58 protein-coding genes (2 of these 58 only partly in view) are annotated in these 55441 nt (G+C 63.7%); 26 read left to right on the top strand and 32 right to left on the bottom strand.

Annotation, left to right across the window (positions count from 1 at the left end; translation table 11 throughout):
* The 4 genes from nagZ to WA070_RS18065 all read right to left on the bottom strand — a co-directional run.
* Positions 1–579, bottom strand: the 5' portion of a protein-coding gene (gene nagZ, locus WA070_RS18080) for a beta-N-acetylhexosaminidase (RefSeq protein WP_422635289.1). 435 nt of this gene lie to the left of the window's left edge; only the first 579 of its 1014 coding nucleotides appear in the window; it begins with the start codon at positions 577–579; its stop codon lies beyond the left edge, outside the window.
* A 58-nt stretch (positions 580–637) separates the two neighbouring features.
* Positions 638–1372 carry an SPOR domain-containing protein gene (locus tag WA070_RS18075; protein ID WP_422635494.1) on the bottom strand — a complete coding sequence of 245 codons (735 nt, stop codon included), beginning with the start codon at positions 1370–1372 and terminating at the stop codon, positions 638–640.
* Between the two features lie 80 nt (positions 1373–1452).
* Positions 1453–3180 carry an arginine--tRNA ligase gene (gene argS / locus WA070_RS18070; protein ID WP_422635288.1) on the bottom strand — a complete coding sequence of 576 codons (1728 nt, stop codon included), beginning with the start codon at positions 3178–3180 and terminating at the stop codon, positions 1453–1455.
* Positions 3181–3309: 129 nt separating this feature from the next.
* On the bottom strand, positions 3310–3918 hold the full coding sequence (locus WA070_RS18065; protein ID WP_422635493.1) for a hypothetical protein: 609 nt from the start codon (positions 3916–3918) through the stop codon (positions 3310–3312).
* 240 nt (positions 3919–4158) lie between these two features.
* Here WA070_RS18065 and ispH point away from each other — a divergent pair, with 240 nt between their 5' ends.
* Genes ispH through rnhA form a run of 3 tightly spaced genes read left to right on the top strand, consistent with a single transcriptional unit; the run spans position 4159 to position 6542 of the window.
* Entirely contained in the window at positions 4159–5118 is a 960-nt protein-coding gene (gene ispH, locus WA070_RS18060; RefSeq protein WP_422635287.1) for a 4-hydroxy-3-methylbut-2-enyl diphosphate reductase, read from the top strand.
* Between the two features lie 3 nt (positions 5119–5121).
* Positions 5122–6099, top strand: coding sequence for a homoserine kinase (gene thrB, locus WA070_RS18055; RefSeq protein WP_422635286.1), 978 nt, complete (start codon positions 5122–5124; stop codon positions 6097–6099).
* Positions 6096–6542 (top strand): ribonuclease HI, encoded by a 447-nt coding sequence (gene rnhA, locus WA070_RS18050; protein WP_422635285.1) that lies wholly within the window; start codon positions 6096–6098, stop codon positions 6540–6542. The genes thrB and rnhA overlap by 4 nt, the downstream gene beginning before the upstream one ends.
* 124 nt (positions 6543–6666) lie before the next feature.
* On the opposite strand, the gene WA070_RS18045 is transcribed toward rnhA, so the two are convergent.
* Entirely contained in the window at positions 6667–7770 is a 1104-nt protein-coding gene (locus tag WA070_RS18045) for an NAD(P)/FAD-dependent oxidoreductase (RefSeq protein ID WP_422635284.1), read from the bottom strand.
* The gene (locus WA070_RS18040; protein WP_422635283.1) at positions 7767–8726 is read right to left on the bottom strand and encodes an alpha/beta hydrolase; all 960 of its coding nucleotides are present in this window, start codon (positions 8724–8726) and stop codon (positions 7767–7769) included. The genes WA070_RS18045 and WA070_RS18040 overlap by 4 nt, the downstream gene beginning before the upstream one ends.
* 41 nt (positions 8727–8767) lie before the next feature.
* Between WA070_RS18040 and WA070_RS18035 the strand changes: the two genes are divergently transcribed.
* The 8 genes from WA070_RS18035 (at position 8768) to WA070_RS18000 (ending at position 16367) form a co-directional block, all read left to right on the top strand.
* Positions 8768–9241 carry an A24 family peptidase gene (locus WA070_RS18035; RefSeq protein ID WP_422635282.1) on the top strand — a complete coding sequence of 158 codons (474 nt, stop codon included), beginning with the start codon at positions 8768–8770 and terminating at the stop codon, positions 9239–9241.
* 52 nt (positions 9242–9293) lie between these two features.
* The gene (gene cpaB, locus WA070_RS18030) at positions 9294–10307 is read left to right on the top strand and encodes a Flp pilus assembly protein CpaB (protein ID WP_422635281.1); all 1014 of its coding nucleotides are present in this window, start codon (positions 9294–9296) and stop codon (positions 10305–10307) included.
* Between the two features lies 1 nt (position 10308).
* Entirely contained in the window at positions 10309–11826 is a 1518-nt protein-coding gene (locus WA070_RS18025; RefSeq protein WP_422635280.1) for a type II and III secretion system protein family protein, read from the top strand.
* Positions 11827–11842: 16 nt separating this feature from the next.
* Positions 11843–12493 (top strand): CpaD family pilus assembly protein, encoded by a 651-nt coding sequence (locus WA070_RS18020; protein WP_422635279.1) that lies wholly within the window; start codon positions 11843–11845, stop codon positions 12491–12493.
* Position 12494: 1 nt separating this feature from the next.
* Complete coding sequence (locus WA070_RS18015) at positions 12495–13781, top strand: pilus assembly protein CpaE (protein WP_422635278.1); 1287 nt, start codon at positions 12495–12497, stop codon at positions 13779–13781.
* 34 nt (positions 13782–13815) lie between these two features.
* Positions 13816–14814, top strand: a complete 999-nt coding sequence (locus WA070_RS18010; RefSeq protein ID WP_422635277.1) for a type II secretion system F family protein — start codon at positions 13816–13818, stop codon at positions 14812–14814.
* 18 nt (positions 14815–14832) lie between these two features.
* Positions 14833–15822, top strand: coding sequence for a type II secretion system F family protein (locus WA070_RS18005; protein WP_422635276.1), 990 nt, complete (start codon positions 14833–14835; stop codon positions 15820–15822).
* 128 nt (positions 15823–15950) lie between these two features.
* Positions 15951–16367, top strand: a complete 417-nt coding sequence (locus WA070_RS18000; RefSeq protein WP_422635275.1) for a DUF2147 domain-containing protein — start codon at positions 15951–15953, stop codon at positions 16365–16367.
* A gap of 162 nt (positions 16368–16529) precedes the next feature.
* Here the strand turns inward: WA070_RS18000 and ykgO are convergent, their stop codons facing one another.
* A complete protein-coding gene (ykgO, locus tag WA070_RS17995) occupies positions 16530–16655 on the bottom strand; it encodes a type B 50S ribosomal protein L36 (protein ID WP_010160916.1) in 126 nt (41 codons plus the stop codon).
* 217 nt (positions 16656–16872) lie between these two features.
* On the opposite strand from ykgO, the gene WA070_RS17990 reads away from it, so the two are divergent.
* A complete protein-coding gene (locus WA070_RS17990) occupies positions 16873–17505 on the top strand; it encodes a DUF4136 domain-containing protein (protein ID WP_422635274.1) in 633 nt (210 codons plus the stop codon).
* Entirely contained in the window at positions 17502–18632 is a 1131-nt protein-coding gene (locus tag WA070_RS17985; protein WP_422635273.1) for a M14 family metallopeptidase, read from the top strand. Before WA070_RS17990 ends, WA070_RS17985 begins: the two co-directional genes overlap by 4 nt.
* 37 nt (positions 18633–18669) lie before the next feature.
* Here WA070_RS17985 and WA070_RS17980 read toward each other — a convergent pair whose 3' ends face one another.
* The 7 genes from WA070_RS17980 to WA070_RS17950 all read right to left on the bottom strand — a co-directional run bounded on the left by WA070_RS17980 (position 18670) and on the right by WA070_RS17950 (position 23550).
* A complete protein-coding gene (locus tag WA070_RS17980; RefSeq protein WP_422635272.1) occupies positions 18670–18948 on the bottom strand; it encodes a DUF2218 domain-containing protein in 279 nt (92 codons plus the stop codon).
* Between the two features lies 1 nt (position 18949).
* Entirely contained in the window at positions 18950–19600 is a 651-nt protein-coding gene (locus tag WA070_RS17975; protein ID WP_422635492.1) for a PadR family transcriptional regulator, read from the bottom strand.
* 188 nt (positions 19601–19788) lie between these two features.
* A complete protein-coding gene (locus WA070_RS17970) occupies positions 19789–21030 on the bottom strand; it encodes a threonine synthase (RefSeq protein ID WP_422635271.1) in 1242 nt (413 codons plus the stop codon).
* Positions 21031–21213: 183 nt separating this feature from the next.
* Positions 21214–21768 carry a nucleotide exchange factor GrpE gene (gene grpE / locus WA070_RS17965; protein WP_422635270.1) on the bottom strand — a complete coding sequence of 185 codons (555 nt, stop codon included), beginning with the start codon at positions 21766–21768 and terminating at the stop codon, positions 21214–21216.
* A complete protein-coding gene (gene hrcA, locus WA070_RS17960; RefSeq protein WP_422635269.1) occupies positions 21765–22811 on the bottom strand; it encodes a heat-inducible transcriptional repressor HrcA in 1047 nt (348 codons plus the stop codon). Before hrcA ends, grpE begins: the two co-directional genes overlap by 4 nt.
* 31 nt (positions 22812–22842) lie before the next feature.
* On the bottom strand, positions 22843–23034 hold the full coding sequence (locus WA070_RS17955) for a hypothetical protein (protein WP_422635268.1): 192 nt from the start codon (positions 23032–23034) through the stop codon (positions 22843–22845).
* Positions 23035–23043: 9 nt separating this feature from the next.
* A complete protein-coding gene (locus tag WA070_RS17950) occupies positions 23044–23550 on the bottom strand; it encodes a DUF6438 domain-containing protein (RefSeq protein ID WP_422635267.1) in 507 nt (168 codons plus the stop codon).
* A 95-nt stretch (positions 23551–23645) separates the two neighbouring features.
* Between WA070_RS17950 and rph the strand changes: the two genes are divergently transcribed.
* Genes rph through hemW form a run of 3 tightly spaced genes read left to right on the top strand, consistent with a single transcriptional unit; the run spans position 23646 to position 26270 of the window.
* Positions 23646–24362, top strand: coding sequence for a ribonuclease PH (gene rph, locus WA070_RS17945; protein WP_422635266.1), 717 nt, complete (start codon positions 23646–23648; stop codon positions 24360–24362).
* 56 nt (positions 24363–24418) lie between these two features.
* On the top strand, positions 24419–25048 hold the full coding sequence (gene rdgB, locus WA070_RS17940; RefSeq protein ID WP_422635265.1) for an RdgB/HAM1 family non-canonical purine NTP pyrophosphatase: 630 nt from the start codon (positions 24419–24421) through the stop codon (positions 25046–25048).
* Between the two features lie 46 nt (positions 25049–25094).
* Positions 25095–26270 (top strand): radical SAM family heme chaperone HemW, encoded by a 1176-nt coding sequence (gene hemW / locus WA070_RS17935; protein ID WP_422635264.1) that lies wholly within the window; start codon positions 25095–25097, stop codon positions 26268–26270.
* 18 nt (positions 26271–26288) lie between these two features.
* On the opposite strand, the gene WA070_RS17930 is transcribed toward hemW, so the two are convergent.
* Positions 26289–26588 (bottom strand): putative quinol monooxygenase, encoded by a 300-nt coding sequence (locus tag WA070_RS17930; RefSeq protein WP_422635263.1) that lies wholly within the window; start codon positions 26586–26588, stop codon positions 26289–26291.
* A gap of 222 nt (positions 26589–26810) precedes the next feature.
* On the opposite strand from WA070_RS17930, the gene WA070_RS17925 reads away from it, so the two are divergent.
* The gene (locus WA070_RS17925) at positions 26811–28091 is read left to right on the top strand and encodes a DEAD/DEAH box helicase (protein WP_422635262.1); all 1281 of its coding nucleotides are present in this window, start codon (positions 26811–26813) and stop codon (positions 28089–28091) included.
* Positions 28092–28120: 29 nt separating this feature from the next.
* Here the strand turns inward: WA070_RS17925 and WA070_RS17920 are convergent, their stop codons facing one another.
* The 8 genes from WA070_RS17920 to WA070_RS17885 all read right to left on the bottom strand — a co-directional run bounded on the left by WA070_RS17920 (position 28121) and on the right by WA070_RS17885 (position 34622).
* Positions 28121–29755: a M56 family metallopeptidase gene (locus tag WA070_RS17920; RefSeq protein ID WP_422635261.1), complete on the bottom strand. Its 1635-nt coding sequence runs from the start codon at positions 29753–29755 to the stop codon at positions 28121–28123.
* Positions 29752–30129: a BlaI/MecI/CopY family transcriptional regulator gene (locus tag WA070_RS17915; protein WP_422635260.1), complete on the bottom strand. Its 378-nt coding sequence runs from the start codon at positions 30127–30129 to the stop codon at positions 29752–29754. Before WA070_RS17915 ends, WA070_RS17920 begins: the two co-directional genes overlap by 4 nt.
* Before the next feature lie 489 nt (positions 30130–30618).
* The gene (gene grxD, locus WA070_RS17910; protein ID WP_422635259.1) at positions 30619–30951 is read right to left on the bottom strand and encodes a Grx4 family monothiol glutaredoxin; all 333 of its coding nucleotides are present in this window, start codon (positions 30949–30951) and stop codon (positions 30619–30621) included.
* A 66-nt stretch (positions 30952–31017) separates the two neighbouring features.
* Positions 31018–31251: a BolA/IbaG family iron-sulfur metabolism protein gene (locus WA070_RS17905; protein ID WP_422635258.1), complete on the bottom strand. Its 234-nt coding sequence runs from the start codon at positions 31249–31251 to the stop codon at positions 31018–31020.
* Between the two features lie 12 nt (positions 31252–31263).
* The gene (locus tag WA070_RS17900) at positions 31264–31587 is read right to left on the bottom strand and encodes a DUF1476 domain-containing protein (protein ID WP_422635257.1); all 324 of its coding nucleotides are present in this window, start codon (positions 31585–31587) and stop codon (positions 31264–31266) included.
* A gap of 57 nt (positions 31588–31644) precedes the next feature.
* The gene (gene leuD, locus WA070_RS17895) at positions 31645–32253 is read right to left on the bottom strand and encodes a 3-isopropylmalate dehydratase small subunit (protein WP_422635256.1); all 609 of its coding nucleotides are present in this window, start codon (positions 32251–32253) and stop codon (positions 31645–31647) included.
* 109 nt (positions 32254–32362) lie between these two features.
* A complete protein-coding gene (gene leuC / locus WA070_RS17890; protein WP_422635255.1) occupies positions 32363–33814 on the bottom strand; it encodes a 3-isopropylmalate dehydratase large subunit in 1452 nt (483 codons plus the stop codon).
* Between the two features lie 121 nt (positions 33815–33935).
* Entirely contained in the window at positions 33936–34622 is a 687-nt protein-coding gene (locus WA070_RS17885) for a glutathione S-transferase family protein (protein WP_422635254.1), read from the bottom strand.
* A gap of 161 nt (positions 34623–34783) precedes the next feature.
* Here WA070_RS17885 and WA070_RS17880 point away from each other — a divergent pair, with 161 nt between their 5' ends.
* Positions 34784–36595, top strand: coding sequence for a DUF885 domain-containing protein (locus WA070_RS17880; protein ID WP_422635253.1), 1812 nt, complete (start codon positions 34784–34786; stop codon positions 36593–36595).
* Between the two features lie 324 nt (positions 36596–36919).
* Here WA070_RS17880 and WA070_RS17875 read toward each other — a convergent pair whose 3' ends face one another.
* From WA070_RS17875 to WA070_RS17860, 4 genes are all read right to left on the bottom strand, one after another.
* Entirely contained in the window at positions 36920–38608 is a 1689-nt protein-coding gene (locus tag WA070_RS17875; RefSeq protein ID WP_422635252.1) for a putative bifunctional diguanylate cyclase/phosphodiesterase, read from the bottom strand.
* A gap of 104 nt (positions 38609–38712) precedes the next feature.
* Entirely contained in the window at positions 38713–39273 is a 561-nt protein-coding gene (locus tag WA070_RS17870; protein ID WP_422635251.1) for a Smr/MutS family protein, read from the bottom strand.
* A gap of 8 nt (positions 39274–39281) precedes the next feature.
* Positions 39282–40547: a murein transglycosylase A gene (locus WA070_RS17865; RefSeq protein ID WP_422635250.1), complete on the bottom strand. Its 1266-nt coding sequence runs from the start codon at positions 40545–40547 to the stop codon at positions 39282–39284.
* Between the two features lie 11 nt (positions 40548–40558).
* On the bottom strand, positions 40559–41215 hold the full coding sequence (locus WA070_RS17860) for a Tim44/TimA family putative adaptor protein (RefSeq protein WP_422635249.1): 657 nt from the start codon (positions 41213–41215) through the stop codon (positions 40559–40561).
* A 197-nt stretch (positions 41216–41412) separates the two neighbouring features.
* Here WA070_RS17860 and secB point away from each other — a divergent pair, with 197 nt between their 5' ends.
* From secB to WA070_RS17835, 5 genes are all read left to right on the top strand, one after another.
* A complete protein-coding gene (secB, locus tag WA070_RS17855; protein WP_422635248.1) occupies positions 41413–41931 on the top strand; it encodes a protein-export chaperone SecB in 519 nt (172 codons plus the stop codon).
* Positions 41932–42080: 149 nt separating this feature from the next.
* Positions 42081–43655: a murein biosynthesis integral membrane protein MurJ gene (murJ, locus tag WA070_RS17850; protein WP_422635247.1), complete on the top strand. Its 1575-nt coding sequence runs from the start codon at positions 42081–42083 to the stop codon at positions 43653–43655.
* A gap of 23 nt (positions 43656–43678) precedes the next feature.
* Positions 43679–44725 carry a tryptophan--tRNA ligase gene (trpS, locus tag WA070_RS17845; protein WP_422635246.1) on the top strand — a complete coding sequence of 349 codons (1047 nt, stop codon included), beginning with the start codon at positions 43679–43681 and terminating at the stop codon, positions 44723–44725.
* A gap of 211 nt (positions 44726–44936) precedes the next feature.
* Complete coding sequence (locus WA070_RS17840) at positions 44937–45617, top strand: DUF4136 domain-containing protein (protein ID WP_422635245.1); 681 nt, start codon at positions 44937–44939, stop codon at positions 45615–45617.
* A gap of 120 nt (positions 45618–45737) precedes the next feature.
* Positions 45738–46970: a dicarboxylate/amino acid:cation symporter gene (locus tag WA070_RS17835; protein ID WP_422635244.1), complete on the top strand. Its 1233-nt coding sequence runs from the start codon at positions 45738–45740 to the stop codon at positions 46968–46970.
* 138 nt (positions 46971–47108) lie between these two features.
* Here WA070_RS17835 and WA070_RS17830 read toward each other — a convergent pair whose 3' ends face one another.
* The 5 genes from WA070_RS17830 to treA all read right to left on the bottom strand — a co-directional run bounded on the left by WA070_RS17830 (position 47109) and on the right by treA (position 52462).
* Positions 47109–47711, bottom strand: coding sequence for a peptidylprolyl isomerase (locus WA070_RS17830; RefSeq protein WP_422635243.1), 603 nt, complete (start codon positions 47709–47711; stop codon positions 47109–47111).
* 118 nt (positions 47712–47829) lie between these two features.
* Positions 47830–49239, bottom strand: coding sequence for a chromosomal replication initiator protein DnaA (gene dnaA, locus WA070_RS17825; RefSeq protein ID WP_422635242.1), 1410 nt, complete (start codon positions 49237–49239; stop codon positions 47830–47832).
* Between the two features lie 427 nt (positions 49240–49666).
* Positions 49667–49930, bottom strand: a complete 264-nt coding sequence (gene rpsT, locus WA070_RS17820) for a 30S ribosomal protein S20 (protein ID WP_422635241.1) — start codon at positions 49928–49930, stop codon at positions 49667–49669.
* Between the two features lie 118 nt (positions 49931–50048).
* Positions 50049–50861, bottom strand: coding sequence for a bifunctional DNA-formamidopyrimidine glycosylase/DNA-(apurinic or apyrimidinic site) lyase (gene mutM, locus WA070_RS17815; RefSeq protein WP_422635240.1), 813 nt, complete (start codon positions 50859–50861; stop codon positions 50049–50051).
* 17 nt (positions 50862–50878) lie between these two features.
* Positions 50879–52462: an alpha,alpha-trehalase TreA gene (treA, locus tag WA070_RS17810; RefSeq protein WP_422635239.1), complete on the bottom strand. Its 1584-nt coding sequence runs from the start codon at positions 52460–52462 to the stop codon at positions 50879–50881.
* Positions 52463–52639: 177 nt separating this feature from the next.
* Here treA and WA070_RS17805 point away from each other — a divergent pair, with 177 nt between their 5' ends.
* The 3 genes in view from WA070_RS17805 to coaBC are tightly spaced (at most 7 nt apart) and all read left to right on the top strand, a layout consistent with a single transcriptional unit that may run on beyond the window.
* Positions 52640–53371 (top strand): class I SAM-dependent methyltransferase, encoded by a 732-nt coding sequence (locus WA070_RS17805; RefSeq protein WP_422635238.1) that lies wholly within the window; start codon positions 52640–52642, stop codon positions 53369–53371.
* Positions 53372–53378: 7 nt separating this feature from the next.
* Entirely contained in the window at positions 53379–54911 is a 1533-nt protein-coding gene (gene ubiB / locus WA070_RS17800; protein WP_422635237.1) for a 2-polyprenylphenol 6-hydroxylase, read from the top strand.
* A gap of 4 nt (positions 54912–54915) precedes the next feature.
* Positions 54916–55441 carry the start of a bifunctional phosphopantothenoylcysteine decarboxylase/phosphopantothenate--cysteine ligase CoaBC gene (gene coaBC / locus WA070_RS17795; protein ID WP_422635236.1) on the top strand. It continues 725 nt past the right edge of the window, so the window shows 526 of its 1251 coding nt (coding positions 1–526); it begins with the start codon at positions 54916–54918; its stop codon lies off the right edge, out of view.

Below are 55441 nucleotides of genomic sequence, written 5' to 3'. Positions count from 1 at the left end.
TGCTGCGTCGGCATCCACTACTGGCAGGGCGAGATGGCTGTCCACCAATGCGCGGCCATGGCCCGGCATATGCTTGACGATGCCGACCACGCCGCCATCCGCCAGACCGTCGATCACTGCGCGGCCCAGCGCAGCGACCCGCATCGGTTCGGCGCCCAGAGTGCGGTCGCCCATGATGTCGCTCGCACCCTCCTGCCGCACGTCCAGCAGCGGCAGCGCATCGACGGTAATGCCTGCCTCTGCCAGCGTCAGCGCGATAGAGCGGGCATTGGCGCGAGCCGCTGCGATCGCGCTGGACGGTGCGATATCATAGAGGCGATCGAACACCGCACCCGGTGGAAAGGCAGGCCAGACAGGCGGCCGCATCCGGGCGACCCGTCCGCCTTCCTGATCGATCATGATGAGAAGGTCGTCGCGCCCGTGCAGCGAGCGCAGATCGTCGGTCAACGTGCGCAGTTGCGCCCGGTCTGCAATGTTGCGCTGGAACACTATATATCCGGCAGGCTGCGCCTCAAGGAAGAAGGCGCGCTCCTGCGCGGTCAGCGTTTCGCCGGACAAGCCGAATATGACGGGTTTCATGGGCAGGCAGGATAACGGTTAGATCGCACCCTGTCGAAGGGCTTTGTCGCAGTGCGTGTCAGTTCACCACCAGACAGCTTTCCCCCGCAACCTTCAGCTTGCCGCAGATCGTGCCTGCCTGACCACCGGCGCTGGCGCGCAGGCGATAGACGGTGCCGCCGCCGACCTGCGCCGTTTCCACAGTCATCGCCAAAGGTGCGAGATAGGCGAAACGCTTCGACAGCTTGGTCCAGGCGTCCTTCGCCCCCGATGCGCTGCCATAGGCACCCAACTGTATCATCGCGCCACCAGAAGCGGCTTTGGGAGTTGCTGCGACCTTTGCGCTGGTTTCGTCGGCGACATGGGCGTTGACGCTTTGTGTGGGCTTGGCCGGGACGACTGGCTTAGCCACGCTGGGTGCGGGCGCGGTCTTGCTGATCGGGGCTTCGGGCACGCGGCTGGGGTCGATTCGGCCATCGCGCGCCACGCCTTCGCTCGCGGCGAAGCTCGCGTCGCCTTCTCCGTCGAACTTCTTGGCATCCGCTTCGTTCGCGGCGATCTTGTAATTTTCGGCCGGGGCCGCGATCAACTGACCTTCGCCGATGCCGCCAGTCCGGTTATGGTTCTGCGCCCACCACATGCCCGCGACCACCGCGCCGATCATCATCAGGCCTATGAGGATGAAGCCCAACAGCTTGACCGGCGATATACGCTCATCGTCGCCTTCATCGACCGCCGGTTCCAGCCAGGGCAGCCGATCCTCGTCATCGAAATCCAGCCGGTCCCGCGTGCCCCCCCGCGCAAAATCGCCCATCGTCAGAACACTCCATCCCTTGAGCATTCTGAAGGCGGCTCGAACAGCGCGCGGCTTGCAGAATGCGATCGATTAAACAGTCACTGCATTTCAGTCAGCGCGGCCACACCCATCAGGGCGAGGCCGTTGTGAATAATCTGCCCGATTCCCCGGCTCAAGGAAAGCCGCGCTGCGGTGATCGCCGGATCGTCGGTCAGGATGACGCGCGCGCGCGGATCGTCATTGCCGACATTCCACCAACCGTGAAACGCCGATGCCAAGTCATTGAGATAAAAGGCGATTCTATGCGGCTCGCGCATCTGTGCTGCCCCCTCGACCACGCGGGGGAACTGGGCCGCCAGCTTTACCAGCCCCAGTTCGCTCGTCCCAAGAAGGGACAGGTCAGGCATCGGCAAAGCAATCCCTGCCTCATCCGCCCGCCGTCCGAGCGAGGAAATACGCGCATGGGCATATTGGACATAGAATACCGGGTTGTCCTTCGACGCTTCCACCACCTTGGCGAAATCGAAATCCATCTGTGCGTCGGCCTTGCGCGTCAGCATGGTGAAACGGACGACATCCTTGCCCACTTCATTGACCACATCGGCCAGCGTGACGAAATTGCCCGCGCGCTTGGACATCTTCACCGGCTCGCCATCGCGCAGCAGGCGGACCATCTGGATCAGCTTGACATCGAACCGCGCCTTCCCTTCGGTCAGCGCCGCGACGGCGGCCTGGATACGCTTGACGGTGCCTGCATGATCCGCGCCCCAGATGTCGATCAACTGATCGGCGCTCTGCGCTTTCTGGAAATGATAGGCCATGTCGGCGCCGAAATAGGTCCAGCCGCCGTTCGACTTCTTGATCGGCCGGTCCTGATCGTCGCCGAATTGGGTCGATCGGAACAGCGGCAGTTCGACCGGTTCCCAATCGTCAGGCAATTCGCCCTTGGGCGCTTCCAGCACGCCGTCATAGACCAGATCATGCGCGCGCAGCCATGTTTCGGCCTGATCGGGTTTCCCCGCCGCCTGCAACTCCGCCTCGGACGAAAACACGTCGTGACGGATACCCAACAGCGCCAGATCTTCGCGAATCATGTCCATCATCTTCGCCACGGCAAAGGTGCGGAAGATGACCAGCCATTCGCTTTCGGGCGCGCCGACATAGCGGTCGCCATATTCAGCGGCCAGCGCCTGCCCCACCGGCACCAGATAGTCGCCGGGATACAGGCCTTCGGGGATCGCGCCGACATCCTCGCCCAGCGCTTCGCGATAACGCAGGTGCGCCGACCGCGCGAGGACATCGACCTGCCCACCCGCATCGTTGATATAATATTCGCGGATGACCTTATGCCCGGCATATTCCAGCAGCGTGGCGAGCGCGTCTCCAACGACCGCGCCACGGCAATGACCCATATGCATCGGCCCGGTCGGATTGGCCGACACATATTCGACGTTCACCGTCACGCCCTGCCCGATGGTGGACCGGCCATAATCGCCGCCTTCAGCATGGATCGTGGCCAGTTCGTCCCGCCACACAGCGTCGGTCAGCGTCAGGTTGATGAAGCCCGGCCCGGCGATCGTGGCGCTGGCCACTTCTTCGATCGCCTGCAATTTGGTCACGATCGCGTCCGCCAGCGCGCGCGGATTGGTGCCTGCGGGCTTGGCCAGCACCATCGCCGCGTTGGTGGCCAGATCGCCATGAGTCACATCGCGCGGCGGCTCCACCGTAACCGGCTTGCGATTGAGACCAGCAGGCAGCACGCCATCGGCCTCCAGCGCGTCCAGCACGGCGTCGAGATGGGCGGTGAAACGGGTATAAAGAGACACGGGCATTTCCTTCAACGCCGTTCGCCCCGAGCGAAGTCGAAGGGTCTGCTGAGCATGGCGAAGCGGGCCGCTTCCCTCAGTAGAGGGCTTCGACTTCGCTCAGCCCGAACGGAAACATTATAGTGAGCCTTAACGCGTTGCGTTATATTTCAGCTGGTCCTGCGTCAGGTTGAAACCCACGAGCAGTTCGAAACTTGTGCGCAGCAACGCGGCCTTGACGTCCGGCTGTGCGAACGGATCGATCGCAGCGTCGGCATCGCCCGCCTTGCGCTTCTGCGTTATCTTCGCCTGAATGTCAGCGGGCAGGCTGGCTGCGGCCTTGTCAACATAGGAACCTGCCTTCGCCTGCGCGCTGGCGCGATATTCGCCTGCCGCGAAGTTCAGCGTCACCTGATTGACGCGCTTGGCCACGACGACATTGCCGCCCCGGACCACGGCAGAAAAATAGGGCAGCGTGACTTGCCGCGCCACGCTGGCGTCGCTGCGCCGGGCGTTCACGACAAAGGTCGCTTCAGTGTAATATTGCGTGCCATCCGCGCAGGTGGAGCGCAGGTTGGTAATTTCCGCAACCACGTCGATGGCGGACGCATCGCGGCTCTGCGCTGGATTAAACAGCGTGATGTCGCCAGTCTGCGCAGGGATGGCAGCGATCGGACAGGCCGATCGCACAGCCACGATACCGCCGGTCGCGTCGATTTCACCCCGGCGCGAACAACCGGCCAGCGCCAGAACGGCCATGCCAGCCAAAGCGGCGCGGGAGAGAACGATACGGGCCGGGGCGGTAGAGGGCAATGTCACAGGCAGATGTTCCTTGGCATGGCCCGTCGGCCAGAAGCTTTGGGCTTCCTTATCCATCCGCCGCGCAGCGCGCAACTGCAAGGACGCAACTGCGAGAACGGGGCTTTCGCAACGACGCTTTTGCGGCATCGGCCGTTCTGATGTTTTGATCTGTCCGCAAAATGCTCTAAGCGGCTGCGCATGACCGATGCCGCCGACACCCACCCGCCGCTGACCCTGTTGATCGCCGCTCCACGCGGCTTCTGCGCCGGGGTCGATCGTGCCATCATCATCGTGGAGCGCGCGATCGAAACCTATGGCGCGCCCGTCTATGTGCGCCATGAAATCGTCCACAACAAATATGTGGTCGACAGCCTGAAGGCGAAGGGCGCGATCTTCGTCGAGGAACTGGACGAAGTGCCCGATGGCGTGCCGGTGGTGTTTTCCGCCCATGGCGTGCCCAAGGCCGTGCCGGCCAAAGCGGAGGAGCGCGGCCTGTCCTATCTCGACGCCACATGCCCTCTGGTGAGCAAGGTCCATCGTCAGGCGGAGCGTCAGGTGGAGACCGGTCGGCACATCCTGTTCATCGGGCATAAGGGGCATCCCGAAGTGATCGGCACCTTTGGTCAGGTGCCAGATGGCACGATGAGCCTGATCGAAACGGTGGACGACGCCGAACGTTTTGTGCCGGTCGATCCTGAAAATCTGGCTTTCCTGACGCAGACCACTTTGTCGGTGGACGACACGGCCGCGATCGTCGCGACGCTGGAGCGCCGCTTCCCCACGATCATCGCGCCCAAGGGGGAGGATATTTGTTATGCCACGTCCAACCGGCAGACGGCAGTGAAGGCCATCGCCCATCGGTGCGAGGTGCTTTATGTCATCGGCGCGCCCAACAGCTCCAACTCGCTGCGGCTGGTCGAAGTGGCCGAGCGCGAAGGCACGCCCGCCCGCCTGATCCAGCGCGCCGACGAGATCGACTTTGACTGGCTGGAGGGCAAGCGCGTGGTCGGCCTGACCGCCGGAGCATCCGCGCCCGAAATATTGGTGCGCGAAGTCGTGGAGCGCATCGCCACCCGCTATGTCGTGACGGAGGAGCAGGTGGAAACCGCGCGGGAAAGCATATCGTTCAAGCTGCCACGCGGGCTGGAAACGGCCTGAACCATGGCCGTCTATACCCATGTTCCCGCCGAAGACATCGACGCATTCCTCACCCGCTATGACGCAGGTCGGCTGGTGTCCGCCAAGGGCATTGCCGAAGGTGTGGAGAATAGCAATTACCTGCTGGAAACCACTGGCGCGGACGGCAGCGGCCACCGCTATATCCTCACTCTCTATGAAAAGCGGGTGGATGAGGCCGATCTCCCCTTCTTCATGGACCTGCTCGATCATCTGGGCGCGCGCGGTTGTCTTGTTCCGCGCTTTATCGCCGATCGCGGCGGCAACCGCCTTCAGCAACTGGGCGGGCGTCCAGCCTGCCTGATCGAATTTCTGACCGGCATTTCCGTGACGGAACCCACCCCGGCGCAGGCGCGCGCGGCGGGCGCAGCGCTGGGCGCGCTGCATCGCGCGGCGCAGGGGTTTTCGAGCGAACGGCGCAATACGCTCGACATCGCGGGATGGCATGAACTGGCGGCGAAATGTGGCGACGATTTCAACAGGATCGCACCGGGTCTTGCCACGCGCGTGCGCGACGAACTGGCGTTTCTGGACGCGCATTGGCCCGCCGACCTGCCGCGATCGGTGATCCATGCCGACCTGTTCCCCGACAATGTGCTGATGCTGGGCGACACGGTAACGGGCCTCATCGACTTTTATTTCAGCTGCACAGATATCCGTGCCTATGATCTGGCCGTGACGCATAGCGCATGGGTGTTCAGCAACGATGGCACGACATGGTTTGCCGATCGGGCGGCGGCGCTGGGCGCGGGCTATGGCGAAGCACATGGGTTGAGCGAAGCGGAACGCGCGGCTTTCCCCATCCTGTGCCGGGGTGCAGCGCTCCGCTTCCTGCTGACCCGCGCTTATGACTGGATCAACACACCGCCCGACGCGCTGGTGACGCGGAAGGATCCTCTGGCCTATCTGCGGCGGCTGGATTTCTATGCGCAGGCCAACCCGGCCGAGTTGCTGGGCGCATGAGCGACCTTCCCAAGGTCGAAATTTTCACCGACGGCGCGTGCAAGGGCAATCCCGGCCCCGGCGGATGGGGCGCGGTAATGCGCTTTGGCGATACCGAAAAGGAAATATCCGGCGGCGAACCGCACACCACCAACAACCGCATGGAAATGATGGCGGCAGTCGAGGCGCTGACCCAGCTCAAGCGCCCCTGCGCCGTGACGCTCTACACCGACAGCAAATATGTCATGGACGGCATCACCAAATGGGTGATCGGCTGGCAGAAAAAGGGCTGGCGTACCGCTGATAACAAGCCGGTCAAGAATGTCGAAATATGGCAAGCGCTCGTCGCCGCAACTGCGCGCCACAAGGTGACATGGCAATGGGTCAAGGGCCATGCCGGCCACCCCGAAAACGAACGCGCCGACCAACTGGCGAGTGCAGCGGCGGAGAGTTTCAGGCGTTAAGGGCGATGCCTGCCCCAACAACCGTCATTCGCGCGAAGGCGGGAACCCATCTCCCAAGTTTGCCTCATGGCGAGACCCACGAGACATAAACCCTCCGCAAAAAATGCGGAGAATTAAAGAGCTGCTATCCAAAGCGCTCCGGACGATAGGCCCGAACGTCTATCTTGGCGACAGCATCTGGCAATGCCTGCCTGGTTAGCTGGCTGGCGGCGATCAACGCGGCGGCGGGCGCGGTCTGGATCCCAAAACCGCCCTGTCCCGCAAACCAGAAAAAGTCGGGCATCGCGGTGTCGAAGCCATAGACCGGCGCCCGGTCGGGCGCGAAGCTGCGCAGGCCCGCCCAGCGATGTTCGATCGCGGCAATGCGCCAATCCACCACAGCCTCGAACTGCGCGATCGCCTCCGCCACCGCCATCTCTTCCGGCGCGGCATCGCATGGCGCGGACGGCACTTCGTCATGCGGGGTCAGCCAGACGCGCCCCTGCCCCTCCGGCTTGAAATAGAAGCGTTCGGACAGGTCCATAATCAGCGGCAGATGCGTGGACGGCAGGTCAGGCACGCGCAACTGCACCACGGTCCGGCGCAGAGGCGCGATGCCGATCGGCGCAACGCCGCAGGCCCGCGCAACATCGTCCGCCCATGCCCCCGCCGCGTTGACGATCGTGCCGCAGGACAATGCGCCATCGCAAGTTTCGATCAGCCAGCCGTCGCCCTGCCTCCACGCAGACTTTAACCCGGTTGCCAATCGCACGGCCCCGCCCCGCTTGCGGAAGCGGCGCAGAAAGGCCTGATGCAGCGCCGCGACGTCGATATCCTTGCAACTCGACTCCATGACCCCGATCGTCCAGTCGGGCCGCAACCCCGGCACCAGCGTGGCCGGATCAACGGCATGCAGATCGACCTTGCCCGCGAATCGGGCCAGCAGCGCGTCGCGCCGGTTTTCATCCCCAGCCCGGCCCACATGCAATGTGCGGCGCGGCGACAGGAAGCTGCCGTCGTAAAAATCCGGGTCGGGCGCGGCGAGCAGCGGTCCAGACGCGGTAGTCAACGGCTGCACCCCCGCACCGCCATAGGTTTCTTCCCAGAACGCGACCGATCGCCCGGTGGCGTGATAACCGGCCTGATCCTCCATCTCCACGATCACGACCCGCGCATGAGCAGCCAGTTCCGCGCCCAGGCTGGCCCCCGCGATGCCGCCGCCGACGATGACGATGTCGGGATGGTTCACGCTGCGACCTCGTCCAGAAACGCGTCGATCCGCGCCAGTGCATCAAGCCGCACGGGATCGAGTTCGCGCAATATTTCATGTGCCGCCTGCCGCCCATAGACATGCAGGCGCACGCCGGGGATGCGGGATGCCAGCGCCCGGATCACCGGCGTCGACACCAGCTTGTCCGCACCGGTCGCCAGAATGAGCAACGGAATGGACAGCCGCGTCAACGTGTCGCCCAGCGCCAGCGTCCGCGTCGACTGCAGCGCCTGCGCCAACCAGTTCCAGCTTGGTGGTCCCAAAGCGACGTCCCGGCTATGGTCGCGCCACCATATCTCGTCAGCATAGCGATCGGGATCGTGGGTCAGCCGCATTTGCCGCATTCGCCTTTGGCGCTCCGACTGTTCCTTTTGCGTCCATGCCTGTTGGTCCCCCTTCCCGAGCCGCAGCATCGTTCGCGCAATGGCGACCGCCAGCCAGCGGGGTAACGGCGCGCTGTTCAGCCCCATCATGGGGGAGATCGCGACGGCGGCGGTGGGCGAGGGCATACCTTCCGCCAGTGCGCGCAGCATCAGGTGGCCACCCATGCTATGGGCGACCATGACGGTCGGTCCACTCCCCTCCGCACGCCAATCGGAAGCCAGCGCGCCCAAATCCGCAATCCAGTCGGCAAAGTCGCCGATATGCCCTGTCATCGGATCGTCGGTCAGTCGGCCCGACCCGCCCTGCCCGCGCCAGTCGAAGCTGGTGACGGCCCAGCCACGCTCCGCCCAATGGTGGATCACCTCCAGATATTTTTCGATCATGTCGCCGCGACCGCCGATCACCAGCATCCGTCCGCGCGCGCCATCGCCCAATCGATAACGGCGGATGGGCCAGCCGTCGGGCGCGGTCCAGTAATCGAGCCGCCCGCCCATCGGCCAGGCGCGGCGGTCGAAGCCGGTGGTGAAGGGGGGAGAATCCATGCGCGGCATGGTTACGATTTGGTAAGCCATACCGTCTAGGGTCCAATTCCATGTTGGGGGAATATTTCAGGCTGGCGCTGATAAGCGCACTGGGCATCCTGCTGATCGTCGCGGCGGTCACGGACTTGCGATCACGCATCATATCGAATCGGCTGAACCTGATCGTCGCTGCGCTGGCGCCGCTTTGGTGGGTCGCCTGTGGGCTGGATATGTGGCCGGGCATGGCGGTGCAACTGCTCGTCGGCGGCGCTGTATTCGTCTTGTTCGCCATGCTTTTTGCCGTCGGCATGATGGGCGGCGGCGACGTCAAGCTGCTCGCGGCCATCGCGCTGTGGTTTCCGTGGCAGGCGGTCCTATCGCTGCTCGTGCTGATGGCACTGATCGGCGGCGTCGTGACGCTGGTCACGGTCGTCCACCATCGAATGAGCCGGCGGATCGGCCAACCTGAAATACCCTATGGCATTGCCATCTCGTTCGCCGCCCTGTGGTTGCTTGGCGAACGATATCTTAACCATTTTGCGTAATGAGTGACGGCACTGAAAACTATGCTGCCGCTTAAGGGAGGCGAATTTCGTCATGGATGCTAAGAAGATCGTGCTGCTGGTGGGGGCGCTAATCATAGCGGTCACTACAGCCTTGCTTGCACGCAACATGTTGGGTTCGTCAGGCTCTCCTCAGGTCAATGCGCAGGTCATGCCCGTGGAAGCAGACCAGCCCCATGTGCTGGTCGCGACCAAGGCTCTGCCCGTAGGCACCATCCTGGACGCCGAAAGTTTCCGCTTCCAGCCCTGGCCCAAGGATCTGATCGAGCAGGCCTATTATCTGCGTGGTCAGGCCGACCCCGCCAAGCTGGCTGGCAGCGTCGTGCGCACCGCCATTTCGGCAGGGCAGCCGCTGACCCAGGGTGGGCTGGTCAAGCCGGGCGATCGCGGCTTCCTCGCTGCCGCTCTCTCGCCGGGCATGCGCGCCGTCACTGTTCCTGTTTCGGCGCAAAGTTCTGTCGCGGGCTTCGTGTTCCCCGGTGATCGCATCGATCTCGTCCTGACGCAGAGCGTGAGCGGCGGTGGCGACGGCGAACCGCTCAAGGTATCCGAAACCATCCTGCGCAATCTGCGGGTACTTGCTACCGACCAGCGCATGGATGCGATGGGTGAAGACGGCAAACCCGAAGTGCGCACCTATTCCAACGTCACGATCGAAGTGACACCCAAGATCGCCGAGAAGATTGCGGTGTCGCAGACCATCGGATCGCTGTCGATGTCGCTGCGGTCGCTCGCTGACAACTCTTCCGATCTGGACGCGGCGATCGCCGGGTCCGATGTGACGCTGCCCGACGGCGCCAACCCGAAGGCGGAAAAGGCGATGCTCGCCAAGCTCGCGGCACAGCCTGTCGATCGCGGTGGCACCTATTCAACCGGTGCGGACGTTTCGCGCTACCAGCGCAGTTCGGTCCCGGCCAAGGCGGACGCTGGAGCCGCTGGCACCGCATCGCCCAACGGCGCGCCTGTCGGCACCGTCGCCTTCAAAGGCCCGGCCGTCCGCATCGCCCGCGGCACCAACGTGACCGAAGTTCCGGTCGGGGGGAAGTGAGATGAAGAGCATGCACATAATCGCACGGCGCGTGACCGCCGGTCCGATCGCTGCCCCGGCCATCGCATTGGGCCTGGCGTTCGCCATGATCGCCACGCCCACCACGGCGCTCAACGCCGCCCCTTCGGCCCAGCAGGATGGTGCCATCCTGATGTCCGTCGGCGGCAGCCGCGTCGTCAATCTGGGCGCGAAAATGTCCGACGTAGTGATTGGCGATCCCGAAGTCGTCGATGTTCATGTCCGTTCGCAGAACCAGCTTTACCTGATTGCCAAGAAGCCCGGCGAAACCACGGTCTTTGCGACCGCGACCAATGGCAAGGTGCTGTTTTCAGGCACCGTGCGCGTCGGCAACAACCTGACCAGCATCGACGACATGCTGCAACTGGCGATGCCCGGCTCGACCATCGCGGTGAACAAGATGAATGGCATGGTCCTGCTGACCGGCACGATTCAGGCGCCCGAAGACGCAGCCGAAGCCGAACGGCTGACGCAGGCGTTCGTGGGCAAGGATGTGACCGTGGTATCGCGCCTGCGCATGGCGACGCCGTTGCAGGTGATGTTGCAGGTCAAGATTTCCGAAGTCAGCAAGGATGTCGGTCATAAGATCGGCACGAATTTCGGAAGCGTCGACGGCAACGGCGGCAAGATCGCTGGCAACATCGGTGGCGGGTCGCGTGATTTCGCAGACTACACTCGGGGCACTACAGCATCGCCGGGCTACTGGACCTTCAACAATCCGACCGATGGCGCCTACACTCTGGGCGGGGTCGCCAGGATTTTGGGCATGGACATTGCCGGCGCACTGGACCTCGCCGAATCGAGCGGCCTCGCCACCACCTTGGCACAACCTAATCTGACATCTCTGTCGGGTGAGACCGCCAGCTTCCTGGCAGGCGGTGAATATCCCTATACCGTCAGCAACGGCACGCAGGGCAACAGCATCGAATTCAAGCAATATGGCGTGCAGTTGGCCTTCACGCCGACAGTGCTGGCCGATGGCCGGATTTCGCTGCGCGTCCGCCCGACCGTGTCGAGCCTCGACTTTTCGATCAACGCCAACATTCCTGCGCTCAAGAGCCGGACAGCGGAGACCACAGTGGAACTGGGGTCGGGTCAGGCCTTCATGATCGCGGGCCTGCTGAACAATGAAACCAGCAACGGCATCAGCAAGGTGCCCGGCCTTGGCAACATTCCGATCCTGGGCAGCCTGTTCAAGTCGCGCCAGTTCCAGCGCAATGAAACCGAACTGGTCATCGTCGTCACCCCCTATCTGGTGAAGCCGATGAACGCGTCGGACGTGCATCTGCCGACAGACGGCTATCGTAACGCCACCATTACGCAAGGTCTGCTCGGCCAGCAGGGCACCGACGGCGTCAGCGGCGCGCGTCCCGCCATCCCCAGCCGTGCGCCCGGATCGCCACCGCCGCCGCGTTCAGCATCCGCGTTTCCGCCGGTGGCCGCCCGCGACGCGGGCAAGCGTTCGGACAAGGCCGCTGCCGCCCCCGGCTTCAGTTTCTGACGGAAGGACGAACGACATGACCTATCTGTCTCTCAAGACATTCTGTGCCCTGACCCTGATTGCCCTGCCGCTGTCGGCGCAGGCGGGCGACAAATCCAGCAACCGCAGCGTGGATTCGGTTCATCAGCCGGTCGTAGCCTATTCCGCCTACACGTTCGACGTGCAGACTGGATCGAGCGCGATGCTGTCCAACCTGGAAGCGATCCGGCTAAATGACTGGTTCGCCTCGATCGGGCTTGGCTATGGCGATAACGTCGCAATCGTCAGCGATGGCAGTTATGAAAATCCCGCCCTGCGTGATGGCATTGCCGACGTGGTTGCCCGTCATGGCCTGCTCCTGGCGGAAGACAGCTCCGCTGCCGCCGGAACCGCGCCGCAGGGCAACGTCCGCCTGATCGTGCGTCGCGCCACGGCAAGCGTGCCGGGCTGCCCCGATTGGCACGCCACGGCGGAAACCAGCATGAGCCTTGGCACCTCATCCAATTTCGGATGTGGCGTGAACGGCAATCTGGCGGCGATGATCGCCAATCCCGAAGATCTGGTTCGTGGCCAGGGCACCGATAGCGACCTGCGCACTGCAACGTCGAACCGGGCCATTTCCACCTATCGCGACAAAAAGCCGACCGGCGCAGGCGAATTAAAGAACATCACGGCGGGAGGGCAATAAGATGAACGCACCCTGGAAACCGGGCAATGGCGGTCCACGCGACCCGTTCCACGCCTTCGTGTGTGACGATCATAGCTTTGATCTGGTCCGTTCCGTCGCCGCCGAATTGGGCTGGGCACCGGAAAAGGTGAACAAGGGCGGCATGCGCAATGCCGTGCAAAGCCTGTCGATCACCGCCAGCCCCCAGATCCTGTTCGTTGACATGTCCGAAAGCGGCGATCCGCTGAACGACATCAACAGTCTGGCCGAAGTGTGCGAACCCGGCACCGTCGTGATTGCGGCGGGGCAGGTCAACGACGTGCGCCTGTATCGCGATCTCGTCGCCAGTGGCATTCAGGACTATCTGCTCAAACCCTTTGGCGCCGACCAGTTGCGAGATGCGCTGGCGCAGGCGCAAGCCGTGTTCATGGCTCCACGCGACGCAGCGCCCGAACGCCCGCACATGACCGTCGCCGTCATCGGCACGCGTGGCGGTGTTGGCGCGTCCAGCATCGCGACATCCGTGGCATGGATGATGAGCGAAAAGAAAAAGCGCCCGACCGCGCTGCTCGACCTCGACGTGCATTTCGGCACCAATGCGCTCGCCATGGACTTGGAACCGGGCCGTGGCCTGACCGATGCCATCGACAATCCCAGCCGTATCGATGGACTGTTCATCGAACGCGCCATGGTGCGGGCGAGCGACACGCTCGCAATCCTGTCGGCCGAAGCGCCGATCAGCCAGCCGATGATGACGGATGGCGGCGCTTTCTATCAGCTGCTGGAAGAATTCCGCCTCGCCTTCGAATGCACGGTCATCGACCTGCCGCGCAACATGCTGATCCAGCATCCCCACCTGATGACGGATGCAAACGTAACGCTGGTCGTCACCGAACTGACGCTGGCGGCGGCGCGCGACACCATTCGCATTCTGTCCTGGCTCAAGAGCAACGCGCCCCAGTCGCGCGTGCTGGTGGTCGCCAACCGCGTCCATCCCGGATCGCCGGAAATCGGTCGCAAGGATTTCGAAACGTCGATCGAGCGCAAGGTGGACATCCTCATCCCGTTCGACCTGCGCGTCGCCGCCGACTCCGCAAAGCTCGGCAAAACGATCGCCGAAACAGCCAAGGGCAGCAAGGTCGGCGCGGCCTGTGCTGCGCTGCTGGACGACCTGATCGGGGCCGGGAACATTCTGGATGCGCCATCAGGCACGGGCAGGAAGGGCGATTCGCTGCTCGGCAGGATCGGCAGTTTCCGCAACATGATTCCGGCTCGCCGCAAGGATAAGGCCGCCGTGCTGGAGAATTGATCCTGCAAGGCTGCATCAAGGACAGGCGATAGACATGGACGGCAATATCTTCCTCATAACGGTGCTGGTGACCACTCTGCTCGGGTTGGCCATCATCGCGCTTTTCGGTCCCTCGACTGACAAGGCACGTAGCCGCCGTGTCGCGCTGATCCGTGGACGGCACAGCGAATCGGCTGAAACGCTGCTGGAAGCGCGGATGCGCAAGGCGATTTCCAATCGCACGACCGGCGTCGAAGCCAAGATGCTGGTGTCGCTGATCCCGAACCCGGAAAATCTGACCAAGCGCATCAGGATGACCGGCAAGAAGTGGACGCTGAGCCAGTATATGACGTCCAGCGCGATCATCTTTCTGGTGATGACGGCTTTCCTGATCATGCGCGGATTTCCGGTTCCCATGGCGTTCATGGTCGGACTTGCGGCGGGTCTTTGGCTGCCGCACTGGTGGGTAAGCCGCCTGATCAAGAAGCGCATTTTCAAGTTTACCGCCAAATTTCCTGACGCACTCGAACTGCTGACACGCGGTCTGCGGTCCGGCCTGCCGATCGCGGAAACGCTGGGCATCGTATCGAGCGAAATTCCCGGCCCGGTGGGCGAGGAATTCAAGCTGATCACCGAACGCATCAAGATCGGCAAGACGATGGAGATGGCGCTTCAGGAAACGGCCGACCGCCTCGGCACGCCCGAGTTCCAGTTCTTTGTCATCACCCTGGCGATCCAGCGGGAGACGGGCGGCAATCTGGCCGAAACCCTGTCGAACCTGGCCACCGTGCTGCGCCAGCGTGCGCAGATGAAGCTGAAGATCCGCGCCATGTCGTCGGAATCAAAAGCGTCGGCCTATATCATCGGCTCCCTGCCCTTCTTCGTCTTCTTCCTGATTTCCTACATCAACTTTGGCTATATGAGTCCCTTCTACACGCCCGACCCTGCGGGCCTGTTCGGGCTATCGCTGATGCAGGTCGTCGGCATCGGAGGCATGTGCTGGATGGGCATCGGCGCATTCATCATGTCCCAGATGATCAATTTCGAAATCTGATCGGCAGGGAGACACATTATGGAAGCCCCAAACCCCGCCGGCACATTGTTCGGCCTGACCGCGACCGACTTCGGCACGCTGCTGGCCGCTCTTGCGACACTCGCCATGCTGTTCGCACTTTATGCGATCATGACCGTGCGCGATCCGATGGCCAAACGCGTGAAGGCGCTGAACGATCGGCGCGAACAGTTGAAGGCGGGCATCACCGCATCGACCGCCAAGCGCCGCGCCAAGCTGGTGCAGCGCAACCATACCACCGACCACATGCGATCATTCTTGTCCGGCCTGAAGGTGTTGCAGGACGACCAGTTGAAGGAGGCGCAGGTTCGCCTGGCGCAGGCGGGCATCCGGTCGAAGGACTGGGCGGTCGCCGTCATTTTCGGCCGCATGATTCTGCCGATCGTCATTGGTGGCGGGGCCGCGATCCTGCTCTATGCCGTTGGCATCGAACCCGAATGGGGTCCGATGAAGCGCTTCTTCGCCTTCGCCTTCGCCCTGCTGCTCTCCTACAAGGCGCCTGATCTGTACATCAACAACAAGGTGCAGAAGCGGGCGACGGAAATCCGCAAGGGCTTGCCAGACGCGCTTGACCTGCTTGTCATCTGCGCCGAAGCGGGCCTGACCGTCGATGCAGCCTTCAACCGGGTGGCACGCGAGCTGGGCAAAGCCTATCCCGAACTGGGTGACGAGTTTCAGCTGACGGCGATCGAACTGTCGTTCCTGACCGAACGGCGCATGGCCTTCGAAAACCTGGCGACTCGCGTAAAACTGGACGCGGTCAAGGGCGTGGTGACCACCATGATCCAGACGGAGAAATACGGCACCCCGCTCGCCTCCGCGCTTCGCGTGTTGTCCGCCGAATTCCGCCACGAACGCATGATGCGGGCCGAAGAAAAGGCCGCCCGCCTGCCTGCGATCATGACCGTCCCGCTGATTCTGTTCATCCTGCCGACGCTTTTCGTGATCATCCTTGGCCCGGCAGCCTGCTCCATCAGCAAGGCGTTCTGATTTATCCCGATCGTCCGGGCATGCTGCCGTAGCGTCGCCTGCCTTAACGCCCGCCTCCGCCAAAAATGGCGGTGGCGGGCTTTTCTTTTCATGCCTATCTTCGGTCCATAATCAGGAGACCGGATCGCATGAAAGCAGCCGCATTCGTCATTGCCACCATCGCCGCTACCCTCACCCTGCCTGCGCAGGCGGCAGAACCGGTCACGGGCCGCTGGGCCACGGTAGAGGGCAAGGCGATCGTCCAGATCGCGCCATGCGGCAGGGAATTGTGCGGGCGGATCGAAAAGATCGTCAAGCCAACGCCCGGCCGCCCCCATACCGACACCAACAACCCCGATCCGGCGTTGCGTTCGCGACCTTTGGTTGGGCTGCCGCTGCTAACCGGCTTTGCCGATGCGGGCGCACATTGGAAAGGGACGATCTACGATCCCGAAAGCGGCAAAAGCTATACGTCGAAGATGAGCCGCAACAAGGATGGCACGCTCAAGGTACAGGGCTGCATCGCCTTCTTCTGCAAGACACAGACCTGGACGGCAATCAGGTAAGCCAAACTTCGCGCGATTGGAGCGCGATTCGCCTCTGGCGAATCACAAACGCATCGAGCGCCTGATCGCGGTTGATCAGGCGCTCGTTAAGACGTGCGTGCGTCTTTGGAATCAAGGGCAGATCAGCGCCTAGGACGCCGAAACAATGCCCTCGACCGTCGATCAGCCCTGACGGGCTTTGAAGCGACGGTTGGTCTTGTTGATGATGTAGGTCCGGCCACGACGACGGATCACGCGGTTGTCCCGGTGGCGGCCCTTGAGCGACTTGAGCGAGTTGCGGATCTTCATGGAAGTCAGCCTTTGATGATTCTGAATATGATCGAAAATTGAAGCGCTGCCCCTATGGGTGGGGCGGCACAAAGTCAAGGGTGGCGGGCGCTCTTTTGCCGCCGTTCATCCTTCATGCAGCAACTTAGTGGCTTCACGCGTTGGAAGGGGGAATTATATGCCCCATAGCGTCTTTATAGGTGCCGTGCTGTCGGCAATGCCCGTTGGAGTTAAACTCATGTCTAAGCGCCTCTTGCTCCTTGCCACCATCGCCCTCCCCTTTGGCGCCCTCCCCCTTGGCGCGACCGCAACGGCTGCGCCGCGTGTTGAGGTCACGCGATTCCATATGGGCGATCCGGCACGGTCCGGCACCTTTGCGGTAGAGGAAATGCCCGGCAACCCGGACGTCAGCCTGGAATTTCGCACCTATGCCGACGCAGTGGCGCAGCAGTTGCAGCGCGTGGGCTTCACCACCACAGCGGACGGCGCGCCGGGCGATTATGTCGCGCTGGTCAGTTTCAACCGCACCTTCCGCCCATCGGGCGTCGATCGCAGCAGCGATCGGCCAGTCAGCGTTGGTGTGGGTGGCGGCATCGGCAGCGGCGGCGGTCGCCGTGGCGGCACCTTTGGCGGGCTTGGGCTGGGCGTGGGCATCAACCTGTCGGGCAAGCCCAAGGATATCGTGACGACTGAACTGCATGTGCAACTGCGCCGCCGGTCCGATTCGACCGCAATCTGGGAAGGCCGCGCTTCGACGGAGGCCAAGCAGGGATCGCCCGCCGCTCAGCCCGTCACTGCCGCGCAGAAACTCGCCGCCGCGCTGATCGGGGGCTATCCCGGTGAATCGGGGCGCACTATAACCGTCAAATGACCATCAGCATCACCAGCAGCTTCGACGGCGGCAACATCCGCGTCCTGTCCATCACCGACACGCCATCGGGCGTTCGCGCCGACCTTGAAATCGCGAATGACCACCAGAGCGATTTTTACCAGTGGTTTCATTTCCGGGTCGCGGGTGCAGCCGGGCGGGACGTGGAGTTGCGGATCGTCAACTGTGCCGATTCGGCCTATCCCGGTGGCTGGACCGATTATCATGCACGGGTCAGCGAGGACCGGGACAGCTGGTCGCTGGCGGAGACCGCCTATGCCGATGGCGTGCTGACGATTCGCCTGTCTCCCGATTCCAATGTCGCATGGGTCGCCTATTTCGCCCCCTATTCGATGGAGCGGCATCATGACGTGATCGCATGGGCCGCCTGCCAGCCCGGCGTGGCGCATCGCGAACTGGGACTGACGCTGGACGGTCAGCCGATGGACATGCTGACGATCGGCGACGGGCCGAAACAGGTGTGGCTCTATGCCCGCCAGCATCCCGGCGAGACGATGGCGCAGTGGTGGATGGAAGGCGCGCTGGAGCGCTTGTGCGACGAAGAGGATGCCGTCGCCCGCCTGCTGCGCAAACAAGCCACCATCCATCTGGTGCCCAACATGAACCCCGACGGCAGCCGTCGCGGGCATTTGCGCACCAATGCGGTCGGCGTGAACCTCAATCGTGAATGGCACGCCCCCAGCATGGAACGCAGCCCCGAAGTGCTGCTGGTCCGCGATGCGATGGATGCGACCGGCGTGAATTTCGCGATGGATGTGCATGGTGACGAAGCGATCGCGGCGGTGTTTATCGCCGGGTTCGAAGGCATCCCGTCGATCACCGACAGACAGGTCGCCCTTTACCACCGCTATCGCGACACGCTGGCCGCCCGCACCCCCGATTTCCAGACGCGGCTTGGCTATCCGGTGGCAAGCGCAGGCAAGGCGAACCTGTCCATGTCCACCAACCAGTTGGCCGAACGGTTCGGTGCGGTGGCGATGACACTGGAAATGCCGTTCAAGGACAATGACGACCTGCCCGACGCCGACTATGGATGGTCGCCCGCCCGGTCGATGCAGCTGGCCAAGGATTGCCTGGCCGTGCTGGCCGAGATGATAGACGATATTTGAGGGAGTAGCGTGTTCCCGCCTGCGCGGGAACACATGACTATTGCCAGTCGAAGGTCAGCGGAGCTTCGCGGAAGGCGAAGCGGTCGAGATGCTCGGCTACGACCATCTTGAAGCGCTCTACATCGGCGTCTTCCTTCGGCTCGATCGTCACGACCAGCGCATCGGATTGCGCCGCCATGCGGATCGGTCCCATCGGAAAACCGATAACGCCCTTTTCCGTGTCGAAGTCGGTCTCGAACTTGTGGCTCCAATGTTTGCACAGCTGCTGGAGATAGCGGCTGGCATTGGGGGTCGGTACATGGGCTGTCAGGGTCATGTCAGAGTCTTTCGATCTTGCTGGCGGCCTCGTCGATCAGCGATGCGACGTCGAACATGGTCTGGGCATCGGCCCCTTCCTTTTCAAGCCGGTGATGGATGGCGATGCGCATATTATGCATCGCCCGGCGCACCGGCGCACCATCGACCCGCTCGGCCTTTTCCGCCAGCGATGCGAGCCGCTCCATCGCCAGGTCCAGCGCGGCCTGACGTTCGGCGATCTGCGCCACGCCGGCATCGGTGATGGCATAGCACTTGCGACTGCCTTCGCCGGGCTGTTCGGCGATCAGCTCCATATCCGCCAGCAGGGTGAGCGTGGGATAAACCACGCCGGGGCTGGGCGCATAGCTTTCGCCCGACAGCGCGTCGATCGCCCGGATCAGATCATAGCCGTGGCGCGGTTCGTCAGCGATCAGCTTGAGCAGGATCAGGCGCAACGTGTCGTTGTCGAACAAGCGACGTCGGCCACCGGGACCGCCCCGGCCACCGCCCCGCGGACCACTACGCGATCCGTCTTCGCCAAAGCTATCGTCGCGGCCGCCCCGACCTCCGCGAAAGCCGCCGCGTCCGAATCCTTCAGGGCTGGCGGAGCGGTGCATATGGGCATGGCGACAGCCATCGCGGCCATGGTGTGAGTGAGAGAAATGCATCATTGAGTCTTTCATGTGTTTTACGATGCAATGAGATATATCTTATAAATTGGAGACGTCAAGAGTTAAGATGCATCTTAATTGTATCTGAAAGTAACGAGGCGCTATTAAGCCTCTACCTGTTCCCGCTCTGGCGGGAGCCGGGCACAGACCTCGGGACTGGGTTTCAACCTGCGCGGGAAAACGGATGCTTAAAGGCTCGCGAAGTCGATCGGTGCGTGGCGGTCCAGCGCGCGCGACTGGTCTTCCAGCGGATATTTCAGGCCGCTGGCGCAGTTAAACAGCACCGCCCGCGCGTCCCGGTCGATCAGCCCTTCATCCAGCGCCCTGCCATAGGCCGCCAAAGTCGCGCCACCTTCTGGACACAGCAGCAGCCCGTCGTCGCGCGCGACATCGCGCACGACCGCAGCGATCGCCGCATCCGACACCGCCAATGCTGCGCCGCCGCTTTCCCGCACGGCGCGCAGGATCAGGAAGTCGCCGACCGCGCGCGGAACGCGGATGCCCATCGCGATCGTATGCGCGCCTTCCCACCGTTCGGCAAATTCGACGCCCTGTTCAAAGGCGCGAACCATCGGTGCGCAGCCTTCCGCCTGCACTGCGAACATCTTGGGGCGTCTGGAACCGATAAAGCCGATCTTCTCCAGTTCATCGAAGGCCTTCCACATGCCGATGAGGCCCGTGCCGCCGCCAGTGGGATAGAAGATCGCGTCGGGCAATTCCCAGCCCAACTGCTCGGCCAGTTCCAGCCCCATCGTCTTCTTGCCCTCGATCCGATAGGGTTCTTTCAGCGTGGAGAAATCGAACCAGCCGCGTTCCTTCGCCCCCTGCCCGACGATCGCGCCGCAATCATCGATCAGGCCGTTGACACGATAGACGCGTGCGCCCTGCGCCGCGATTTCGCGCACGTTGATTTCCGGCGTGTCGTCGGGGCAAAAAATGATCGCTTCCATCCCCGCCACGGCGGCGTAGGCGGCCAGCGCGGCGCCGGCGTTGCCGTTGGTCGGCATCGCGACCTGAGTCACACCCAGTTCCTTGGCCATGGACACCGCCATGACGAGGCCGCGCGCCTTGAACGATGCGGTGGGTAGTCGCCCTTCATCCTTGGCCATCAGATGCCTGCCCCCCAGCCGCGCAGCCGTTCGCGGCAGCGGGATGAGCGGCGTCGCATTTTCGCCAAGGCTCACGATATTGTGGGTATTGCGCACCGGCAGCAATTCGCGCCAGCGCCACAAATCCATCGGCCGCTGCGCCAGCGCGTCCTTCGTCAGCGACGCGCGAACGGCGTCGAGGTCGTAGCGCACCAGCAGCGGCTTACCCGCTGCCGACAGCCCATGCAGCCGATCCGCCTCGTAACGCTCGCCAGTCAGCGAACATTCCAGATGGGTGACGAAGGTCGGGCGGTCGGTGATGAGGTTCAGGTCGTGGATCATATGGGCCTCCGTTGGAACGTGAACGGATAGCGGCGTCCATAAGATCCTCGCCTGCAAGACGAGGGGGACCGCCAGCGTAGCTGGTGGTGGAGGAGTGTCGCCCTATCGAGAAGGTGACACCCCTCCGTCAGCGCTCCGCGCTGCCACCTCCCCTTGCATGGGAGGATTTTTCGGAAGGATTATTCAGTCCGCTTTCTTCGCCACGCTCACCATCGCGGGGCGCAGCAGGCGATCCTTGATCATGTAGCCGGCCTGCATCTCCACCAGGATCGTGCCCGGCTCCGCATCGGCAGACGGCACTTCCATCATCGCCTGATGCTTGTTGGGGTCGAGCGGCTGGCCGACCGATTCGATCTTGGAAATGCCGTTGCGACCAAAGATGCTGTCCAGTTCACGGCCAGTCGCTTCCAGACCGACGACCAGCCCTTTGACCTTATCATCTTCGCGCAGATCGACAGGAATCGCGGCCAGCGCGCGGGACAGATTGTCGGCGACCGATAGCATGTCGCGGGCAAAGGCCGTCGCGGCATAGGCGCGCGTATCGGCCAGTTCCTTTTCCAGCCGGCGACGCACATTCTGCGTGTCGGCATGGGCGTAGAGGATATCCTGTTTGGCGGTCGCAATCTCCGCCTCCAGCGCAGCGATCCGCTCGGCACTGGCGTCCGCCACGGGCGTATCCTCCTGGGGCAACTGATCCACGACTTCGGTATTTTCTACGTTCTGATTATCTTCGCTCATCTCATCAATCTCGACAGCGTTTGTGCGGTGAAATCCACCATGGGGATCACCCGTGCATAGTTCAAGCGCGTGGGGCCGATCACGCCGACCACGCCGACGACCCGGCCGTCCGCGCCACGGTAGGGCGCGGCTATGACCGAAGAACCCGACAGGGAAAAGAGCTTGTTTTCCGAGCCGATGAAGATTTTCGTCGCGCTGCCCGCCAGGGCGCTTTCCAGCAGGCGGGAAATTTCCTGTTTCCCCTCCAGTTGCTCCAGCAATTGCCGCACCCTTTCCAGGTCAGCAGCAGTGCCATCGTCGATCAGATGCGCCTGCCCCCGCACGATCAGCACGGGCCGGTCGTCCGCATCGTGCGACCAGATGGCGATGCCCCGTTCCACCAGTTCGCGCGCCGCGCCGTCAAGCAGGCCGCGTTCCGCCTCCATCTCGCGCGCCAGCATATCGCCCGCCTGCCGCAGGGTCATGCCCGCAAAGCGTGCCGACATGAAATTGGCCGCTTCATTGAGCATCGACGGCGTGACGCCGGGCGGCAGGTCGAGCACGCGGTTTTCGACCGACCCGTCCTGCCCCACCAGCACGGCCAGCGCCTGCCGATCGTTCAGCGGCACGAAGCCGAACTGGCGCAACACCGGTTCACGCCGGGGGACCATGACGATGCCAGCGCAGGCGGACAGGCCCGACAGCGCGGCGGTGGCCGCGGACAGCGCTTCTTCGATCGGGCCGTTTTCGGCCAGCCCCGCTTCGATCGCGCGCCGCTCCTCAATGGATGGTTCGGCCGCCTGCATCATGCCGTCGATGAACAGGCGCAGGCCCGTTTCGGTCGGCATCCGGCCTGCCGATGTGTGCGGCGCCGCGAGCAGACCCAGTTCTTCCAGATCCTGCATCACGTTGCGGATCGACGCGGCCGACAGGCTGAGCGTCGCCAGCTTGCTGATCGTGCGCGACGCCACGGGCAGGCCGGTGCCAAGATAGCTTTCCACCACGAGCCGGAATACGTCACGCGCGCGGTCGTTGAGTTCGGATATCGGCGTCGCTAGCGTCATGGCAGCAATGTAGGGTGGATTGCGAGCAGGCTCAACGTCTGCGTCTTGCAAAGAGGATCAACACGACTCCCACTACAGCCAGCAATGCGCCGCGCCAGATCCATGGCCTCTGATCGAGCATGAAGCTAGATTGCGGCCAGTGGATAAGGCTGGCCCCCTGCCCGACCCACAGCAGCCCCATCAATATGATGAGGACGCCCACAATCTGCAAAAGAACGCGCATCACACACTCCTATCGGGCGGGCTTGGGTTTGAGCATCGGTTCGACATCCAGCATTCTGGGAATCGCCGCGATGGTGGTGCGCAACCTGGCATAGCGTGCGTCCATGCAGCCGGACTGAAACTCCAGTCGTGTCGGTTTGCCGCTGTTGCCGGTCCATTCGATCACATAGCCGGGCATGTCGGTGGCGAAGCGGGTGCAGTTTTCGCCATTGCTGATCCGTCTGGCCGTGCCGCTGGGCGGGCGATAGGGCGCGAGCGCGGTGCGCAGACGGCGATATTGCACCATGGTAACGGCAAAGCGCGTCGGGCCGGGAACGGCGGTGAATTTCTCCGGTTCCAGCAGACCAGATCCGTCCGGCGTCACCCGCAGGCTGTAGGCCGGGCACGCGCCGAAACAGCGTCCTGCGGTAAAGCGGATCGTTTCGCCGGGCGCCTTGGGCGTTTCCAGCTGCGTGTCGCCACCGCCCACGCAGCCCGCCAGCAGCACCAGTCCCGCCATCATTGCATATCTTTTCATCGCCCCTCTTTAACGCCTTATTTCTTTCGCGACACTGGCAAGTCGCGTCATCGGACGTTAAGCGCCGTCAACTGAACGTTTCGGAGTAGAAAATTATGCGTCCTTCCGGCCGAGCGCCCGACCAGATGCGCGACATCATCATGGAACCTGGCTTCACCATCCATGCCGAGGGAAGCTGCCTTATCAGCTTCGGCGACACCCGCGTGCTCTGCACCGCGTCGGTGGAGGAAAAAGTGCCGCCGTTCCTGCGCGGCAAGGGGTCAGGCTGGGTCACGGCGGAATATGGCATGCTGCCCCGCGCGACCCATACCCGTGGCAGCCGCGAAGCAGCCAAAGGCAAGCAGTCGGGCCGCACGCAGGAAATCCAGCGCCTGATCGGACGCTCGCTGCGCACGGTCGTGGATATGAAGGCGCTGGGCGAACGGCAGATCGTCGTCGATTGCGACGTGATCCAGGCCGATGGCGGCACGCGCACGGCGGCGATTTCGGGAAGCTGGGTCGCGCTGCGCATCGCCATCGACAAGCTGATGGCGTCTGGCGCGCTGACCACCGACCCCATCATCCAGAAGGTCGCTGCGATCAGCTGCGGCATTTACAAGGGCACGCCGGTCCTCGACCTCGACTATGCCGAGGACAGCAATGCCGAAACCGACGCGAACCTGATCCTGACCGGCGACGGCAAATTCGCCGAAGTGCAGGCGACCGCCGAGGGCGCGGCCTATGACGAGGAAGAACTGCTCCGCCTGCTGCGCCTGGCGCGGATCGGCTGCGCGAAGATCTTTGCGGCGCAGGATGTCGCGACGGGGCGTTAATTTTCAATCGTCACCCCGGATCAAGTCCGGGATGACGAAGAGAATAAGGGTAAACTATGACCGACCAATTCGGACAGGAACAGGCAATCCGCAAGCTGACGCCCGGCAAGCTGGTCATTGCCAGCCATAATCCGGGCAAGGTGCGCGAAATCGCGGCATTGCTTGGCCCCTATGGCATAGAGCCTATCTCCGCCGCGTCGCTCGACCTGCCCGAGCCGGAGGAGACCGGTACGACCTTCATCGCCAACGCCGAACTGAAGGCGTTGCAGGCCGCCGACCTGTCCGGCCTGCCTGCGCTGGCCGACGATAGCGGACTGGCGGTCGAGGCGCTGGGCGGCGACCCCGGCCTGTTTTCCGCGCGCTGGGCAGGGCCGACCAAGGATTTCGGTCTGGCCATGCAAAAAGTGTGGGATGGCGTGATGGCCAAGGGACCGGACGTCGGCCATGACGCACATTTCGTCTGCGCGCTGGCGCTCGCCTGGCCCGATGGTCATGTCGAAGCGTTCGAGGGGCGAGTCGATGGCACGCTCGTCTGGCCGCCGCGCGGGGCCAATGGCTTTGGTTATGACGCGATGTTCATGCCGCTGGGCCACGACATCAGCTTCGGCGAAATGGACCCGGACGCCAAACATGCGATGAGCCACCGCGCGGACGCCTTCGCCAAGCTGGTCGCTGCGGTTTTCTGACAGCCATAGCCCGACCCGGCGAAAGGGTTTAGGGCTGAACATTGCCATGCATCTTGCTGCCCCCTTTCCCGCACCCGCCATTGCCGACGCACAAGCCCTGTATATCCACTGGCCCTTTTGCGTTTCCAAATGTCCCTATTGCGATTTTAACAGCCATGTCCGCGATAGCGTGGACGTGGCCGCGTGGCGCACGGCGCTGCTGGCCGACATGGCGCATGAAGCGAGCCTGACGACCGGTCGCCCCCTTTCCTCCATCTTCTTTGGCGGTGGCACCCCGTCGCTCATGCCGCCTGCCCTGGTGGCGGACCTGATCGCAGCGGCGCAGGCGCATTGGGGCTTTACCCCGGACATCGAAATCACGCTGGAGGCCAACCCCAATTCGGTCGAGGCCGCCCGCTTTGGCGATCTGGCGACGACCGGCATCAACCGCGTGTCGCTGGGTCTGCAAGCGCTGGACAATGAGGCGCTGCATTTTCTGGGTCGCGCGCATGACGTGGCCGAGGGGCTGGCCGCGCTCGACACGGCGCAGCGGCTGTTCGATCGGGTCAGCTTCGACCTGATCTATGCCCGCCCTGACCAGAGCGAAGCAGATTGGGAAGCGGAACTCGCCCGCGCGCTGGCGTTCGGCACCGGGCATCTCTCCCTCTATCAATTGACGATCGAGCCGGGCACGCGCTTTGCGACCCTGGTGGCGCAGGGCAGGATGACGCCCGCCGATCCCGATCATGGCGCGACGCTGTACGAACTGACTGCCGCGATGACCGGCGCGGCGGGCATCCCCGCCTATGAGATCAGCAATCATGCGCGGGTGGGCCAGGAAAGCCGCCACAACCTGACCTATTGGCGCTATGGCGATTATATGGGCGTGGGTCCGGGCGCGCATGGGCGACGCGGTGGCATGGCGACATTACGCCACAGGAAGCCGGAAAACTGGATGGGTGCGGTCGAGCGCAACGGCAACGGCCTTCAGAGCGAGGAAGTGCTGGTGGGCGATGACCGCGCACGCGAGGCGTTGCTGATGGGATTGCGGCTGGGCGAAGGCGTGGACCTTGCCCGGATCGCAACGATGTCAGGGATCGTGCAGGACCGGTTGGTAAACGACCGGGCGATCGACCAATTGACCGGCCTTGGCCTCGTCCGCCTGGATGGCGCGCGCTTGCAGGTCGCCCCGGCGGGCATGTTGCTGCTAGACGCTATCCTGCCAGAGTTGGTGGCGATTTAAGGGGCAATAGTGACGAGCCTAGGTCGGACGCGGCTCGCCTATTTCATAGATGCGCAAACGCCGGTCGCCGATGCCCAGATCCGGCCATGCTTTGCGCCATTCAGCAATATGATCCGAGGCGAAATGACGGTCCAGCACGGACTGATCCGTCCAGATTTCCTTTATGTGGATCAGGCCCGGTTCCAGCACGTCTTCGGCATAGCCATATTCGACGCAGCCCTCTTCCGCCCGGCTGGCTTCGACCATCCGTAGCATCAAGGGGCGCGCGGCGGTCAGATTGTTTGCCGGGAGAGATATCGTTCCAATGATAAGCAGCATAGGCTCTCCGTAGCACAACGACATGTTCGAAATAGATGCATCAATTTCCGTTTCAGACAAACAGCACGTCGTCCCCGCGATGCGGTGCCTGCAAGATGCATAAATGGCGGGATTCCGGCTTTCCGCATTGACGCAGTGCAGCATCGCACTTAACAGCCCGCGCTTCCAACATGCTATGCCCCATCAGGCGCAGCCGCTCAGCGCTGGAGGCGCCGCGTACCCATGACCATGACCTTCGCCGATCTCTCCCTGGCGCCCTTTTTGCTGCAGGCGCTGGCCGAGCAAGGCCATGTCAGCCCTACGCCGATTCAGGCTCAATCCATCCCGATGCTGCTGCAGGGGCGCGACATGCTCGGCATGGCGCAAACGGGCACTGGCAAGACTGCTGCCTTCGCATTGCCGCTGCTGCATCGCCTGTCGGAAAATATCCGGCCAGCGCCCAAGGGCGGCGCGCGCATTCTGGTCCTTGCCCCCACGCGCGAACTGGTTTCCCAGATCGCTGCTGGCTTCGAAACTTTCGGCGGGGATCTGCAACCGCGCGTGACGACGATCTTCGGCGGCGTCAGTCAGTTTCATCAGGTCAACGCGCTCAACGCTGGCGTCGACATCATCGTGGCGGCACCGGGACGCCTGCTGGATCTGATCGACCAGGGCCTGTGCGATCTTTCGCAGCTGGAGGCGCTGGTTCTGGATGAGGCCGACCAGATGCTCGACATGGGCTTTGCCAAGCCGATCGAGCGCATTGTCGCGACTTTGCCGAAGGATCGACATACAATGTTGTTTTCGGCAACGATGCCGAAATCCATTGCTACGCTGGCCGAAAGCCTGCTGCGCGATCCGGTCAAGGTGGAGATCGCGCCGCCTTCGACGACTGTCGATCGGATCGATCAGTCCGTCATGTTCCTCGATGCGAAGAACAAGAAGGCCGCGTTGCTGGCTTTACTGCAGACGCCGGAAATGGGCCAGGCCGTCGTCTTCACACTGCAGAAGAATATTGCCAACACGGTGTGCGCCTTCATCAGTGAAGCGGGCATTACGGCAGAAGCGCTGCACGGCAACAAGTCGCAGGGCCAGCGGGAGCGCGCTCTGGACGCCTTCCGCGCCGGGAGTGTGCAGGTTCTCGTCGCAACTGACATCGCGGCACGCGGCATCGATGTCGATACGGTGACACATGTGTTCAACCACGACCTGCCGAGCCTGCCGGAAAGCTATGTCCACCGGATCGGCCGCACCGGGCGTGCGGGGCGCAGCGGCTTTGCTGTTACGCTGTGCGATGCCGAACAACGTGCATGGCTGCATGATGTGGAGCGGGAAATCGGCCGTAGCCTGACTGTTCAGGCCGATCATCAATGGCATTGCGAAGTGGCGCGACACTCGACCATGCGTGCGCCCGTGCTGGGCGGCGGGCCGGCCAAGCAGGACAAGCCGCAGAAGGTGCGCGAGCGTAAGATATGGACCGAGGAAGAGAAACTCGCCGCGCGCATGGCGGCGAAGGCGGCCTGACGGCCTGCTGCATCGACACCGGGGCGAATTCAATCCATCTCGCTGCGCACTTCCTTGATGGAATCATCGAGTTCGCGAAGCGCTTCGGCTCTATCCCTGGCGGGTACAGACCAGTTGCGGGCCATGTTGACGCGCGCATTGAGCAGACCCTTTAGCGCAATCATCTGGGCGGAGCGCGCCGTGCGGTCGGCCTGCTGCGCGTCCACGTCGGCGCGGGCGGCTTCGCGAGCAGCCATGCGCGCGGCGCGATTGGCCTGGGCTTCGGCTTGCGCGGCGGCCCGTTCAGCAGCGCGCTCTATCGCCGCTGCGCAGACGCGCACGCGGATGGTGCGGCCGCCAGCGTCGCCAGCGGTTTCGCTGCGACTGACCTTATCCTGTCCCTCGCATCCGCTGCGGACATCGACGCGCGGCACCATGCGCGCGATCTCGGCCTGCGTTAGAATGCGATGGGCTTCGATGCGCCCGTCGGGATAGGCCACCGTACGGCGACCGTTTTCCGTGCGCACGACAGGTGACGCTGGCGGCGGCGCTACCGGGGCTACCGGCGCGATCATATCGGCGGCCGGCACGATCGGTGCAGCAGGCACGGTCACCGAATCGACAGGCCATAGGGATGCCGGTGCTTCAGGAGCGCCCGGAGCGGCGGCCATAGCGGATGGTTCGGGCAGGCTGGGCATGCTGGCGGCCGCAGGCTCCGCCACCAGATCAGTCAGCCGGGCGAAGTCAGCTACCTCGACCTTCTGCGTGATCGCCGCCATCTCCTGTGCAGCGCGACTGCCCGATGCGGTCAGCGCCAGGCCGGTGGCGGTGACGAGCGCCACGGCAGCCATGCCCCAGCTGATCCGGTGCAGAGAAATATCGTGATTCGAAAGCATTTTCAGCCTCCCCTTGAGCGTGGCAATACGAGTCAGATGGCAGGCGGCGGCGAACTGACGCCCACCTGCAGCCTTCAGGATGGCGCGGCCATAGACATGCGCCTGATCGCGGCCGTAAAGCGCCAGGACGCGCGCGTCGCAGGCCGTTTCCTGATCGGCGCGATAGGCGCGATAGGCGATCCAGGCGACCGGGTTGCACCAGTGGATCGCCAGCAGCAGCAGCGCGACCATGTTCGCCGCCAGATCATGATGGTCGTGATGCGCCTTTTCATGGGCGATCGCCATTTCCTGTTCCAGCGCGTCGTAGCGCAGTGCGAAATCCATAGGGAGCACCACATATGGCCGCATAATGCCGAAGGCGAGCGGGCCGCTGGCGTGCGGGCTGGTGATGATGTGGATGCGCCCCTGCTGCTCGATCGGCGTGACTCCGGTCAGGATGTGACGGCGAAAGCGGGTGTAGCCAATGGCGTGGATGGCGACGAAGATCGCAACCCCCAGCAGCCAGAGCGCGATAGCCGCTTCGAACCATGGGAAGGCTGCGGATGCACCAGGCTGGGGGGCGACGGCCAGCAGGTCGGGCAGTCCCGCCTGGTCCACTGCGACATGCAGCGGCGAAGGTTCGGCCAGATCCTGCGGCACGGCAGGCAGCAGCATGCGCGCGATCGGCAGCAGCCAGAGCCAATAGGCGGCACTCGCCCCCAGCCAGCGCGCCACCGGGCCGCGCAGCATCATGACCAGCGCCATCAGCAATGTCGTGGCGATCAGCGTTTCGGCGATCCAGACGCTCATGATTTCAGGCCTTTAAGGATCGCCTCCAGTTCGGCGATGTCATCGGCGGTCAGTTGGTCCTGCTGCGCCAGTTGCGCGACCAAAGGCGACACCCGCCCGCCGAACAGCCGGTTGACCAGTCGCCCGGATTCGCCCGCGACATAATCGTCCCGCGCGATCAAAGGCCGGTAGAGGAAACGGCGGCCGTCCTGATCGGCGGCAATGACATCTTTGGCCATCAGGCGCGACAGCAAAGTCTTGACCGTCTGCGCGCTCCAGTCGCGGGGCGCGGCGACGCGATCCGACACGTCGCTGGCGGTCATCGGCGCACGTTCCCACAGCGCCTCCATGACTACCAGTTCAGCTTCGCTGATCTTTTCATTGGGCTGCGTCACGCGACTGATTCTCCGAATAACTACAAATGTAGTCGCATCGATTACGGATGTAGTCAATGGAGATTTTTATCGGGAAACAGGCGCTATCTGTCGGGATTTCTGACAGGTCGCGATACCCGTTGGAGCGCATTAACCTTTGGATCAGGCAGAACCGCGCGGATGGAGGGAAGTGGCACGCCGATTGCACCTTGATCGCCGTAACCCACCGTTTAACTACCGGGGGATGCAGGCCGTCTCCGCCAGCGTCCCCCACCCGGTGGCTTTTCCTTCAAATCAATAAATAGGATGGCTCACCCATTCATATCCTCCCCTGCAAGGGGAGGTGAATGGCCGCAGGCCAGACGGAGGGGTGTCGACCTCTCGATAGAGGGATACCCCTCCACCACCTCGTGGTCCCCCTCCCCTTGCAGGAGAGGATCTGGATCGCACGAAAAAGGGCGGCCCGATGTGCCGGACCGCCCTTTTGGCATATCTCGGCAATCGCCGTACTCAGGCTGCGGGCGCGACACCCTGTTGCGTCATCAACTGCTGAAGCTCGCCCGCTTCATACATTTCCATCATGATGTCACTGCCGCCGACAAATTCGCCCTTCACATAAAGCTGGGGAATGGTCGGCCAGTCGGAAAAGGCCTTGATCCCCTGCCGAACATCCTGGTCCTGCAACACGTCGACCGTGTCGTAACCCACGCCCAGATGTTCCAATATGGCGATGGCGCGGCTGGAAAAGCCGCATTGGGGGAAGAGCGGCGTGCCCTTCATGAACAGCACAACGTCGTTGCTCTGGACGAGCTGCGCAAGTTTCTCATGCACGGCGTCGGTCATGATCGAAAAATCCATTCCTGTCTGGCGCGGCGCAGATTGGGCCGACGCATATTTTCATGATGCCGGTTAGTTGGGAACCGCCGTCGTCAGTTGCAAGGCATGAAGGACACCACCCATGCGTCCGCCCAGCGCCGCGTAGACCGCGCGCTGCTGCGCTATGCGGCTCATACCCCGAAAACTTTCGGCGACGACGCGCGCGGCATAATGGTCGCCGTCTCCGGCCAGATCGGTGATTTCGACCTGCGCATCGGGGATACCCGCGCGGATCATGTCGGCAATGTCATCGGCGGCCATCGGCATGTCGAATGCGCCTTATTGGGCTTCGATGAACATGCGGCGCGCAATCACGGCCTGTTCTTCCAGCGCAGCGCGCACGGCTGGTTCGTCGATATCGAGACCCGCCGACGTCATGTCGCCAACCAGCTTGCGGATGACATCCTCGTCGCCCGCTTCCTCAAAATCGGCCTGTACCACCGCTTTGGCATAGGCGTCGGTTTCTTCGGGAGTCAGGCCCATCTTCTGCGCGGCCCATTCGCCCAGCAGGCGGTTGCGTCGGGCCTGGATGCGAAACTGCATTTCCTGATCATGCGCGAACATATTTTCAAACGCCTGTTCGCGATCGTCGAAAGTGGTCATGCGTGTTTGGCCCCGCTGGAAACTGATAAGAGCTGACAGATAGGAAGTTCAGTCCGTTTACGCAACGGCAGGAACGACCCACGGGCGCTCCTGCGCCACGCGCGCTTCATACACGCCGATGCCATCCGCATCGCCCAGGGTCAGCCCGATCTCGTCGAGACCTCCCAGCAGGCAATGTTTGCGGAACGCATCGATCTCGAACGTGAAGCGATCCTGAAAGCGGGTCGTGACCGTCTGCTGTTCCAGATCGATATGAATGTCGTCGGGATGGCCGTCGATCCCCTGCGCCACCTGCATCAGCCGGTCGATCGCATCCTGCGGCAAAACCACGGTCAATATGCCGTTCTTGAACGCATTGCCCGAAAAAATGTCGGAAAAGCTGGGCGCGATCACGACCTTGATGCCCAGGTCGGCAATGGCCCAGGCGGCATGTTCCCGGCTGGACCCACAGCCGAAATTATCGCCCGCGATCAGGATCGGCGCACCAGCATATTGCGGATCGTCAAAGACGTTGCCCGGTTCCTTGCGTAACACTTCAAACGCGCCCTGACCAAGGCCGGTGCGCGAAATCGTCTTGAGCCAATGAGCGGGAATGACGATGTCGGTATCGACATTCTTCATGCCGAACGGATAGGCCCGCCCCTCGACCTGCGTCAGCCTGTCCATCAGCGCGCCTGCTTCACCGGCGCAGCAGGCAGATCTTCGGCGCGACCCAGCGTCGCGGCCATCGCCGCGCTGGCCAGTGCGCCCAGCGTCAACAGCCAGAAAATCTTCTTCATGCGCCCACTCCCTCTTGTTCTTTCAGCAGTTCGCGAACGTCGGTCAGTCGTCCGGTGATCGCGGCGGCGGCGGCCATGGCGGGCGACACCAGATGGGTGCGCGCGCCCGGACCCTGACGGCCCATGAAATTGCGGTTGCTGGTCGATGCGGCCCGCTCGCCCGACGGCACCTTGTCCGGATTCATGCCCAGGCACGCCGAGCAGCCCGGCTCGCGCCATTCGAACCCGGCGTCGATGAACACGCGGTCCAGCCCTTCGGCCTCCGCCTGCCGCTTGACCAGCCCCGATCCGGGCACGACCATCGCATGCTTGATGCCCTGCGCGATATGGCGACCTTTCAGCAGCGCGGCAGCGGCACGCAGATCCTCGATCCGGCTGTTGGTGCAACTGCCGATGAAGATATGTTCGACCGCCACGTCGGCCATCCGCTGCCCGGCGGACAGGCCCATATAGTCGAGCGATTTCTGCGCGGCGGCGCGCTTGGACGCGTCCTCGAAACTGTCGGGGTCGGGGACGACGCCGGTCACGGCCACCACGTCTTCGGGGCTGGTGCCCCAAGTCACGGTCGGCACGATGTCGGCGGCGTCGATGACGACCGTCTTGTCGAACTGCGCACCTTCGTCCGTGTGCAGCGTCTGCCACCAGGCGACGGCAGCATCCCACTCAGCGCCCCTGGGCGCCATCGGCCGTCCTTCCAGATAGGCGAAGGTCTTGTCATCGGGCGCGAACAGGCCGGACCGCGCGCCCGCCTCGATCGACATGTTGGCGACGGTCAGCCGCCCCTCGATCGACATGTCGCGGAATACCGACCCGCGATATTCCATGACATAGCCAGTGCCGCCCGCCGTGCCGATGTGGCCGCAGATCGCCAGCGCGACGTCCTTGGGCGTGACGCCGAAGCCCAGTTCGCCCTCGACCACGACTTCCATCGTCCTGGACTGTTTGAGCAGCAGCGTCTGGGTGGCCAGCACATGCTCGACCTCGGACGTGCCGATGCCGAAAGCCAGCGCCCCCAATGCGCCATGCGACGATGTATGGCTGTCCCCGCACACCAATGTCGTGCCCGGCAGGGTAAAGCCCTGTTCCGGCCCGACGACATGGACGATGCCCTGCTCCGCATCCGCGTCGCCGATATAGCGGATGCCAAAGGCCGGGGCGTTCGCCTCCAGCGCGGCGAGCTGCTGCGCGCTTTGCGGATCGGCGATGGGAATGCGGTTTCCCTGCGCGTCGCGGCGCGGCGTGGTGGGCAGGTTATGGTCCGGCACCGCCAGCGTCAGGTCAGGCCGCCGCACCGTGCGCCCGGCGAGCCGAAGCCCCTCGAACGCCTGTGGCGACGTCACCTCATGCACGAGATGACGGTCGATATAGATGAGGCAAGTGCCATCCGGGCGGCGCTCTACGACATGCGCGTCCCAGATCTTCTCATAGAGGGTGCGTGGCTTAACCATAAGGCCTAACCCCCTAGACCCGGAAGCACGCCGGGAAAAGGGGTTTCGCGCCCGATTTATGCGCTTTTATCCATAGGCCGGGCAAGAATGTTACAACCCTGCTCGTCGCGGCGAAGCGCGCTCATAGCGCGCGAAAATCCTCCACGATCCACCCTGCCGCCTTCATCTCCGCCTCATGACCATCCTCGCGCCAGGTCTCGGCCAGCGCGGCTGCTTCCCAGGTGCGCATCGCGGGCAGCGCCAGCATATGCTCCACCCAGCCGCGCGCCACCGGGCCGACGTCCAGCCCATAAGTGCGCACGCGAAAGGCGACGGGCGCATAGAAAGCGTCGATCGCGGTGAAATCCGGCCCTGCCAGAAAAGGCCCGCCGAACCGCTCCAGCCCTTCGCTCCACAATTCGGCCAGCCGCGCCAGATCGCGATTGAGCGCTGGCGAAGGCAGATGCGGCTCGACCCGAACGCCGACATTCATGGTGCAATCATTGCGCAACGTCGCAAAGCCGCTGTGCATTTCGGCGGTGGCGCATATGGCAAAGGCCCGCCCGGCTTCATCGCCCGGCCAGACGCCTGAATGGCGTTCGGCCAGATACAGGACGATACCCAGCGAATCCCAGACCGTGCGATCGCCGTCGATCAGCGCAGGCACCTGCCCCGTCGGCGAAAAGGCGCGAAAATCGGTGTAGTTGACTGGCTGCGCGAACGGTTCGATCCTGTCGATGAAGGGGATGCCCAGCACGGTCATCAACAGCCAGGGGCGCAGCGACCAGCTGGAATAATTCCGGTTCGCGGTGACGAGCGTGTAGGACATGGGTTCCCCTTTCCCGGCCCGCTTATCCTATCGGGATGGAGCGATATAGACCCAAGTTTGGCCCACAGGGCTAGCCAAGTGGCTGTCGGGGCGGCACAAAGGGGCATCTTGGACGGTAGTAAAACGCCATCCCTTTCCCCGACGAACGGAGTTTTCCAGCCGTGAACCGACGCCAGTTCCTTGCCACCAGCGGCGCGAGCGCCCTGACCGCGACCGCCATCCCCTCCGCGCTGGCCCAGACCGGCAGCGGCGACGCGCGGTTACGTGCGATGCTCGATGGTTTTTTCTACGAACGGCTGGACGATTCGCCTGAGCAGGCGACCCGGCTCGGCCTCGACACCGGCAAGCGCGCGGCGTTGCGCGGCAAGTTGTCCGACACGTCCGCTGCCGGAGTCGCCCGCGATGTGGCCCGGACCAAGGCGCAGGCGCGCCAGCTTGCCGGCATCGACCGCAAGACGCTCACCCCCGCCAGCCAGCTCGACTATGACGTCGTCTCCTATCAGCTCGATCGCGGGATCGGCGGCGAGAAGTTTGGCTATGGCGAAACGGCGGGCCGCTATGCGCCCTATATATTGAGCCAGTTGACCGGCAGCTATCGCGAACTGCCCGACTTCCTCGATTCGCAGCATCGGGTAAAGGACGCCGCTGACGCCGACGCCTATCTCTCGCGCCTCGAAGCGTTCCCCGCCGCGCTGGACGGCGAAACGGCCCGGCAAAAGGCCGATGCGGCCAAGGGCGTGTTCGCGCCCGACTATATCCTCGACACGACGATGAAGATGCAGGCGTCGTTGCGCGACCAGACGCCTGCGCAGACCGTGCTGGTCGCCTCCTTCGTCAGGAAGCTGGCCGAAGCGGGCCTGCCCCCTGCCCGCGCCGTGCAGGCGGAAAAGATCGTGGCGGACACGATCTTCCCTGCAATCGATCGCCAGCGCGCGCTGGTCGCGGATTTGCGGGCAAAGGCGTCGCATGACGCAGGCGTATGGCGTCTGCCCGATGGCGAGGCTTTCTACGCCGCCGCCGCAGAAGCGGCGACCACGACGGCGATGACCGGCGACGAAATCCATCGCCTCGGCCTGGATCAGGTGACGGAGATCAGCGGGCGGATCGACGCGATCCTGAAGGGCGAAGGGATGAGCCAAGGGACGGTCGGCGACCGGCTGGTGGCGCTCAACAAGCGCCCGGACCAGCTGTTCCCCAACACCGATCCGGGGCGCGAACAGCTCCTTGCGCAACTCAACAATCAGATCATCGCCATGCAGGCGCGGCTGGGCGAATCGTTCAACACCGTGCCAAAGGCACCGGTCGAAGTCCGCCGCGTGCCGGTGACGATTCAGGCAGGCGCGCCGGGTGGCTATTATCAGAACGCATCGCTCGACGGATCGCGGCCGGCCATCTACTTCATCAACCTGCGCGACACGTTCGACCGGCCCAAATTCGGCCTTGCGACGCTGACCCATCATGAAGCGGTGCCGGGCCATCATCTGCAAGTATCGGTCGCGCTGGAATCCGATTCCATCCCGATGATCCGGCGGCGCGGATTTTACAGCGGCTATAGCGAAGGCTGGGCGCTCTATGCCGAACAGCTGGCCGATGAAATGGGCATGTATAAGGGCGATCCGCTGGGTCAGGTCGGCTATCTCCAGTCGCTCCTCTTCCGCGCCACGCGGCTGGTCGTGGACAGCGGGATGCACGCCAAACGCTGGAGCCGGGAGAAGGCGACCGATTATCTGATCGCCACCACCGGCATCGCCCGTGGCCGCAGCCAGGGCGAGATCGACCGCTACACCGTCTGGCCGGGTCAGGCGTGCAGCTACAAGATCGGTCATACCGTATGGAACGAACTGCGCGAGGAAGTGAAGCGCAAGCAGGGCCAGCAGTTCGACCTGAAGGCATTCCACGACGTGCTGACGGTAGGCGCGATGCCGCTCGACATATTGAAGCAGACTGTGCGGCGAAGGGCTGGGATCGCGTGATCCCTAAGCCCCCTCATTGATTCGGGGAGGATGAGCGGAAGCGAGCGACGGCAGTTATCCAGGAGCGCCGAAAATCAACGGATTGAGCGGTCATTCACGAATGACCGCCAGGCTGCCTTTCGGTCTTCGCGTCGTTCCTTCCCTCGTCGCTTTAGCGATCTCATCAAGAGCCACATAAAAATGGGAGCGAGAAGACACCCGATGGTTAAAACCACTGCGGCAGGTAGAGGAAAAAATATGCGAACAGCCGTCGCCGCAATGAAAAACCCGGCAACGATATAGTCTTCCTTGGACGACCGCTCCCCACCCAAAGGCCACCATCCCCTACCCAGCGTCGCGCGCCATCTCCAACGGTCGCGCCGCATAGCGGGCGAGATAATCCTCCTCCCCCGTCGGCATGGCCAGATGATATCCCTGGAACAGGGTGCAGCCGATGACGCGCAGCATGTCCATCTGTGCCTGCGTCTCGATCCCTTCGACGACGACTTCCATGCCCAGCCCCTGGATCAGGCCGACAACGGCGGAACAGATGGTGCGGGCTTCGGCTGATGTGGCAATGTCGCGGACCAGAGAGCGGTCGATCTTGACCCGGTCTACGGGTAGTTCCTTCAGCCGCGACAGGTTGGAATAGCCGGTGCCGAAATCGTCGATGGCGACGCATACGCCGTCGCGGCGCAGGGCGGCGAGTTGATCCAGCACGCGCGGCTCCATTCCCATCGCCAGCGATTCGGTGATTTCCAGCTCCAGCATCGCGGGCGGCGCGTCATGGGTGTCGATCGCGTGGCGCAGGCGCAGGAAGAAGTCCGCCTGCGCCAGTTCACGGCTGGAAATGTTGATCGCGATCCGCTGGCCCACGCCATCGCGCGCCCAGCGGGCCGCCGTCTGGCACACGCGGTCCATGACCCAGTCGCCCAGCGCGACGATGACGCCGCTTTCTTCCGCCACCGGCACGAATCCGCCCGGCATGATGAGATTGCGTTCGGGATGCGCCCAGCGGACCAGCGCTTCGGCGGTCACGGCCCGGCCAGTGCCGATGTCGATCTGCGGCTGAAACTCCAGCAGAAATTCGTCGCGCTGCAGGCCCAGCAGCAGATCACGCTCCAGCTCCTCGCGGTCGGCGGCCTGCAGCGCGAGTTCGGCGGTGTACATTTCCGTCCGACCACGCCCTTCATGCTTGGCATGATACATGGCGACGTCCGCCGCGCGCAGCAGAGTGGACAGGGTTTCGCCATGATCGGGGTAGCAGGCGATGCCGATCGACGCGCCCAGATCGACATGCTGGCTGCCAAGGTCGAACCGCTCGCCCAGCGCGAACTGAATGGCGCGGGCGATGCGCGCCGCTGCGTTGTGACCGGACAATATGGGGAAGAACATCGTAAATTCGTCGCCCGCCAGACGACCGATGACGGCATCGCCAGCACCATCGCTGACCTGTGTCATCACGACCTCGCGCAGGCGCCCGGCGACACGGGCGAGCAACTGGTCGCCAGCCGCATGGCCCAGCGTGTCGTTTACGCCCTTGAATCCGTCGAGATCTATGAAGAACAGCGCGGCCATCCCGCCGTCCTGCCGTTCGGCAAGCAGCCGTTCGACCTGCCGGTAAAAGCTAGTGCGGTTGGCAAGGCCGGTGACCTGATCGAACAGGGCCAGCGTCTGCACATGGTCCAGATTGGTGCGTACCTGGCTGAACAGGCTGTGCATCGCGACTGACAGGTCTGGCAATTCCACGCCGATTTCCGCAGGCACGCGCGATTGCAGGTCGCCATGGGCGGCGGCAAGCAATCTTTCGGTCGCCGCGTCGAGCGCCGTGGCCGTAGCGGCCATGGATCGGACGGTGGAGGCCCAGCTCATCGTGCCGCACAGGATGGCGATGATGAGCGAGCGGCCGATGCGCAACAGATCGTCCTCATGCCCGCCTGCTGTGTAGCCAAGGATCAGCGAGAGGATGAAGACAAGTGCGCCCGCAGCGCAGGCAAAGGCAGCAGCGCGGCTTTTCAACGTCACCCCCTGCATATGCCCCCTATACCCTGCCTCATGCCCCACGATCCGGGGCCGTCAATCGCGGGAATATGCGGGATCAGTAGTTAAAAAAGCATCTGCGAACCGGGCGACTGACGCTATTTTTTGCGGCGCAATATCAGATAGAGCGCCCCGTCACCGCCATGACGCGGGTGAGCGACCCGGACGCTGGCGATACGATCGGCATGGGCGCTGGTTTCGAGCCAGTGGCCGATCTCGCCCCGGATCGCGCCGCGTTTGCCCTGCGCCGCTGCCCCCGTTGCCTTGGGTGGCTTGCCCGTCACGACCAGCAGCACGCGTGCATCGCGCAGGAAGGCGTCGGCAATCGCCTGATTGAGCCGGGCATGCGCCGCCGACAGCGTATGGCCATGCAGGTCGATGCTCATGTCCGGCACCATCGCGCCGTTGCGGATACGCCGTTCCCATGCGGTATCCAGCACGGCGACGGGCGTGCGCACCGGCGGCGGTGGAGGAGGTGGCGGGATTTGCTTCGTCCGTTTCGCCGACTTTGGTTTCGGATGTGGCGGAAAAGGCGCGATTGGCGGCGGCGCGACGACCGGAACGGGCGCAGGTGGCGGCGCGCGGCGGATCGGGCGGACCGTGCGGGCCAGCGCGGTCCACAGCGCCTGTTCATCGGGGGAAAGCCGCCGCCGCGTCATCGCGGCGGTCAGGGTCGGGACAGGCGGGCGGCCGATCCGATCGGCAACAGGATCAGCGCGCTGCCGCGTCCCGACATGCCGCCAGCAATGCTGCGCGCCCGTTCGCCCGCGCCCCAGAAGCTGTCGAACCGGTTCGCCCCCTTGATCGCGCCGCCGGTATCCTGCGCGATCCATATGCCATTGGGTTCGGATCGGTCGAGCGAGAGCAGCACTGGCGCGCCCAGCGGTATGAATTTGGGATCGGCGGCGACGGTCCCTTCGGCTGTGACCGGCACGCCCAAAGCGCCGATCGGCCCTGCGCCGGTCAGTTCGCGAAAGAAGACGAAGCTGCGATTTTCGTTCATGATCGCCGCGCCCTCGACCGGATGGGCGCGCAGATATTGCATGATATCCTGCATCGACCCAGCCTGAATCAGCCCGCGATCCTTCATCAGCTTGCCGATGCCGGTATAATCGCGCCCGTTCTGGCCATCATAACCGATGCGCATGACGCTGCCATCGGGCAGGTTCAGGCGACCGCTGCCCTGCACCTGAAGAAAGAAAAATTCGATCGGATCGGCGGCCCAGGCCAGTTCCAGCCCGCGCCCGTCGAGTGATCCCGCGACGATCTGACTGCGTTCGTCATAGGGTATGAACTTCGCGCCCTGCACCTTGCCCCGGATGGAGCGGCCTTTCAGGCTGTCGCTGAACTGGCCGAGATCGACGTCGATCAGGTCGGTGGGGCGACGATAAATGGGGACGTCGTAACCGGGCTGACGCGTGCGTGCGCCTTTGATTTCCGGCTCATAATAGCCGGTGACGAACGCCTTGCCATCGCCCACCTGCACCGCTTCGAAATAGCGGGAGAAAAATTCACTGGCGGATGCTTCGGGCCAACTGGACGCGGCGGCGCAGGCATTGTTCCAGTCCGCCCCGCGCGTCAGGCCGCTCTGGTCGGTGCGGCGCATCAAAGTGGGGCAGGAAATGCGAAAGGCGGTCAGCGCAAGACGCGACCGTTCGCCCGACGGGATCAGGCTGCCGATGTCGGGACCACGGGTAACGCCAACGCCAGCGGCAGTCGTAACGTCGATCGTCGCGTCGGTTGGAGCGGTGACGGGCAGCGAGGGGCGCGGCGTGGAAGGAACCGGCTGCCTGGCCACTTCTATCGCAGGGGTGCGGGGCCGGGTCGTGGCGGGGCCGCCTGCCGATGGCGGGATCATGCCACCGGCGCAGGCCGACAACAGCAGCGCCGACAACAGGCAAAGCCCCGACGTGCGCAAACGAAAACGCGGCATCACGCCCCGGCTCACGCTTCGTCGGTTTCGCTCAATTTCCAGTTGGGATCGGCGCTGCGCAGGTCGCGGGTAAAGGTCCACACATCATTGGTGCCTACCGCATCGGTCATCGAACCGGCAATGACGTTGCCGTCCTTGTCGCGCGTGATAGCGGCAATATCAGCCTCGAACCGCAATGCGATTTCGGCAATACGGCCGTTAAGCGACGCTTCGACGATCTGCGCCTTTTCGATGCGGACCAGACGGTTGTCGAGGACGTGGCCGTCGGCTTCGCGCGCAGCGATCGATTCTTCGAAGGATGCGCGCACATCATCGTCGCACAGCCAGCCCAGTTCCTCACGATCGCCGCGCCAGAAGGCTTCCAGCACCATGCGATAGGCGCTCTTGGCACCATCGATGAACTGCGGCACGTCGAAGCTGCGGTCGGCGGCGATCAGAGCGCGCACGCCCATTTCCGCACCCGGCGCGATCATCCCTTCGGCCAGACGAACCGAATCGCCCGGCGCATCGGTCGTACCGCGCGGTTGCAGGACCGTGGCCCTCGCGCGGTCGTCGGAAGGACGCGGGACGGCAGGCTCCTGCTCATGGCCGGTGCGCTTTCCCAGCACGGAGTAAAGCCGCAACGCAAGGAAGCCGGCAATCATGGCGAGGATGACGATCACATACACGGAAGGCTATACCCTTTGTCGGGGGACAATGTTCCGCACAACATAGGCATGTTTGCGCGTAACTTCAAATAGGCGGCGTATTCATGAAGGCAATCCCGTGCCATTGCCCTGCCCTGTCGCCCCTGCTAAGCGCGCGGGTCATCATATTCCGGGGGCGTACAGCGCCCAGGCAACAAGCGACTTGAAGGACTTGTATCATGGCCGATGAAGGCGACAACAGCTACACCATCAACACTCCTGGCAACGGCCAGCTCAACGGCGCCGACACCGGACCGCAGATCGCGCTGATCAGCCAGTATGTGAAGGATCTGTCGTTCGAAAATCCGAACGCGCCGGCCTGCTATCAGTGGCCCGACCAGCCGCAGATCGACGTGCAGTTCAACATCGGCGCGGATCGCGTTGGCGAAGAAGTGCTGGAAGTCACGCTCAAGATCGACGTGAAGGCCATTGCGCCCGAAGGCACTGCCTTTGCCGTCGACCTGCTCTATGCCGCACTATTTGGTATGCGCAACGTGCCGGAAGATCAGGTCCAGCCCTTCATGCTGGCCGAAGCCCCGCGCCTCATCTTCCCCTTCGCCCGCCGCGTGCTGGCCGACGCGATCCGCGACGGCGGCTTCCCACCGCTGCTGCTCGACCCGATCGATTTCGGCGCGCTGTACCTGCAACAGGCACAGGCAATGGAACAGACCGCAGGCGAACCGGCCGGTCACGCCTGAGCTATCTATACATCCGTTCGTGCTGAGTAGGGACTGAGCTTGTCGAAGGCCCATATCGAAGTATTCACTTTGCTATCCTTCGATGCGCCACTTCGACTTCGCTCAGTGGCTACTCAGGACGAACGGATAAATCGCACCGTGACGGGACTATGAAACTCGTCCGCGCGCTTGGCTCCGTTGGCGGCCTGACGCTGGTCAGCCGTATCCTCGCGCTGGTGCGCGATTCGCTGGCGGCGCGCTATGTGGGCGCGGGCTTTGCGTCCGATGCGTTCAACGGGGTCGCATTCCGCCTGCCCAACATGTTCCGCGCCCTGTTTGCGGAGGGCGCCTTTTCCGCCGCGTTCATCCCGCTGTTCAATAAAAAGGCAGCGGGCGACGGCGGACTACCGGCGGGCTATGACTTTGCGCAGCGGGCGCTGGCGGTGCTGCTGCCGGTCCTGCTTGTCTTCACCGCGATCCTCATCATCGCCGCATGGCCAGTGACATGGGTGCTGTCGGGCGGCTTTTCGCGCCAGAACCCGACAGCCGACCAGTTCGCCTTCGCCGTCATGCTCGCGCGGATCACCCTGCCCTATCTGGCGCTGATTTCGCTGGCATCGCTGCTGGGCGGTATCCTCAATTCGATCGATAAATTCTGGGTCAATGCCGCCGCGCCGATCTTGCTCAACCTGTCGATGATCGCCGGGCTGTGGCTGTTCCACGGCGCGGACGAATATGAAACCGCACGGGTGCAGGCGATTTCCGTGACCGTGGGCGGCGCGCTGCAACTGCTGTGGCTCATCTGGGCGTGTCGGCGCGCAGGCGTATCGCTGAAAATCCAGCGGCCCCGGCTGGACAAGGACGTGCGCGAACTCATGCGCCTCATCCTGCCCGCAGCGGCGGGTGCTGGCGCGCAGCAGATCAATCTGCTGGTCTCCACGTCCTTGTCGGGCTGGCTGCTGGCGTCGGGGTCGATCACCTATATCTATTATGCCGACCGGCTGAACCAGTTGCCGCTGGGCCTGATCGGCATCGGCCTTGGCACCATCCTACTCCCCACCATCTCGCGCATGTTGTCGAAGGGGGAGGACGTGGCCGCGATGGAAACGCAGAACCGGGGCATCGAACTCGCCCTGTTCCTGACGCTGCCCGCGACCGTCGCCTTCCTGACCGTGGCCGAACCGATCGTGCGCGGGCTGTTCCAATATGGTCGCTTTACGGCGGAGGACGCGATGCGATGCGGCTGGGCCTTGTCCGCCTTTTCGATCGGGCTGCCTGCCTATGTGCTGGTGAAGGTGCTGACGCCGGGCTATTATGCGCGCGGCGACACGCGCACGCCGGTGCGCTACGCGATGCTGTCGATCCTCATCAATATCGTGGGCAATATCGCGATGATCCCGACGCTGGGCCATATCGGCCCGCCGCTCGCTACGGCGCTGGCATCCACCGTCAACGTCGCCATGCTCTATCGCACGCTGGTAAAGCGCGGCCACTTTGCCGCCGACGCAGGGCTGCGCCGACGCCTGCCCCGGCTGGCGATCGCCGCGCTCATCATGGGGGCGGCCCTGCTGGCGGGGGCAAGCCTGCTCGACCCATGGCTGTCGGGTCCGATGCTGGGTCGCTATATCGCGCTTGGCCTGCTTGTCGGGGCGGGCGTGGCGCTGTACGGGCTGGCCTGCTTCGTCACTGGCGCCTATCGGCTGTCCGATATCAAGGCGCTGATGCGGCGGCGCAGCCCGACTTGAGTCAAGAAAGAATGGATCACGACATGCGCGTCCTTTCCGGCATCCAGCCGACCGGCAATCTGCATCTGGGTAATTATCTGGGTGCGATCCGCAACTGGGTGCGGATGCAGGACGAGATGCCCGCCATGGCCGCGGAAGCGGGCGTGACAAATCCTGATAAAAACGCCGACGCGCAATGCTTCTTCTTCCTCGCCGACATGCACTCCATCACCGTGCATGAAGGGCGCGAACAACGCATCCGCAACGTGCGCGACATGGCCGCCGCCCTCGTCGCCGCCGGGATCGACCCTGACCGTTCCGTGCTGTTCAATCAGGCGCGCGTCCCTGCCCATGCGGAGATGGCCTGGTTGCTGAACGGCACCGCGCGGATCGGCTGGCTGAACCGCATGACGCAGTTCAAGGACAAGGCGGGCAAGGATCGCGAAGGCGCGTCCGTCGGCCTGTTCGTCTATCCTGTGCTGCAGGCCGCCGACATCCTGCTCTATCAGGCGACGCACGTGCCCGTCGGCGAAGATCAGAAGCAGCATCTGGAGCTGTGCCGCGACATCGCGACCAAGTTCAACACCGATTTCGGCGTCGACGTCTTCACCCTGCCCGCCCCCATCATCCCGAAAGAAAGCGCGCGCATCATGTCGTTGCGCGATGGCACGGCGAAAATGTCGAAGTCCGATCCGTCAGACCTTAGCCGCATCAACCTGACCGATGACGACGACGCCATCATGACCAAGGTGAAGAAAGCCAAGAGCGATCAGGAAATGCTGCCCGAAACCGCGGAAGGCCTGACCGGACGTCCCGAAGCTGCCAATCTGGTCGGCATCATGGCGACGCTGACCGGACGCACGACGGACGCGGTGTGCGCGGAATTTGCTGGCAAGGGCTTTGGCGCGTTCAAGCCTGCGCTGGGCGACGTGCTGGTCGAAACGCTGCGCCCCATTCGGGATCGCTTCATGGCGTTGCGTACCGACGACGCTGCGCTCGACGCTATATTGGACAAGGGCGCGGCCAGGGCGGCGGCTGCGGCGGAACCAACGCTGCGCGCGGCCTATGATGCCATGGGACTGATGCGCTAAAGCCACAGTTCGACCAAATCGACTGATGACCTGACGGCTTGGACGGATTGGGTTGGGGGGCGGCGTCCTTTAATGACAGGACATCGTTTTGCGCACAGCATTGCGCCCGTCTGGCCGGTTCGTGCGTTCAATGGATGTTCAGTTGCGTTTTGCTAGGGCAGGGCGCAAGAATAGCAAAAGGCGCCCCACGCCTGATACAGGACGCAGAAAAATGACCCGTTTCAAGAAGTTCGGTCTGATCGCTGCCCCCGCTTTGGCGCTGATGGCGCTGTCGGGCTGCGCGACCTCGTTCAAGGCCGATGTCGCCCGTTTCCAGCAACTGCCCGCACCCGCCGGGCAAAGCTTCACCATCGTGGCCGACAATCCGCAACTCGCGGGCAGCCTCGAATTTTCCCACTATGCCTCGCTCGTTGGCCAGCGGCTGGGCGAGACCGGCTATGTGGTCGCCAGCGATCCGGCCCGCGCGGACCTTATCGTGCGTGTCGGCTATGACGTCGATAACGGCCGCGAAAAGGTCCGTTCGACCGGCGTCGGCGGTCCCTATGGCGGCGGCTTCGGCTGGGGTCCGGGCTTTGGCCGTGGCGCATGGGGCGGTGGATGGGGTGGCCGTTGGGGCCGTCCATGGGGCTATGGCTTCTATGATCCATGGTTGTTCGGCGGTGGCGGTTTCAACGACGTGTCGAGCTACACTGTCTATACCAGCGACCTCAGCATGAAGATCGACCGCGCGGCTGACAATCGCCGCCTGTTCGAAGGCAGGGCGAGCGCACAGTCGCTGTCCAACAAGCTGACCTATCTGATCCCGAACCTGATCGACGCGATGTTCACCGGTTTCCCCGGCCAGAATGGCGAGGATGTGAAGATCACCCTGCCGCCCGAGAAAAAGGGCTGACGGCGCACGATTTGCATCGGATCTGAAAAAGGCCCGGCACTCGACAGAGTGACCGGGCCTTTTCTTTTGCCAGATGGGCGATAGGCTCAACCATGACGATGCAAACGGGGATAAATGGCCATGTCGCTGACTGTCAGGATATTGCTCGCCCTGATCCTGGGCCTTGGCTGCGGCATCGCGATCGCTGAATGGGGCATTGCGGCGGGCGCGGACATCGTCGCCGTCGCGCAACCGGTGGGGAAGGCATGGCTGGGCGGGTTGCAGATGCCACTCATCCCCCTGATCTTCGCACTGCTTGTCACCGGCATCGCACAAGCTGCGACCACCGCGCGGACCAGCGGCATGGCGGGGCGCACCATCGCCCTGTTCGCCATGCTGCTGGTGGCGTCGGCCGCCGTCGCGGCGATCGTCGGGCCGCTGATGCTGCATATCTGGCCTGTCCCATCAGGGGCGGTGGGCGCGCTGACGGGCGCGACGGATTTGGCCGATGTGCCGGACGTTCGCCCTTCCGCCCAATGGCTGCTGGGCTTCATCCCGGTCAATCCGCTCAAGGCCGCCGTAGACGGACAAGTCGTGTCCGTCGTGTTGTTCGCGCTGATCTTCGGCTTTGCGGTGACGCGCATCGCGCCGGACCGAAAGGCGCAGTTGACTGGACTGTTCGAAGCGCTGGCCGACGCGCTGCTGGTGGTCGTCAACTGGGTGCTGTGGATTGCGCCCGTGGGCGTGTTTGCGCTGGCGCTGGTGGCGGGCGCGCAGTCTGGCCTCGCCACCGCTGGAGCGTTGCTCCACTATATCGGCTTCATCGTGCTGATCTGTATCGCCGTGACACTGCTGGTCTATCCGCTGGCGATGATATGGGGACGGATCGGCCTGCCCCGCTTCGTGCGCGCCGCCCTGCCCGCGCAGGCCATCGCCTTTTCCACGCAAAGCTCCATCGCGTCCCTGCCCGCGATGATCCAAGCGAGCGACGGGCCGCTCGCCGTGCGGGAAACGACGCGCAGCATCGTCCTGCCGCTCGCCATATCCCTGTTCCGCATTACCAGCCCGCCCGCCAATCTGGGCGTGGCCATCTATGTGGCGGCGATGAACGGCGTGCATCTGGGGCCGACGCAACTGGTCGTAGGCGTGCTGGTCGCCGCGATCGTCAGTCTCGCGGCGGTCGGCCTGCCCAGTCAGATCACCTTCTTCACCACCACCGGTCCCATCTGCCTCGCCATGGGCGTGCCGGTCGAAGCGCTGCCGCTGCTGCTCGCGGTGGAAACCGTGCCCGACATATTCCGCACGCTGGGCAATGTGACTGCCGACATGGCGGCGGCGCGAATCGTGGATCAGGGGGCTGGCGCTGGGGATTAGCAGCTTGCAGCGTTACCACCTCTCCGTTCGTTTCGAGCGAACGGAAAAATGCGAATGACCGTAAGTATCCGCTTTTAGCCCCACCGGTGTTCCCGCGCAGGCGGGAACCCAGTCGCGGCCTCCCGACGAGCGCCAGCCTTACGGCACCCGCCGCGCAGTGATGATCTTCACCGGATCGGCCAGCATCTGCCCCTTCATCACCCCTTCGCCAGCAGTCGGCGATTTCGGCAGGGCGAGGATAGCCTTCACCACATCCAGCCCCTCGACCACATGGGCGAAGACGGCAAAGCCCTGATTGTCGCCTGCCCCCTGCGGTTGCGCGTCCATGGCGGGCATCTTACCCAGCACGATGAAGAAATCGCCCGTCGCGCTGCCCGGCGCATAGCGCGCCATCGACAATGCACCGTCGTCATGGAGCAAGCCGGTCTGGCTGGTGGGTTCATGCTTGATAGGCGGCAGGATGCGCTTGGGATCGTTCTGCGCGCCGCCCTGCACGAAGCCATAGTCGGCCGCGCCCACGCCGCGATAAAAGACCGTGCCGTCGAACCGCTTCTGGTCGACATATTTCAGGAAATTGGCGGCGGTCACCGGCGCCCTGTCCGCATGGACTGCCACGACGATGCGCCCGGCACTGGTGTCGAGCACGACGCGCACGTCGGCGGAGGGCGTGAGGGGTGTTTGGGCGACCGCTGGCGACAGGGTGATAGCAGCGAGGAGCGCGAGGACGAGATGGCGAATCATGTCGCCAGCCTAGAGCGTGCTTCCTCAATCCGAAAGCGTGTTCCCGTGCAGGCGGGAACCCAGTTCGAACGTCGGATCCGGGTTCCCGCCTGCGCAGGAACACGCCGACCTTAAACGATCACCCTTCCAACTGGCGCAGCAGCGCGCGCACGTCGGCGTCCATGTCGGGATTGCTTTCGCGCAACTGCTCGATCGTGCGCACCGCATGGATGACCGTGCTGTGGTCGCGTCCGCCAAAGATGCGGCCGATTTCAGGCAACGATCGCGGCGTCATTTTCTTGGCCAGATACATGGCGACCTGACGCGGGCGGGCGACGGCGCGCGCGCGGCGCTTGGATCGCATTTCCGACGGGTCGATCTTGAAATGGGCGGCGCAGGCTTTCTGGATTTCGTCCACGGTGATGCGGCGCGCATTCGCGCGCACCGCATCGGCCAGCATGCCCTGCGCAAAGTCCAGATCGATCGCCCGGCCCGTCAACTGACCATAGGCGACCAGCTTGTTGAACGCCCCTTCCAGCTCGCGCACGTTCGAGCGAATCGATCGGGCCAGAAAGTCGATCACCGCGTCCGGTACGGGCGGATCGCCCGCAACGACACGCTTGGCCTCCAATATGGCCAGGCGCAGGTCGAGGTCGGCGGGCAGGATGTCGGCGACAAGGCCACCGGCCAGCCGCGAAAGGATGCGCGCGTCGATCGATTCCAGCCGCTGGGGCGGGCGGTCGGCAGTCACGACGATGCGCGCGCCCGAATCGATCAGGTCGTTGATCGTGTGCAGAAACTCTTCCTGCGTCGATCCCTTGCCAGAGATGAACTGGATGTCGTCGATCAGCAGCAGCCGGGCAGCGCGCAGCCGCGCCTTGAACGCCATGGTATCGTTGGCGCGCATCGCGTTCACGAACTCCATCATGAAGCGTTCGGCCGACATGTAGAGGACCGGCGCGGCAGGCGAATGGGCGGAAAAGGCAGCGGCGATGGCGTGCAACAGGTGGGTCTTGCCCTGCCCGGTGCTGCCGTGGATGAACAATGGGCTGAAACGCGGCTCGGCCAGCGCGCCCATCGCCTGCGCGGCGGAACAGGCCAGACGATTGCTCTCGCCGGTGATGAAAGTAGCAAAATCATGGCGCGGCTGAAAGTTCGACGCGATCGCCACCGGCGCCGCCGACGTGGCGGGCGCAGCCGGTTCGACATGCAAGACTTCCAGCAGGCGGGGTCCGGTCGATTCCGGCGCACGGCGCAACCGCACGTCCCGCACCCCTGCCCCGGCATTGCGCCATGCCATGCGCAGCCGGTCGCCAAACTGGCCCGACACGAAATTGGCGCTGAAATCGCTGGCCACCAGCAGGTCCAGCGTCTGCGATTCGGGGCAATGGTTGCCCAGCGCCACGGGCTTCAACCACTGGTCGAACATGCGGGCGCCGATGTCGCGGCGCAGGCCGGCGCGGATCGCGGCCCAGGCGGATTCCAGGCCACCGTCTGCCTGCGTTCCCGACCCGTCCTGCCACTCCACCAAACCCACGCCATCCTTCATCTTGAACTCGACCCCCAACCTCTACGCACGCCAGTCGACGGGCAGAAAAACAAGACACAGCGATACCCGATCGGAAAAGCCCCCGCCTTTCCGAGTATCCACATCAAACGATCAACATGACGGCCACACACAGGTGATTCGACAGCGGCCGGATTTCAAAAATAGACAGGGGGAAGGGTCGGGATCAAGGGCGTGGGGGTTCAAAAAAATGAAATAAAGCCGTTGACTCGGCAAACCCACGGAAAAGACGGCACAATGAAATTATGCTTATATTTCAATAATTTAGTAATATTATTTTATGCCGCAGTGCGTCGAATCGCGGGAATAGCGTCGATCCCATATATTACCGGAATATGAATGAACGACGAAAAACCCGCCCCGATGATCGGAGCGGGCCAACGATGTGCAGCCATTATCCCAAACGGGATCAGGCGAGTGCGCTGACAGCCTTGGTCAGACGGCCGAACTTGCGCGAGGCAGTGTTCTTGTGCAGCACGCCACGGGCGACGCCACGGGCCAGTTCGGGCTGTACGGTCTGCAGTGCGGTCGCAGCGGCGCTCTTGTCGCCAGCGGTGATCGCGGCTTCCACCTTTTTCACCAGGGTGCGAATCCGGCTGATGCGGGCGCCGTTGATGGCGGCGCGACGTTCGTTGCGACGGATGCGCTTCTTGGCTTGCGGCGTATTGGCCATTCTATTCCTCGGTTCTCGTCAAATCTTGGAAGGCATGAGGATCGGACTCGCCAACCCGCCTTGTGAAGGTGCGCCCCTTACAGGGGATAACAGGGGTCGTCAACCGGGTGCCATGGCTTCATCGCTGGCATTGCTGGCAGAAAAAGGTCGATCGTCCGCCATCGACTCGCCGCCTTACCGTTCCCCCGCATGGGCATGGCAATCCTTCGCGGCCATAGACGCGCCATTGTTTTGAAAAATATCCCAATTCCCCGTCGGGTCGCGCATAGTCGCGCAGGGTCGATCCCCCCGCCGCGATCGCAGCGGACAACACCGCGCGAATCGCATCCACCAGCAGCGCCAGCCGCCGTGCGCTGATCCGCCCCGCCGCACGGGTGGGCGCAATGCCCGCCATGTTGAGCGCTTCGCACACATAGATATTACCCAGCCCCGCGACGATTCGCTGGTCCAGCAACGTCGCCTTGATCGACGTCCCCTTCCCCGCCAGCACGCGGACCAGCATCGCCGCGTCGAAATCCGGTCCCAGCGGCTCCGGCCCCATGCGGGTGAAGGGGGTATAGGCTTCCCACGCATCGCTGCGCACCAGATCGACGAAACCGAAACGGCGCGGGTCGTTGAGCGCGAGCAGCCGCCCCGCCCCGGTTTCCAATATCAGATGATCGTGCGTGCCGATCTCGCTGGGGTCCACGCGCCACCGGCCCGACATGCCCAGATGGAATATCAGCGTATCGCCCCGATCCGTGCCAATCAGCCCATATTTGGCCCGCCGCGTCAGCCCCGTAACCGTCGCCCCTGTCATCCGCTGGCGCAGGTCCACCGGAATGGGAAAGCGCAGGTCCGCGCGGCGCGGCTCGACACGGCTCAACACTGCGCCATCCAATACGGATCGCAGGCCAGCGACAGTGGTTTCGACTTCGGGCAATTCAGGCATGAACCATCCTGTAGGGCCTAGCGCTGCGTAGCGACAGGGGCGGTCGCATCGGGATCGAGATCGGGCCAGCGAGCGATCAGCGCGCGGGTGACGCCATTGGTCCAGCCGAACCCGTCCTGCAGCGGATACTCCCCGCCGCCGCCGGGCTTGCGTTCCTCCACATCATATTTTTCCAGCATCTTGCCCGTCTCGCGATAGGCCGCACCGACCGTACCGATCCAGCGCCGGGCGATGTCCTTCGCCAGCGCATCATGTCCCGTCCGCGCCAGCCCCTCGACCGCCACCCATTGCAGCGGCGCCCAGCCATTGGGGCTGTCCCATTGCTGACCGCTGGCGATTCGGCTCGTGCGCAGCCCGCCCGGCCCCAGCAACTGCGCGCGCGTCGTCCGCGCCACGGCTTCGGCCTGCTGCCGGTTCGCCAGCCCCACGAACAGCGGAAACAGCGTGGCGGCGGACAGCACCGGCGTCGCCTTGCCGCTCTTTATGTCCCAGTCGGCATAGCGCCCGTCTTGCCCTAGCCACAGCCAGCGGTCGATCGCCCGGCTCCGAGCCGTCGCCAGCGATGTGAACTGCCGGGCACAGGGCGCGTCCTTCGCCGCCGCGCACCGCTTTGCGATGGCGCGTTCCAGCGACCAGAGCAGGCTGTTGAGGTCGACCGGCACGATATCGGTCGTGCGGATCGTCGACAGACGCTTGGGGTCGTCCAGCCAGCGCGAGGAAAAATCCCACCCGCTTTCCGCCCCGGCGCGCAGATGGCGATAAATGTCAGCGGCGGGTCGATTACTCTCCCGCGCGGTCGAAACATCCTCGGCCCAGCTTTCGTCGCGCGGGCCGGGGCGATCATCCCAATAGCGGTTGAGCAGCGCCCCATCGGGCATCCGCACGACACGCCGATCCGCTGCGCTCCTGCCCAACTCATCCGCGCCCCGCATCCAGAACGCATGTTCCGCGCGCAAGGCCTTGAGGTGGCGCGCAGCAGCGGGCGCATCCGACGTCCCAAGCTCCGCCATCAAAGCGAAGAAAGGCGGCTGCGACCGGCCCAGATAATAGGTCCGCGTGCCGTTGGGGATGAAGCCGTAGCGATCGATCAGGCTTTCGAAATCCGTCAGCATCGAATCGATCAGATCCTGCCGCCCATCGGCTTTCAGGCCCAGCATCGTGAAATAGCTGTCCCAATAATAAATCTCGCGAAAGCGCCCGCCCGGCACGACATATGGCGCGGGCAAAGCCAGCGCGGACGATCCGGGCGGCGGGGTGAGCGCAGGCCGCGTCAGTTGCGGCCACAGTGCGGCGATATGCCCGCGCAGTGACCGGGACGGTGACGCAGCCTCCTCCCCCGGCACGTCGAAATGCCGCAGTACGAAGGCGCGCAGGGCGTCGCCCTGCGGCATGACCCTGCGATAGTCCGCCACGATCGCTGAGGGGTCGCCGCGCGGCACGGCGTCGGCGAAACTCTTCCCATCCGCAAACAGCTTGTCGCGCTGCACCGCTTCGAACAACGGGCCGTAGATTTGCTGCGGACTGGCCGGAGACGTTTGCGTCGGTGCGGCCTGAGCGGTGCAAAGCAGCGTGGCGAGAACGGGGATCAAAAGGCGGCGCACGGCGTATAAAGCTCCCGCTAGGCATGACGAGGATGTGCCATGCGAATGGATGGCCAGCCGAAACGTTCCCGCACAAAGGCTGCCACGGCGATGTATCGACTGCCCTTTCGTACCTTTTCCGTCCTCTGCCGATCGTGGCCTGTTCCAGCCGCGCAGAGAATGTTCTAGAGCGCTGCCATGAGCGAAACAGCATCCTTTGGCTATCGCGACGTCGATGCCACGCAAAAGCAGGACATGGTCGGCGCGGTCTTTTCCAACGTCGCGGCCAAATATGACCTGATGAACGACGCCATGTCGATGGGCGCGCACCGGTTGTGGAAGGACCAGTTCGTCAAGCGGGTCAAGCCGCGTGCGGGCGAAACCATCCTCGACATGGCGGGCGGCACCGGCGACATCGCGTTCCGCATGCACCGCCATGGCGCGCATGTCACCGTGTCCGACATCAATCCCCAAATGCTGGCCGTGGGCATGGAACGCGCGCAGAAAAAGGGGCTGGATGGCCTGATCTGGTCGGAACAGAATGCGGAGGAACTGACCTTCCCCGACCGCAGCTTCGACGCCTATACGATCGCCTTCGGCATCCGCAACGTCACCCATATCGATAAGGCACTCGTCGAAGCCTATCGCGCGCTGAAATTCGGCGGGCGTTTCTTCTGCCTGGAATTTTCCACCACCACATGGCCGGGCTTTTCGGACGTCTATGACGCCTATTCGCACAAGGTCGTGCCGCAATTGGGCAAGCTGTTCGCCAACGACGCCGACAGCTATCGCTATCTGATCGAATCGATCCGCCGCTTCCCCACCATGCCCCGGTTCGAGGCCATGATCCGCGAGGCAGGCTTTGTGAACACGAAGGTCGAACCGATCATGGGCGGACTGGTCGCGATCCATTCGGGCTGGAAGATTTGATCTCTCGATGACCTCCCACGCCACGCATATCTGGCGGCTCCTCAAATGGGGTCGCACCCTCGCGCGGCATGGCGCGTTGCAGGGGATTGAGCGCGATCCGCTGACCCCCGCGCCCGTGCGACGGCTGGTGCGAATCGCCCGCTTCGGCGCACGCGTACCGGCCCAGCCCCGCTATGCCGATGCGTTTCAGGCGATCGGCCCGGCGGCGATCAAACTCGGTCAGACGCTCGCGACCCGCCCGGATCTCGTCGGCGAAGACGCGGTGCAGGATCTGCTGCGGCTTCAGGATGCCCTGCCCCCCGTGCCCTTCGACACGATCCGCGCACAGATTGAGGCCAGTTTCGGTCGCCCGCTCGACGCGCTCTACAGCCGCTTTGACGAAACGCCCGTCGGCGCGGCGTCGATCGCGCAGGTCCATCGCGCCATCACCACCGATGGGCGCGACGTCGCGGTCAAGGTGATCCGCCCCGGCGTGATCGAACAGTTCAACCGCGACATCCAAACCTATGAATGGGCCGCCGCCCATGTGGAGATGCTGGGCGGAGAACTGGCGCGGCTGCGGCCCCGGCTGGTCATCGCCAACATGAAGCGCTGGACCGCGCGCGAACTGGATCTGCGGCGCGAAGCGGCGTCCGCATCGGAACTGGCCGAAGCGATGCAGGCGGAGCCGGGCTACCGTGTCCCCGTCATCGACTGGGACCGCACGACCGGCCGGGTCATGACGATGGAGTGGATCGACGGCATCAAGATCGCCGATCGCGCCGCGCTGATCGCTGCGGGCCACGATCTGCCCGCCATCGCCGCGCGTCTCGTCAACGCCTTCCTGCGGCAGGCGATTGCGGAGGGTTTCTTCCACGCCGACATGCATCAGGGCAATCTGTTCGTCTGCCCGCAGGGTGACATCGTCGCGATCGATTTCGGCATCATGGGCCGCATAGACCGGCGCGCGCGCATGTGGCTGGCGGAAATTCTCTACGGCCTGATCACCGGCAATTATAAGCGCGTCGCCGAAATCCATTTCGAAGCGCAATATGTACCCGCCCATCACAACGTCGCGGAGTTCGCCACCGCCCTGCGCGCCGTGGGCGAACCGATGCGCGGCAAGCCGGTGCGTGAATTGTCGGTGGGCGGCATGCTGGACGGCCTGTTCGCCATCACCCGCGATTTCGACATGCAGACCCAGCCGCACCTGCTGCTGCTGCAAAAGACGATGGTGATGGTGGAGGGGGTTGCCACCTCGCTCGACCCCGACATCAACCTGTGGGAAACCAGCGGCCCTTACGTCAAGGAATGGCTGCGCACCGAATTGGGGCCGGAGGCGAAGGTCGCCGATTCACTCATCGAAAACTGGCGCACCCTGCAACGTCTGCCCGATCTGGTCCGCCGGATCGAGGACGCCTTCCCGCAAAAGGGCGGCGCGCCGCTGCCCCCGCCGCTCACCGAAGTGAAGCTGATCCGCATCGGCGGCGGGTGGCGCTATGCGCTCGTCGCCATCGGGGCTGCAGCGGCTGGCGTCGGGGCGACATTGCTATTATCCTGACGCCATGACCCAGCGCATCCTCCTCATCGTCTCAGGCGGGATCGCGGCCTATAAATCGCTCGAACTCGTCCGCCTGCTCCGGCGGCGCGGAATCGCGGTCCGCGCCGTGATGACGCCATCGGCGCAGCAGTTCGTCACGCCGCTCTCTCTGGGCGTGCTGACCGAGGATCATGTGTTCACCGATCTGTTCGACCTGAAAGACGAGCAGGAAATCGGCCATATCCAGTTAAGTCGTCAGGCCGATCTGGTCGTCGTCGCGCCCGCAACCGCCAACATCCTGGCGAAGATGGCGACGGGGCAGGCCGACGATCTGGCCACCACGCTGCTGCTGGCGACCGACAAGCCCGTGCTGGCCGTCCCCGCGATGAACGTGCGCATGTGGCATCACCCCGCGACCCAGCGCAATCTGGCACAGTTGCGCAGCGATGGCGTCCACATCATGACCCCGGATGACGGCGCGATGGCGTGCGGCGAATATGGCACGGGCCGCCTGCCCGAACCCGACGCCATCGCGGCGGAGATCGAACGAC

Origin of the sequence: Sphingobium sp. (assembly GCF_049304695.1) — a bacterium.
Classification (GTDB): Bacteria; Pseudomonadota; Alphaproteobacteria; order Sphingomonadales; family Sphingomonadaceae; genus Sphingobium.
This window is presented reverse-complemented; position numbering and strand designations above follow the sequence as displayed.

Bases quoted from the DNA above. Each gene is read 5' to 3' on its own strand.
- grpE (WP_422635270.1), bottom strand. From the start codon at position 21,768: ATGAGCGAAGATAATCAGAACGTAGAAAATACCGAAGTCGTGGATCAG.
- WA070_RS18040 (WP_422635283.1), bottom strand. From the start codon at position 8,726: ATGCCGCGCATGGATTCTCCCCCCTTCACCACCGGCTTCGACCGCCGC.
- dnaA (WP_422635242.1), bottom strand. From the start codon at position 49,239: ATGAAGGATGGCGTGGGTTTGGTGGAGTGGCAGGACGGGTCGGGAACG.
- secB (WP_422635248.1), top strand. From the start codon at position 41,413: ATGGCCGATGAAGGCGACAACAGCTACACCATCAACACTCCTGGCAAC.
- WA070_RS18075 (WP_422635494.1), bottom strand. From the start codon at position 1,372: ATGGGCGATTTTGCGCGGGGGGGCACGCGGGACCGGCTGGATTTCGAT.
- WA070_RS17900 (WP_422635257.1), bottom strand. From the start codon at position 31,587: ATGACCACTTTCGACGATCGCGAACAGGCGTTTGAAAATATGTTCGCG.
- WA070_RS18000 (WP_422635275.1), top strand. From the start codon at position 15,951: ATGAAAGCAGCCGCATTCGTCATTGCCACCATCGCCGCTACCCTCACC.
- WA070_RS17930 (WP_422635263.1), bottom strand. From the start codon at position 26,588: ATGCTGCTTATCATTGGAACGATATCTCTCCCGGCAAACAATCTGACC.
- leuC (WP_422635255.1), bottom strand. From the start codon at position 33,814: ATGGTTAAGCCACGCACCCTCTATGAGAAGATCTGGGACGCGCATGTC.
- trpS (WP_422635246.1), top strand. From the start codon at position 43,679: ATGCGCGTCCTTTCCGGCATCCAGCCGACCGGCAATCTGCATCTGGGT.
- WA070_RS17885 (WP_422635254.1), bottom strand. From the start codon at position 34,622: ATGTCCTACACGCTCGTCACCGCGAACCGGAATTATTCCAGCTGGTCG.
- WA070_RS17920 (WP_422635261.1), bottom strand. From the start codon at position 29,755: ATGAGCGTCTGGATCGCCGAAACGCTGATCGCCACGACATTGCTGATG.
- rph (WP_422635266.1), top strand. From the start codon at position 23,646: ATGCGTCCTTCCGGCCGAGCGCCCGACCAGATGCGCGACATCATCATG.
- rnhA (WP_422635285.1), top strand. From the start codon at position 6,096: ATGAGCGACCTTCCCAAGGTCGAAATTTTCACCGACGGCGCGTGCAAG.
- WA070_RS18065 (WP_422635493.1), bottom strand. From the start codon at position 3,918: ATGGCCGTTCTGGCGCTGGCCGGTTGTTCGCGCCGGGGTGAAATCGAC.
- WA070_RS17980 (WP_422635272.1), bottom strand. From the start codon at position 18,948: ATGACCCTGACAGCCCATGTACCGACCCCCAATGCCAGCCGCTATCTC.
- WA070_RS17870 (WP_422635251.1), bottom strand. From the start codon at position 39,273: ATGACGCGGCGGCGGCTTTCCCCCGATGAACAGGCGCTGTGGACCGCG.
- hrcA (WP_422635269.1), bottom strand. From the start codon at position 22,811: ATGACGCTAGCGACGCCGATATCCGAACTCAACGACCGCGCGCGTGAC.
- WA070_RS17950 (WP_422635267.1), bottom strand. From the start codon at position 23,550: ATGAAAAGATATGCAATGATGGCGGGACTGGTGCTGCTGGCGGGCTGC.
- WA070_RS17905 (WP_422635258.1), bottom strand. From the start codon at position 31,251: ATGCCGATGGCCGCCGATGACATTGCCGACATGATCCGCGCGGGTATC.
- WA070_RS17970 (WP_422635271.1), bottom strand. From the start codon at position 21,030: ATGATCCACGACCTGAACCTCATCACCGACCGCCCGACCTTCGTCACC.
- ykgO (WP_010160916.1), bottom strand. From the start codon at position 16,655: ATGAAGATCCGCAACTCGCTCAAGTCGCTCAAGGGCCGCCACCGGGAC.
- WA070_RS17805 (WP_422635238.1), top strand. From the start codon at position 52,640: ATGAGCGAAACAGCATCCTTTGGCTATCGCGACGTCGATGCCACGCAA.
- WA070_RS18025 (WP_422635280.1), top strand. From the start codon at position 10,309: ATGAAGAGCATGCACATAATCGCACGGCGCGTGACCGCCGGTCCGATC.
- WA070_RS18005 (WP_422635276.1), top strand. From the start codon at position 14,833: ATGGAAGCCCCAAACCCCGCCGGCACATTGTTCGGCCTGACCGCGACC.
- rdgB (WP_422635265.1), top strand. From the start codon at position 24,419: ATGACCGACCAATTCGGACAGGAACAGGCAATCCGCAAGCTGACGCCC.
- ispH (WP_422635287.1), top strand. From the start codon at position 4,159: ATGACCGATGCCGCCGACACCCACCCGCCGCTGACCCTGTTGATCGCC.
- WA070_RS17830 (WP_422635243.1), bottom strand. From the start codon at position 47,711: ATGATTCGCCATCTCGTCCTCGCGCTCCTCGCTGCTATCACCCTGTCG.
- WA070_RS17925 (WP_422635262.1), top strand. From the start codon at position 26,811: ATGACCATGACCTTCGCCGATCTCTCCCTGGCGCCCTTTTTGCTGCAG.
- murJ (WP_422635247.1), top strand. From the start codon at position 42,081: ATGAAACTCGTCCGCGCGCTTGGCTCCGTTGGCGGCCTGACGCTGGTC.
- WA070_RS18020 (WP_422635279.1), top strand. From the start codon at position 11,843: ATGACCTATCTGTCTCTCAAGACATTCTGTGCCCTGACCCTGATTGCC.
- WA070_RS18010 (WP_422635277.1), top strand. From the start codon at position 13,816: ATGGACGGCAATATCTTCCTCATAACGGTGCTGGTGACCACTCTGCTC.
- leuD (WP_422635256.1), bottom strand. From the start codon at position 32,253: ATGGACAGGCTGACGCAGGTCGAGGGGCGGGCCTATCCGTTCGGCATG.
- WA070_RS17955 (WP_422635268.1), bottom strand. From the start codon at position 23,034: ATGCGCGTTCTTTTGCAGATTGTGGGCGTCCTCATCATATTGATGGGG.
- grxD (WP_422635259.1), bottom strand. From the start codon at position 30,951: ATGACCGACGCCGTGCATGAGAAACTTGCGCAGCTCGTCCAGAGCAAC.
- WA070_RS17835 (WP_422635244.1), top strand. From the start codon at position 45,738: ATGTCGCTGACTGTCAGGATATTGCTCGCCCTGATCCTGGGCCTTGGC.
- WA070_RS17975 (WP_422635492.1), bottom strand. From the start codon at position 19,600: ATGATGCATTTCTCTCACTCACACCATGGCCGCGATGGCTGTCGCCAT.
- WA070_RS17875 (WP_422635252.1), bottom strand. From the start codon at position 38,608: ATGCAGGGGGTGACGTTGAAAAGCCGCGCTGCTGCCTTTGCCTGCGCT.
- cpaB (WP_422635281.1), top strand. From the start codon at position 9,294: ATGGATGCTAAGAAGATCGTGCTGCTGGTGGGGGCGCTAATCATAGCG.
- WA070_RS17990 (WP_422635274.1), top strand. From the start codon at position 16,873: ATGTCTAAGCGCCTCTTGCTCCTTGCCACCATCGCCCTCCCCTTTGGC.
- WA070_RS18035 (WP_422635282.1), top strand. From the start codon at position 8,768: ATGTTGGGGGAATATTTCAGGCTGGCGCTGATAAGCGCACTGGGCATC.
- rpsT (WP_422635241.1), bottom strand. From the start codon at position 49,930: ATGGCCAATACGCCGCAAGCCAAGAAGCGCATCCGTCGCAACGAACGT.
- WA070_RS17985 (WP_422635273.1), top strand. From the start codon at position 17,502: ATGACCATCAGCATCACCAGCAGCTTCGACGGCGGCAACATCCGCGTC.
- WA070_RS17840 (WP_422635245.1), top strand. From the start codon at position 44,937: ATGACCCGTTTCAAGAAGTTCGGTCTGATCGCTGCCCCCGCTTTGGCG.
- WA070_RS17865 (WP_422635250.1), bottom strand. From the start codon at position 40,547: ATGCCGCGTTTTCGTTTGCGCACGTCGGGGCTTTGCCTGTTGTCGGCG.
- ubiB (WP_422635237.1), top strand. From the start codon at position 53,379: ATGACCTCCCACGCCACGCATATCTGGCGGCTCCTCAAATGGGGTCGC.
- mutM (WP_422635240.1), bottom strand. From the start codon at position 50,861: ATGCCTGAATTGCCCGAAGTCGAAACCACTGTCGCTGGCCTGCGATCC.
- hemW (WP_422635264.1), top strand. From the start codon at position 25,095: ATGCATCTTGCTGCCCCCTTTCCCGCACCCGCCATTGCCGACGCACAA.
- thrB (WP_422635286.1), top strand. From the start codon at position 5,122: ATGGCCGTCTATACCCATGTTCCCGCCGAAGACATCGACGCATTCCTC.
- WA070_RS18015 (WP_422635278.1), top strand. From the start codon at position 12,495: ATGAACGCACCCTGGAAACCGGGCAATGGCGGTCCACGCGACCCGTTC.